The following is a 56398-nucleotide window of genomic DNA, read 5'->3' as shown; positions in this document are numbered from 1 at the left end:
TCGACGCGGTCGACATCGGCCCGGACGAACTGTTCGAACTGGAGCCCAACGTCACCCGGGAGGCGGCCGGCGCGGCGTTCTACGCCCAGGACGCGCAGGTCCAACCGACGCTGGCCGCCGCCCGACTGCTGCGCCGGGCCCGGCTGCGCGGGGCGACGGTCCAGGTCGGCACCGGCGTCACCGGCTTCGTGCGCGACAAGCGGGGCGCGGTCACGGGCGTGCGGACCGACTCCGCCGACGTCCCGGTCCTGCACGCGCGGTGGGTGATCAACGCGGCGGGCACCTGGGCCGGGCAGCTGTCCGAACTCGCCGGTGCCCCAGTGCCGGTCCTGCCGCGCAAGGGCTTCATCCTGGTGACCGAACCACTGCCGCGCGTCGTACGGCACAAGGTCTACACGGCGGAGTACGTGGCCAACGTCGCCAGCGGTGACGCGGGCCTGGAGACCTCGGTCGTCGTCGAGGGAACCCGGGCCGGCACCGTCCTGATCGGCGCCAGCCGTGAGCGGGTCGGCTTCGACCGCACCATGTCCCTGCCGGTGCTGCGCAGGCTGGCGGCCCAGGCCATCGCTCTCTTCCCGTTCCTCGCCGACATCTCCCTGCTGCGCGGCTACCTCGGGTTCCGCCCCTACTGTCCGGACCATCTGCCCGTCATCGGCCCCGACCCGCGCGCACCCGGTCTGCTGCACGCCTGCGGTCATGAAGGGGCCGGGATCGGGCTGGCCGGCGCGACCGGTCATCTGCTGGCCCAGCATCTGTCCGGTGAGAAACCCGACCTGGATCTGACGCCGTTCCGCCCGGACCGCTTCGAGGAGGCGACCCCTTGACCACCGCGCCGTTCAGTTTCACCTTCACCTTCGACGGCGAGCCCGTGCAGGCGCGGCCCGGGCAGAGCGTGGCCGCCGCTCTCATCGCCTCCGGGCGGCGCTCCTGGCGGCACACTCGCGTCGAAGGCCGCCCACGCGGTGTGTTCTGCGGCATCGGTGTGTGCTTCGACTGCCTGGTGACCATCAACGGGCGCCCCAACCACCGCGCCTGCCTCGTCGAGGCCCGCCCCGGCGACACGGTCACCACCCAGGAAGGAGCGGGTCATGACGACCTCGCGTGCTGAGCGGGGAGACAGTCTGTACGACATCGCCGTCCTCGGTGCCGGACCGGCCGGCCTGTCAGCGGCCGTCGCCGCGGCGGCGCAGGGCAGCCGTACGGTACTGATCGACGCGGGAGCGCGCCCGGGCGGCCAGTACTGGCGTCACCGGGACGGCGACGACGGCGCCCTCCACCACGGCTGGGGCCGATTCCGGCGTCTCCAGCGGGAGTCGGCCGCGCATCATCTGCTCGACCACCGTGCCGGCCACTCGATCTGGCACGTGGAACGTACCGAAGAGGGCTTCACCACCCACACCACCTGCGACGACGCCCCCCGCGCCCTCCGCAGCCGAACCGTGATCGTGGCGACCGGCGCCTACGACCGCCAACTACCCTTCCCGGGCTGGACGATCCCGGGAGTCTTCACCGCCGGAGCCGTCCAGGCGCTCCTCAAGGGACAGGGCGTCCTGGCCGGGAAGCGCGTCGCCGTCGCGGGCACCGGGCCCTTCCTGCTCCCGGTGGCGGCGGGCCTGGCCGAGGCCGGCGCCACGGTCGTGGGAGTCTTCGAGGCCGGACTGCCCACCGCCTTCGGCAGACACCCGCTCGCCACCCTGCGCAACCTGCCCAAACTGGCGGAGGGCGCCGCATACTTCAGCACTCTCGTCAGGCACCGCGTCCCCTACCGCACCCGTACCACCGTCATCGCCGCCCACGGCACCGACACCGTCACCGGCGCCACCGTCGCCAGGCTGGACGACCAGTGGCGGATCGTGCCCGGCAGTGCCCGCGAGATCGACTGCGACACGGTCGCGGTCGGCTACGGCTTCACCCCGCAGACCGACATCCCCCTGCAACTCGGCTGCGAGATGACACGGGACGCCGACGGCAGCCTCGTCGCCCGCGTCGACTCCCGGCAACGCGGTTCTGCCGACGGCGTCTACGTCGCCGGTGAGGCGTGCGGCGTAGGCGGCGCCCAACTCGCCCTGATCGAGGGAGAGTTGGCGGGACTGCACGCCTCGTACGCGACCAACGGCTCCTTGGTCGACCGTCGGCGTCCGGCCCGGCTGCTGCGCCGGCGTGCCGCCCAGCGGTCGTTCGCCGCCGCCATGCACCGGGCGTATCCGGTACCGGACGGCTGGCAGAGCTGGCTGGACGAGGACACCACGGTCTGCCGCTGCGAGGAGGTCACCGCCGGGACCATCCGCCAAAGCGTCGCCGACCTCGGCGCGACCGACCCACGCACGGTCAAGCTCTACGCCCGCCCCGGCATGGGCCTGTGCCAGGGCCGTGTCTGCGGCTACGCCACCACGTGCCTGGTCGCCCGCGCCAACGACCGGCAGCCCACCGCCGACGACTTGCGTGGCATGGCCGCACGCCCCGTCGCACAGCCCCTCACCCTGGGCGCCCTCGCCGCCGGAGACGGCGACAACAGCACCTGATCGCAGCGGATTTGCCCACGTCACCAGTGACAGGCGCTCGCGATCTATGTAATGTGATATTGCACTGCTCTTGGCTCTGGATAGCTCCAGATGGTGGGATCACCGACACGTGGAGGACTCATGACCCGGGCGAAGCCCTGGCACGGCATGCTCGTCGCCACCGCACTCCCCCTGCGCGAGACACCGAAGGGCGACCTGGCCGTCGACTTCGACTCCTACGCCGACCACGTCACCTGGCTCGCCGCCAACGGCTGCGACGGGGTCACGCCGAACGGCTCCCTCGGCGAGTACCAGAACCTGTCCACCGAGGAGCGCGCGCGGGTGGTCACCACCGCCGTGGCCGCCGCCCCCGAAGGCTTCACCGTCATGCCGGGGGTGGCCGCCTACGGGGCGGACGAGGCCCGCCACTGGGCCGAACAGGCCGGCGAGGCGGGCGCCTCCGCCGTGATGCTGCTGCCGCCGAACTCCTATCGCGCCGACCACCGCGCGGTCGTGGCGCACTACCGTGAGGTCGCCAAGGCCGGCCTGCCGGTGGTGGCCTACAACAACCCGCACGACACCAAGGTCGACCTGGTCCCCGAACTCCTCGCCGAGCTCTTCGAAGAGGGCCTGATCGCCGCGGTCAAAGAATTCTCCGGCGACATCCGCCGCTACTACCGGATCACCGAACTCGCCCCGGGCCTGGACGTCCTGGCCGGCACCGACGACCTGGCCCTGGAGATGGCCGTCGCCGGGTCGCCGGGCTGGATCTCCGGCTACCCGAACGCCCTGCCGCGTGCCTGCGCCGAACTGTGGGAGGCCGCCACCCAGCACGACCTCGCCACCGCGCTCCCCCTGTACCGCGTACTGCACCCACTGCTGCGCTGGGACTCGCGCACCGAGTTCGTGCAGGCCATCAAGCTCAGCATGGACCTCGTCGGCCGCTACGGCGGTCCCTGCCGCCAGCCCCGCCTGCCGCTCTCCCCCGAGCACGAGGCGCTCGTGCGCACCGCTACCGAGAAGGCCATCGCGGAAGGGCTCGCCTGACCATGCGCAGCAACCGGGTCTTCCACGCCGTCGACTCCCACACAGAGGGGATGCCGACGCGGGTCGTCACCGGAGGCGTCGGCGTCGTGCCCGGGGCCACCATGTTCGACCGGCGCCGGTACTTCATCGACCACCTCGACCACATCCGCCGGCTGCTGATGAACGAGCCGCGCGGCCACTCGGCGATGAGTGGAGCGATCCTCCAGCCGCCGACCCGGACGGACGCGGACTTCGGCGTCCTCTACATCGAGACCTCCGGCTGTCTGCCCATGTGCGGGCACGGCACGATCGGCGTCGCCACGGTCCTGGTGGAGACCGGCATGGTCGAGGTCACGGAGCCGGTCACGACGATCCGGCTGGACACCCCGGCCGGGCTCGTCGTCGTCGACGTCCGTGTGGAGGACGGCTCCGCCAAGGCGGTCACCCTGCGCAACGTCCCCTCGTTCGCCCTCGCGCTGGACCGGACCGTCAAGGTCGCCCCGTGGGGCGAGGTGGCCTACGACATGGCCTTCGGCGGCAACTTCTACGCCATCGTCGAACTGGACGACCTCGGGATCCCCTTCGAGCGGGCCCACAAGAACCGGCTGATGGAGGCGGGGCTGGCCATCATGGCGGCCATCGACGAACAGGACCGCCCCATCCATCCCGGCAACCCCGGGATCAACGGCGTCCACCATGTCTACCTGGCCGCCCCCGGATCCACCGCCGCCCACTCCCGGCACGCGATGGTCATCCACCCGGGCATGTTCGACCGCTCCCCCTGCGGCACGGGCACCAGCGCCCGCATGGCCCAACTGCACGCGCGCGGACGGCTGCCGCTGAACACCGAGTTCCGCAACGAGTCGTTCATCGGCACGCACTTCATCGGCGAACTCGTCGAGGAGACAGAGGTGGCCGGCCACCGAGCGGTCATCCCCACGGTCACCGGCCGCGCCTGGATCACCGGCACCGCCCAGTACATGTACGACCCGGACGATCCCTTCCCCCAGGGGTTCGAGCTGTGACCGCCCCGCGCGTGCCCCGCCATCAGGTATGTCGTCGGCATGCGCGGAGCCATGCGATACATCACATAGCGCCGCCCGGATAGCATGAACGAGCCATCGCTCATGTCGAAGTCGAGCGTGGAACGACCCCGCTGCCGACAGTGAGGAAGCCAGCCATGAGCGCGGACGACGGCTCGACCGTGAAGCTGCCTTCGTTCCGTGGACGCCGGAACCTCCGCCAGGAGATCACCGAAACTCTGCGCGGAGCTGTCATCGCGGGCGAGATGACACCGGGCGCCGTCTACTCCGCGCCCAGCCTCGCCGAGCAGTTCGGAGTCTCCCCCACCCCCGTGCGCGAGGCGCTGCTCGACCTCGCCAAGGAGGGCCTCGTCGAAGTCGTCCGCAACAAGGGCTTCCGGGTCACGGCCCTCTCGCCCAAGGAACTCGACGACATCACCGAGCTCCGGGCGCTCATCGAGCCGCCCACGGTCCGCCGGATCACCGAACAGGGCGTGTCCGCGAGGGCCATCAAGCAGCTGCGGCCCCTCGCGGCCGGCATCGAGAAGGCGGCGGCGCGCCGGGACTTCATCGCGCACGTCACCATCGACATGCAGTTCCACCTCGCCCTGCTGGAACTGGCCGGCAACCCCCGCCTGCTGGAGACCGTGCGGTCCCTGCGGACCAGCTCCCGCATCTACGGCCTGCGCGAACTCCCCGACGGAGACGCGCTGTTCGACTCCTCCCACGAGCACGCCGAACTGCTCGACCTCATCGAGGCCGGCGACGCGGACCGCGCGGAGGCCCTGATGCGCCGTCATATCAGCCACGTACGGGGCATCTGGAGCGAGAAGAACCTCACCGAGGCTCCCGACTGACCTACGCGCGCGCCCGGTTCGCCGTGCCCTCGCGGCCGGAAACCGACGAATGCCCGAGAACATCCCCACCCGCTGAGGCCCTCAGGCTCCTCACACACCCGGGATCGCGCCAATAGCGGCTCGCGGCACCTCGCGAGCGACGAGCGCTTCGCGGCCCCCGACGCCCGCACCCGCCCGCCCCGTGCCTGCACGGATGCGGCCCCACCGGCCACTTCACACATCCGCCACAGCCCCCTCACGTCTGGCGCACATTCGGCCGATCGGCAGCCCGCGCCCCCTTCGTGAGGCAGACGGCGGGCCGGTCGCCTGCCTAACCTCCCGGGCCATGCGATCACCACGTATGAGACGCCTGGGTCTCACCACCGTTCTCGGCCTGTTCCTCGCGTTCTTCGGCCTGGCCCCCAGCGCGAGCGCGGCCGACCCCGCGCCGGCCGGCCTGACGTTCGCCACCGACGCCGCCACCACGACGCCCGGCGGCACGGTGCAGCTCTCCATGACGCTGACGAACAACAAGACCTACGACGTCCTGTTCGTCTACCAGACGATCGAGCCCACCTGGCTCACCACCCAGCGCCCCGACCTGAAGTACAGCTTCACCGGCTGCACCCTCGCCACGGCCGCGGGCAGCAGCCCGTGCGCCGGGACCGGTCCGAGCAACCTCGGCACGAACTACGGGGCCACCGTCCCGCCCGGCCAGAGCCGGACGGTCACGCTGACCCTCCAGGTCGCCGGCGACTCGGGCTGCAACGGCAACATCGGGTTCTACTCGTACTACTACGCCGAGTTCAGCGACACGACGAACACCAGTGGCGGTCCGGTCTTCACGCCGGAGACCCGGGTGCTCTGCGCCTGACACCGCTCGGCCCCTCGGCCGAACCCGCCGACGCCCCGCGCAGGTTCCTTCACTGCGCGGGGCAACACGCGGTCGGCTCAGGCGAGTTCCACCAGGAGGTCCCCGCCCTCGACCTGCTGGATGGGGTTGATGGCCAGGCGAGCGACCCGGCCGGACTTCGCGGCGGTGATCGAGGCCTCCATCTTCATCGCCTCGATGGTGGCGACCGTCGCACCGGCCTCCACCTCCTCGCCCTCGGACACCGTGAGGGTGACCACGCCGGCGAACGGCGCCGCGACATGGCCGGGGTTGGCCCGGTCGGCCTTCTCCGTCACCGGGACGTCCGAGGCGGCCGCCCGGTCGCGGACCTGGATCGGGCGCAACTGGCCGTTCAGGGACGACATCACGGTGCGCATGCCGCGCTCGTCCGCGTCGCCTATGGCCTGGAGCTCGATCAGCAGCCGCACGCCACGCTCGAGGTCGACGGCGTACTCCTTGCCCGGGCGCAGCCCGTAGAAGAAGTCCTTGCTGTCGAGCACGCTGGTGTCGCCGTAGGTGTCACGGTGGGTGTCGAACTCGCGTGTCGGCGCCGGGAAGAGCAGCCGGTTGAGCGTCTCGCGCCGGTCCTTCGCCAGCCCCTCGCGGTCGTCGGCGGTCAGTTCCCGCACCGGCTTGGCCTCGGCGCGGCCCTTCAGCGCCTTGCTGCGGAACGGCTCGGGCCAGCCGCCGGGCGGGGTGCCCAGTTCGCCGCGCAGGAAGCCGATGACGGAGTCGGGGATGTCGAAGCGGTCCGGATCCGACTCGAAGTCCGCCGGGGACACCCCGGCGCCCACCAGGTGCAGTGCCAGGTCGCCGACCACCTTGGAGGAGGGGGTGACCTTCACCAGGCGGCCGAGCATCCGGTCGGCGGCGGCGTACATCGCCTCGATGTCCTCGAAGCGGTCGCCCAGGCCCAGCGCGACCGCCTGGGTGCGCAGGTTGGAGAGCTGTCCGCCGGGGATCTCGTGGTGGTAGACGCGGCCGGTCGGCGAGGCCAGGCCCGCCTCGAAGGGGGCGTAGACCTTGCGGACGCTCTCCCAGTACGGCTCCAGGTCGCCGACGGCCTGGAGGTCGAGGCCGGTGGGCCGTTCGGAGTGGTCGGTCGCGGCGACGATCGCGGACAGCGACGGCTGCGAGGTCGTACCGGCCATGGAGGCCACCGCCCCGTCCACCGCGTCCGCGCCGGCCTGGATCGCGGCGAGGTAGGTGGCGAGCTGACCGCCCGCGGTGTCGTGGGTGTGGATGTGCACCGGCAGGTCGAACTCCCGGCGCAGGGCCGACACCAGCTTCGCGGCGGCCGGTGCGCGCAGCAGACCGGCCATGTCCTTGACGGCCAGGACATGGGCGCCGGCGTCGACGATCTGCTCGGCCAGACGCAGGTAGTAGTCCAGGGTGTACAGCTTCTCCGACGGGTCGGACAGGTCGGAGGTGTAGCACAGGGCCACCTCCGCGACGGCGGTTCCGGTCTCCCGTACGGCCTCGATCGCGGGTCGCATCTGGTCGACGTCGTTGAGGGCGTCGAAGATGCGGAAGATGTCGATGCCGGTGGTCGCCGCCTCCTGCACGAAGGCGTCGGTCACCTCGGTGGGATACGGGGTGTAGCCCACGGTGTTGCGGCCGCGCAGCAGCATCTGGAGGCAGATGTTGGGCGCGGCCTCCCGCAGGGCGGCGAGGCGCTCCCACGGGTCCTCGGCGAGGAAGCGCAGGGCGACGTCGTAGGTCGCGCCGCCCCAGCACTCCAGGGACAGCAGCTGGGGCAGGGTGCGGGCCACGACGGGGGCGACGGCGAGCATGTCCTTGGTGCGCACCCGGGTGGCGAGCAGGGACTGGTGGGCGTCGCGGAACGTGGTGTCGGTGACGCCGATGGTCGGCGAGGCGCGCAGCCAGCTCGCGAAGCCCTCCGGTCCGAGTTCGGCGAGCCGCTGCCGGGACCCGGCCGGCGGCTCACCGGCCGGCAGCGCGGGCAGCTTGGTCAACGGGTCGATCAGGTCGGGCCGTTCGCCGTGCGGCTTGTTGACGGTGACGTCGGCGAGGTAGGTCAGCAGCTTGGTGCCGCGGTCGGCGGAGTGGCGGGCGGTGAGCAGGTGCGGGCGCCGCTCGATGAACGACGTGGTGACCCGGCCGGCCTGGAAGTCGGGGTCGTCGAGGACCGCCTGGAGGAACGGGATGTTGGTGGCCACGCCGCGAATGCGGAACTCGGCCACGGCGCGCCGGGCACGGCCGACCGCGGTGGTGAAGTCCCGGCCCCGGCAGGTGAGCTTCACCAGCATGGAGTCGAAGTGCGCGCTGATCTCCGTGCCGGCGTGGGTGGTGCCGCCGTCGAGGCGGATGCCCGAGCCGCCCGGCGAGCGGTAGGCGCTGATGCGTCCGGTGTCCGGGCGGAATCCGTTGGCGGGGTCCTCGGTGGTGATACGGCACTGGAGGGCGGCGCCGCGCAGGGTGACGCTCTCCTGGGCGAGGCCGAGGTCGGCGAGGGTCTCGCCGGCGGCGATGCGCAGCTGCGACTGGACCAGGTCGACGTCGGTGACCTCCTCGGTCACCGTGTGCTCGACCTGGATGCGCGGGTTCATCTCGATGAAGACGTGGTTGCCCTGGCGGTCGAGGAGGAACTCCACGGTGCCCGCGTTGCGGTAGCCGATCTGCTGGGCGAAGCGCACGGCGTCGGCGCAGATGCGGTCGCGCAGGGCGGGGTCGAGGTTCGGGGCGGGGGCGAGTTCGATCACCTTCTGGTGGCGGCGCTGCACGGAACAGTCCCGCTCGAAGAGATGGATGACGTTGCCCTGCCCGTCGGCGAGGATCTGCACCTCGATGTGGCGGGGCTCGACGACGGCCTTCTCCAGGAAGACCGTGGGGTCGCCGAACGCGGACGCCGCCTCGCGGGAGGCCGCCTCGATGGACTCGCGCAGCTGGGCGGGCTCCTCGACGCGGCGCATGCCGCGTCCGCCGCCGCCCGCGACCGCCTTGACGAAGACGGGGAAGCCGATCTCCTCGGCGGCCCGGACCAGCTCGTCCACGTCGGTGGACGGTTCCGAGGAACCCAGCACCGGCACACCGGCCGCGCGGGCCGCCGCCACCGCGCGCGCCTTGTTCCCGGTCAGCTCCAGGATGTCCGCGCTCGGTCCGACGAACGTGATGCCCGCCTCTTCGCACGCCCGGGCCAGATCGGGGTTCTCGGACAGGAAGCCGTACCCCGGGTAGACGGCGTCGGCTCCCGCGCGGCGGGCCGCACGGACGATCTCCTCCACGGAGAGATAGGCCCGCACCGGATGCCCGGGCCGGCCGATCTCGTAGGCCTCGTCGGCTTTCAGCCGGTGCAGGGAGTTGCGGTCCTCGTGCGGGAAGACGGCGACGGTGCGCGCCCCCAGCTCGTAGCCTGCGCGGAACGCACGAATCGCGATCTCGCCGCGGTTGGCTACCAGCACCTTGCGGAACATCCTTGATCCCTTCAGCCTGCCGGTGACGGATCACCCAATGGTGTCGGCGGCGCCTCGCTCACGCCATGTGAGCCGGGCCACTTGCGGCCTACGCTGTCCTTGAGCCTCCTGTGGTCAAGGGTGGTGAAGCGAGGTGCCCTGATGACCAGCGCGAGTCACCGCGGTGCACGTGCCCCCGATGCGATCGGCGAAACGCCTGATCGGCGCACGTACGCGGTCGGCCATGCCGGGGTGTTCCGGGATCTGCTGCCGCTCGCGCTCTGGGTGGTCGACGCCGAGGGGCGACTGGTGCAGTGGTCGCTGGCCGCGCAGGACCTGCTCGGTCACACGCCGGAGGAGATGGTGGGCCGGGACGCCCGGCGCGTCCTCGTGCCCGAGGAGAACCTGGAGCTGGCCGACCGGGTGGGGCGGGCGGTGCAGTCGGGTGCGGCGGTGGTGGCACGGCTGCCGGTCCGGCATCGCGACGGGTCCGTGGTCGACATGGAGATGTGGCACTGTCCGATCGCGGACGCGCGGGGGCGCACTGGGGTGCTGGCCATCGCGGCGGAGACCTCCGCCGTGGAGCGGATGCGGGACGCGCTGGCCGCGCTGGAGGGCCTCTTCACCCAGTCCCCGATCGGTCTGGCCATGCTCGGCCCCGACCTGCGGTTCCTCCGTGTGAACGAGGCGCTGTCCCGGATCGACGGTGTCCCGGTGGCCGAGCACGTCGGCCGGCGGGTGACCGAGATCGCCCCCGGCGCCGGCGCGCTGGAGTCGGTGATGCGGCAGGTCCTGGACCGGGGTGAGGCGGTGGTCGACTACCGCTACGTCTCCGGCGCGTCGGACCCGCAGCGGACCCGGACGTGGTCCTGCTCCTACGCCCCCTTGCTCGGCGGGACCGGCCGGCGAGTGGGAGTGATCGCCTCGCTGATCGACGTCACGGAAGGGCAGCGGGCCCATCTGGAGGCGGAGCGGGCCCGGCAGCGGCTCGCGCTGCTGGCGGAGGCGGGTACCCAGATGGGCTCCACCCTGGATCTCACACAGACGGCGCAGGAGGTGGTCCGCGTCCTGGTGCCCCGGCTGGCCGACTCCGCCGACGTGCAGTTGCTGGAGGAGGCGATGGCCCCGGACGAGACCGCCGCGTCGGCGCACGGAGTGGTCCGCCGCGCCGCGGCCACCTTCACCGATCCGGCCGCTCCGGCCGAGCACCTCGCGGTCGGCATGACCGTTCAGGTGCCGCCCGACTCGGTGTACGAGCAGGTCATCAGCGCGGGCCGGCCGCTGAACCTCTACCTGAGCGACATCGGCCGGCTGATCCCCGACCGCGGCGCCGACCGGCTGCGGGACTTCCTGTACGCCCGGGTGGGCTCGGCACGCCTCGTCCCGCTGGTGGCCCGGGGCACCGTGCTCGGCGCGGTGGTGGTGACCCGGACCCGTGAGCGGGAGCCGTTCGACGACCAGGACACGCTGCTGATCGACGAACTGGTCGCCCGGGCGGCGCTGAACATCGACAACGCGCGCATGTACGGCCGCGAGCGCGATGCCGCGCTCACCCTCCAGCGCAGCCTGATGAACCCCGCCCTGCCGACGGTCAGCGGGCTGGAGCTCACCGGGCGCTATCTGCCGGCCGGTGATCACGAGGTGGGCGGCGACTGGTTCGACGCCGTCGCCCTGTCGGGCGGCCGGACGGCCCTGGTGATCGGGGACGTGATGGGGCACGGCATTCACGCGGCGGCGGTGATGGGCCAGCTGCGCACCGCCGTACGGACCCTGGCACGCCGGGACACTCCACCGGACCAGTTGCTGCGTGCCCTGGACGCCGCCGTGGCGGACCTGGGTGACAACGAGATGGCCACCTGCCTGTACGCCGTTCACGATCCGGCCACCGGCCACTGCGTGATCGCCAGGGCGGGTCACCCGCCGCCCGTGATCGCCGACGCGCGGGGCGAGGTCGCCTTCCTGGAGGGTGCCGCGGGGCCGCCGCTGGGCGTGGGCCGGCAGGACTGCGAGGTGCAGCGGGTGATCCTTGCGCCGGGCAGCCTCCTGGTGACCTACACCGACGGTCTGATCGAGACCCGGGGCACCGACCTCGACCAGGGCATGCGCCGGCTGGCGCAGGCGCTGCGGTACCCGGGCCGTCCGCTGGACCAGATCTGCGACGGTCTCCTCGCCCATGTCATGCCCGAGGTGGCGGACGACGACGTGGCGGTGCTCCTCGCCCGGACGCTGCCCCGGTGAAGCTGGCGAAGCGCGCTGTGCCCACCCGACCGATACTGGGAGGAAGTCACCGCGAAGGCAGGCATGCGGGACGCGGGAGCGCCTCAGGGCGCCGCACGACGAGCCCCGCGCACGGCGCGAGATGGGTTGGCGATGCACGACACATCCCCGACGTCACTCAGCGAGAGCCCGGAGGATCCGTTCTCGATCCTCCGCTCCGCGTCGGCCGTGCTGGACGGCAGCGGCCGGATCGTCGCGTGGAGCGAACAGGCCACCGCACTGCTCGGACACCGGGCCGAGGAGGTGCTGGGCCGGCCGGTGCGCGAGGTCCTGGTCGACAGCGAGGACCGGGACTCGATCGCCGAGGCGACGGCATCCTGCCTGCGGGAGGGCGGATGGTTCGGGCTGCTGCCGGTCCTGCACGGCGCGGGCCACCGCGTGTACGTGGGGTTCCGGGCCCGGCGGGTGCAACGGCTGGACTCCACCGTCGAGTGGCTCCTCGTCGGCTCGCTCGCCGAGGACATCGCCCAGTGGGAGATCGACCGGGCCGTGCTCGACGGCCTGTTCCGGCGGTCCCCGGTCGGTGTCGTGGTGCTCGGCCCGGACCTGCGCATCCTGCGGGTGAACCAGGCCGTCGCGCGGTTCGGCGGACTGCCGCCCGAGGCGTACCGTGGCCGGCGCGCCCCCGAGTTCCTGTTCGGACCGGACGCGGCTCTGGCGGAGGCGAAGCTCCGGTCGGTTCTCGAGACGGGCCGGCCCGTGATCTTCGCCGAGCAGCAGAGCCGGCTGCTGCACGACCCGCACCGGGAACTGGTCATCTCCATCTCCGCGTTCCGTATGCAGGACCCCTCCGGCAGGGTCCTGGGCGTCACCGAGATCGTCGAGGACGTCACCGACCGCCATCGGGCCCGTCGGCGCCTCGCGCTGCTCAACGAGGCGGGCGCACGGATCGGCAGCACCCTGGACGTGGCCCGGACGGCGCGCGAGCTGGCCGAGGCGGCGGTTCCCGCGCTCGCCGACGCCCTCTCGGTCGACCTGCTGGAACCCGTGCCGCGCGGGGAGGAGCCGGCCCCCGACGCCAGGGGCCCGTTGCGCAGGATGGCCGTGCGCAGCGTCCTGCCCGCGGCGCTGGAGGTGATGCATCCCGAGGGCCATCTGTTCTTCTTCCCCGACGAGACCGCCCCGGCCCGCTGCCTGGCCGAGCGGCGTCCGGTCCTCGATCCCCTTCTGGAGGACACCCACGGATGGTTCGTCGCCGAACCGCAACGGGCCGAAGCCGCGCGTGCCATAGGCGTCCACTCCCTGATGGTGGTGCCGCTGGCCGCCCGCGGCCTGGTCCTCGGCCTGGTCTGTCTGTGGCGCTCGCAGCGACAGGAGCCGTTCGAGGAGGACGACCTCACGCTGGCGGAGGAGTTCGCCGCCAGGGCCGCGGTCTGCATCGACAACGCCCGCCGCTACACCCAGCAGCACAACGCCGCGGAGGCCCTGCAGCGCAGTCTGCTGCCGAGCGAGGTGCCCGAGCACCCCGCGGTCGAGACGGCGCACCGCTATCTGCCCGCGCACGCCTCCACCGGCGTCGGCGGCGACTGGTTCGACGTCATCCCGCTGTCGGGCCTGCGGGTCGCCCTGGTCGTCGGCGACGTCGTCGGCCACGGCATGCACGCCTCGGCGACCATGGGCCGGCTGCGCGCCGCCGTGCGCACCCTGGCCCATCTCGACCTGGCCCCGGACGAGGTCCTCGCCCGGCTCGACGACCTGGTGGAGCAGTTGGCCACCGAGCAGCGGCAGACGGATGCGAACACCCCTCAGATCGTGGGCGCCACCTGCCTGTACGCCATCTACGACCCGGTCTCCCGGCACTGCGCCATGGCGCGCGCGGGCCATCCGCCGCCGACCGTGCTGGGCCCGGACGGCGAGGTCCGCCTCATCGACCTCCCCGCCGGGCCGCCGCTCGGCGTGGGCGGGCTGCCGTTCGAGACGGCCGAGCTGGAACTGGCCGAGGGCAGCCTGATCGCCCTGTACAGCGACGGCCTCCTCGTGGCCGGCCAGCGCGACATCGACCAGGGCCTGGCCCTGCTGCGCTCCACTCTGGCCGGCCCCTTCCACTCGCTGGAGGACACCTGCAAGGCGGTGGAGGACGCGATGCTGCCGGACCGGCCCGCCGACGATGTCACGCTGCTGCTCGGCCGGACCCGGGTGCTGGCGGCGCAGAACGTGGCCACCTGGCAGCTCCCGGCCGAACCCACCGCGGCCGGCCGGGCCCGCACGCTGGTCCGCGACCGGCTGGCCGAGTGGGGGCTGGAGGAGTTGTCCTTCACCACCGAACTGATCGTGAGCGAACTGGTCACCAACGCCTACCGGTACGCGGGCGGCCCGGTCCAGCTCCGCCTGATCCGCGACGGCCAACTCATCTGCGAGGTCGCCGACACCAGCAGCACCTCCCCGCATCTGCGCCAGGCCCGCGGCACGGACGAGGGCGGCCGCGGCCTCTTCCTGGTGGCCCAGCTCTCCGAACGCTGGGGCACGCGCTACGGCCGCAACCGGAAGACCATCTGGGCCGAGCAACCGCTGTCGGCCCAGAAGCAGCCGGGTGTCTGACCCCTCGTGCCTGCGTGCCGACCCGCTCAATACGGACGAGGTGTGCTGAAGGCGTCGCGGCACCGCTGCCGCACCGCTGCCGGGACCGGGGGCAGGGCCGTCACCTCGCCCTCCGAGATGACGGCGGTGAGCCGCTCGTAGGCGGACAGGAGTGAGCCGGCGGTGCCGCGCTCGTCGCCGAAGACGGCGAGCGTCTCCTCGTACGCGTAGAAGGGGCGGTACGGAATCTCGACGCGAGCCCAGTATTCCGCCGCCTCCTCGGCACTCAGCCGCGCGGGCATCCCGTCGAACGCCGCCCTGGCCAGTGCCCTCCCGGCGTCGGTCCGCTCCTTGTCTCCCTCGTCGATGCGCATCGGCACGGGCAGCACGCGGATTCCTCGCTCCCTGCCCTCCCGCGTGACGCCGCGGGCGACGGCCGCGGCGCCTTCCAGGGACTGGCGGGTGAGTGTGAAGCAGTCCACAAGGACGTCGGGCATCTGGGCCGTGCAGATCTCCGCGCTGTCGGAGAACCCGGTGCGACTGTCGATCAGCACGTAGTCGTACGTCGCCTTCATGTCGTCGCGCAGCGCGTCGAGGAACACGTCACCACCCAGACGCTCGTAGAAGTTGTCCCATTCGAACGCGCTCACCGACGCGATGTAGGAGCGGTCCGGGCGGCCCGAGGAGAGGAGGTCCAGAGATCCGCCGTCCAGGAACCGCGCGCCCAGTTGTTCCGGGGCGACGGACAGGGCGTGGGGCTCGACGCGGGCGTAGGTGAGGTGCCATGAACCGGAGCGCGTGGATCCGGTGGCTGCCCAGGCGTACTCCTGGAGGATGTCGATGACGCCCGGAGTGGCGGCCAGCCCGTCCGGATCGACGAAGGGGTGGAAGTAGTGATGCAGGCCGGGCGCTTCCAGGTCCCAGTCGACGACGAGGACGCGCTTGCCGTTGGCGGCGAGGATCCACGCCGTGTTCGCCAGGGCCATCGTGCGCCCGGTGCCCCCCTTGTACGAGTAGAAGGTGACGACTCGTCCGCCCCGGCCGCCCCTCATGACTCGCCTCCCATACGGAACCTGGTGACCCGCGGACCGGGTGGCGGATGAGCCTCCGCGTGTTTGAGGAACAGCCGGTTGGTGTGCGCGACCACGGCCGGAAGCACGTCGGTGAACGCCTGCAGCGTGGGCACGCCATTCACGGCGCCCCGGACGTCGGAGCGTCGCCCCCGTTCGATGACGGACGGCAGCACGCGTTCCAGTTCGTCGGCGAACCGTCGCCCTTCGTCGCCCATGTTCTGCAGATCGGAACGGCTCCAGGGGACCATCACGCTGGTCCAGGGCCGGGCCCGTGTGTCGAACTCGGCGAGTCTGCGCCGCACCTCGTCGTCGGTGAGCGCCCAGCGGTCGATCAGCACGATGGTGGGAACGGCCGACGCCGGGTCGTCGTCCGCGTCCGCCCCGTCGCCGAAGGACGAGACCGTGACGTGGTAGTCCAGCGACTGGATGAGGTCCACGGCGACGTCCGCGAGCGGGCGTACCGACTCCCCGTGGTACGGGTTCCAGTCCCGCTCCTCGGCACCGTACGGCCGTACGTCACGGTGATCGGGAGTCGTGTCCCGGGTCAGGGCCGCCACCCGCAGCCGGAACCGCCGGGGTCCTTCGCCCCGCGGCCGGAACGCGCTCGGGGTGGTCTCGAAGGGCCGCGGCCGGGCCGCGGGCGGCGCCGACTCACGCGCGACCTGCACGATGCGCCGTGCCAGCCGGAAGACGACCTCGTCGTACTCGTCGCGGAGCCGACGGAGTTTGATCAGCCCGTAGATCCCGAACTCCTGGTAGCGGTCGCCCAACTCCTCCTCGTCGTGCAGGACTTGGGTGTCCCGCACGGACACCGGCAGTTCGTGGTGGCCGAATTGGGCCCACCGCACGGGGACGATGGCCGGTCCCTGAGCGGGGCCGAGGCTCCTCGCCCGCACTTGCCGCTCGTTGAACGCGTACCACTCCTTTCCGCAGCTCTCGCTCACGAAGTAGCGGGGCGAGAGGAGCGGCACCAGCACCCGGCAGCGCGCGAGGTTCTCGCTCAGCGCCTCCGGCCAGCCCGCCCCGGAGCGCAGCGCACGGTCCATGAAGCCGGGAGCGACACCGGCGGGGAGGTCGACGAGCTGCACGAGGGTCTGGCACAGGTCCTGGAAGAAGCGGTGCACCCAGAGATCGGGGTCCCCGCTGTCCGGCCCCCAGGACGGTGTGTGGGCGTAGCTGAGGAAGAAGTAGGGCCGATGGTCGGCCGGCTGTCCGAAGTCCCCAGTTTCCACGACCCGTTCCTGTTCGGTCAGGGACGGCCGGAGCCGTGTCGGCGATGGCCGGCCTGCCCCGGACTCGTCCGCCGGCAGTCCCAGCAGCTCCAGTGTCCGGCGTCGCGCGTGGACGAACGCCCTCTGTTCGGCAGGGTGCTCCGCGTGGCCCTGCGGGTCGTACGCTATCGCAGGCAGCCCGCCGGACCAGCCCGTTCGGTGCACGGCGCGGTTCATCCGGCGCACCTCGTGCACGGTCAGTTCCCCCTCCAGCCGCTGCCGTACCTCGGGCGGTACGACCAGTTCGACCGGCCCGTTCCGTTCCGCGTCGATCCGGAAGAGCCCGCTGGTGAGCAGTTCCGCGACGTCGGCCACGGTGGCCTGCGGCACCAACTCCTGCCGGAACAGATGGAGCAGGCCCATGCTCAGTCGTTCGAACGGGGAGCACAGGACGGCCAGCCGCACCGCCGCGGGTGTGGCCGTACGGAGAAAGCCGTCGGCGGTGACGGTGCCCCCGTGTCCCCTCGGCCGCCCCTGGAAGCGTCCTTCGCGCGGCACCAGCACGGCCGCGCACCCCTCCGGGTCGGCCCGCATCAGGGTGCGCGACCAACGGTCGAGGGAGTGCGGGGAGGTGGACAGCACGGGAAGCGGCAGCCACGCTCCGGGTTCCGCCGCCGAGTCGTCGTCCGGCAGCAGCAGTGGCGCCTCGAAGGGAAGGTGCAGGTTGTCCGCGCCGGGCGTGCCGGGCTGCACTCGGACCGACGGCAGGTCGAGGGCCGTTCTCCGCCACAGCTTCGGGGGAAGCGGATTGAGCAGCGCGACCGGTGTGGTCGCGGACCAGTCGCGGATCCGTCGCCATACCGCCGGTTCCCGCCAGCCCGCGGCGGCGCAGTCGGACACGACGACCACCAGCCGGCGAGCGTCGGGGGAGCGCAGTTCTCCGGGTCCGGTCAGTCTGCCGAGTCCGTCACGGAGTTCGGGGCCGTGGGGCCCGAAGCCGAGTTCTCGTACCTGAAGGGTACGGAAGGCGCCCAGGCGGTCCAGGACGGCGGTGAGGTCGGAGATCACCTCCCGCCACACTCGCATGGCCGGTGAGCGGTCCACCACCAGGACCAGACCGAACCATCGCTCGGGGGCCGGACGGAACACGGGGATGAGTTCCCCGCTGCGGGCGTAGCCCTCCACAGTGGCTTCGATGTCGAGGGTGGAGCGCCGGCCTCTGGGCCAAGGGCGCTTCCAGGGCCGAAGGGCGCGGGTCACCGGCTGTGCCAGGGGCAGCCCGGCACCCCGCGAGGCGGCCACCGCGACGCCGCCGAGTCGTGCGCTCGCTCCTTCGAGCCGTTCGTGCAGGGCCCGCTCCGGCTCCGGGGCGGGGGCCCGTCCCGCTGGTTCGGGCCGTACGGTCTTCGGGTCGTCGGACGGCGCCGTCCGGGGTGGCTCGGGCCCGGCCTGCTCGGGCCGCTCCGTCTGCGGCCGCCCCGTCCGTGCCGCCAGCCAGAGGGCCTCCGCCAGTGCGACACCGTCCAGGTCCCCCGCGACGGCGCTCACTGCCCGGACCACCCGGCCCAGCGGGTCGGGTTCCCGGTCCGTGCCCTGGTCAGGCACGGGACAGCTCGCGCAGCACCAGGTCCACGAGCTCCTGCTCGTCCCGGTGAGCGAGTGCGGAGCCGCCCGTCAACAGGTGCACGGCGTTCAGGAGTTGATCGACGGCGAGGCTCTCCCCCCGGGCGAGGCGGTCCATGAACTCCCCCACGATCCGGTCGACCACCGGCGCCTGCTCGCTGTCCGGTCCGAGTCGCAGATGGGCCTCGACCACCGCGCGCAGCGACTCGACGGTCGGCTTCGGCATGGTGAAGCGGACGCAGCGGCGCAGGAAGGCCGCCGGGAAGTCACGCTCACCGTTGCTGGTCATCAGGATGAACGGAAACTGGTCGCACTGCACCCGTCCCCGTTCGACGGGGGCGCGGGTCTCGCTGTCCCACTCGCGCACCAACACCACGTCCTGGTTGTAGCGCCCCAGTTCGGGGATCTCGTACTCGCCTCTCTCCAGCACGTCCAGCAGGTCGCTCGGCAGGTCGAGGTCGCTCTTGTCGATCTCGTCGATCAGCAGGGCTCGGGGCCGGCCGGACGGCAGCAGGGCGGTGCCCAGGGGCCCGAGCTGGAGGAACGGGGCGATGTCGTCGCCGCCATCCGGTCCGGCCAGCCGCTGGGCGTGGATGCGTCCGAGGGCGTCGTAGCGGTAGAGCGCCTCGGTGAGGGTGCTGCGCGAGGTGATGTGCCAGCGCAGGGGGTCACCGAGTTTGAGTTCGGCCGCGACCTGCTCGATCACCGTGGACTTTCCGGAGCCCGCGGGGCCTGTGACCAGGAGCGGGCGGCGCAGCGCCAACGCCGCGTTCACGGCGGTCGTCAGACCGGGCGGGGGCTGGAACTGCCGGTGCAGGTTCTGCCGGGGGAAGCTGCGCCAAGGCGGCGGGTCGCCGATCTCCACGTCACGCGGGATGCCGTCCCCGACGTAGTAGGGCTGCCAGTTCATTCGGACTTCTCCCCCTCGGTGACGAACTGCTCGAACCAGTCGCAGAAGTCGAGCCACTCGGTGTCGTGCCAGATGCTCCGCCAGAGCGCGAGATGGGCGTGGCCGTCGGCTCTCTTCCGCGTCCTGCGCACCCAGCTGCGGCGGTAGGCCTCGCTCAACTCGGCGGGCAGCAGATGCCAGAACCGGTCGAGGCTGTTGCGGCAGGCGTCGGGCATGCGGCCGTCGGCGCCGGGCCAGAACACTATCGGCGCGTGCGCCAGCAGCAACTGCAGCACCTGGTCGATCCGTTGCGGGCGTTGGCGCAGCCCGACGGCCTGGGTGTACTCGCCTCGCTCCAGCCGGGCCTTGAGGTCCTCCGCGCTCGCGGTCTCGTTTCGGCCGAGCCAGTCCACCGGGGCGTGGGCGGATCCGCGCCCCATCATGTCCGTGAGTCTCTCCCGGGCGCGCTCGTTGATCCACCACAGGTGGTCGGGCGGGCACATCCGTTCGCTCCAGCGCAGGACGACGTCGTACCGGTGGCCGAGGCGCTCGCCGAAGTTGGTCTCCTCGGGTCTCCAGCGCAGGAACAGCCCGGCGGAGGCGACGACCTCGACCCGTCGCATCTCCCCGATGGTTCTGCTCTTCGTACGGGCCCATTTGAGCGCCTCCACCAACCCCTGTTCGACGCCCCGTTGATCCGGTGTGCAGCCGAAATCGGACTGCTCCTGGACGTCCGAGCCATCGAGGAGGAACGCCTGGAGGGTCTCGGGCCACTCGTCGGCGAGTGCCGCGTGCAGGCTCACGATCAGTCTCAGCCGGGTGCGGGAGTCACGTCGGCGCAGGGTCTCGAAGGCGTCGTCGAGTTCGACCTTGGCGTGCAGGGCGTGCCGCCAGGCCGTGAAGGCCGGTGTCCCTTCGGCCAGTTGGTCCTCGACGGCGAGGGCGGCGACGAAGACCGCGAGGCGTGCCGTGGGAGTCTCCCCCTGTCGCTGGGCGCGGAACCGGAGGTATTCGACCGCGTCCCGCAGCAGGGCGGTCCCGGAGGTGTCGGGCAGCGGCTCTCCGCCCCGGCCCACGGCCACCCGGAGGGCCTGTCGCAGACGTTCGGTGGTCAAGGGTCCACCGGGCCAGGAGTTGAGCAGTTCGACGGTCCGCAGCACGTCGCGCAGACCGTCGACGACGTCGAGTGCCTCGCGCCTCGAAGGGCCTCCGGGTACGGCGTGCCCGCTGAGCGAGCCGTGCAGCCGGTCCAGCACGTCGACACCGGTGACGGACGAGGGCAGCAGCGCGGATCCGCCCAGCGGGGCCAGAGCGCTCTCCAGTTCCTCCAGGGCGAGCGGGCCGAGCACCGACCCGGCGCGGACCAGGTGGCTCGCGTTGCGGGCGAGCCAGCAGGGTTCGCCGAACCGGGCACCGTCGTAGTGCACCAGGCGCGCGTCCTGGCCGGACGTGGCCTCCCGGACGGCGTCGAGGACGACCTCCGGGGACAGGAACTCCCCGGCGCCGGCCACCCCTTGTTCGAGCAGCCGGACGACGCTCCGTGAGAAGGCCAGCCCATGCGCCTCCTGGGCGGCGCCCACCGCCACCAGGAGGGACAGCCGGGTCGCTCCCTCGCGCTCTCCGCCGTCCACCGCACTGAGGTCGGGCACCGCTCCGCCCGCGTGGCAGGTGTCGACGACGGCGACGAGTCCGGGGAGCCCGGGGGCCTCCAGCGCGCGTCCCAGTACTTCCGCGAGGTTGACGGCGGAACCGGGTTCTCCCGCGCGTGAATCACCAGCCATCAGATACAGGTGGGGCACTCCGCCGGAGGTGATGCCGTGGCCGATGAACGCGACCACGAGCAGGGCTCCGCTCTCCGCCGCCCGTCTGGCCGCGTCCCTGATCGCCCGCTCGATGTCGCCCTGGCCGACGGAAGTGCCGTACAGGAGGGCCGCGTCGGCCACCGGGCTGGGCACGCACGCTCCCCTCCACTCGTCGGTGAGGACGTCCCGCATGCTTCTGGCCACGTCGTCGAGGTCGTCGAAGAGTCCCGACTCGGTGTTCTGAGGGGCGATGACCAGCGCGTGGCGGAGCGGGGCCGGCCCGGTCATGACGGCCCACCCGTTTCGAGGGCCTCCATGACGGGGCCGGCGGTACCCGGATGTGCCAGGTACTTCAGCGCGGGATGCACCCAGGCTCCGTCCGAGTCGACCCGTCTGCTGTCGGGCGGTACACCGTGGGCATTGGGTGCGACGAAGTCCTCCAGTTCCGGCCGGCCGACCACCAGGTCGTCGCGGTCCCACAGGTTGACCCAGCTCATGACCTGGTCCGGGACGCGCGGGGGCTGGGGGCGCATCCGCAGGCCCACCGTCGCGCGCAGGCCGATGGGCGAGCCGAGGGTGACGAGCAGCGGGATCCGGCCGGGGTAGGTGGAGAGGACCTCCAGCGCGACGACGGTGCCCAGTGAGTGCGCCACGACGACGGTGGGTGTCTCGGGGTCCAGTGCCTCCAGGACACGGCGGCGGACCCGCTCGTCCAGGGTGTGCCCCGTCGCGTCCGTCTCGCCGCGCGCCAAATAGCGTGTCACCTGGGCGAGTTGCCCGACCATCAGGCGCCCGCTCGCCCACTGGCCGATCTTGCGCAGCCCGGGGAAGGCCAGGAGCGTGTTGGCCGCGCCGAGGGTCTGCCGGGCGATGGAGCCGATGCCCTGCGCGGGCCCCTGCGGTGCGAGCTGCGCCCGCGCGTGACGCAGTACGTCGAGGTCGCGGGCCCCCGCTCCCGCCGCCTCCCGCTCGTCGAGCGCCTCGCTCAGCAGCGCCCGTACGTCGGCCGCCTCCCGGTCCTTCGGCGCCGCCGCCCCCTGCACCTGGGGCACCGCGAACAGGTCGCCGTAGTACGCGAAGCGCGCGTCCGCCGACGCGCCCCGGAGCAGGCCCGGGACCCTTCGGAAGTGCCCCGCTTCCGCCGCCCCCTTGGCCAACGCTCCCATCCAGCCGTCGAGTTCGGCGGCGGTATCCCGTGGGCCACCGATGCCGTGCACGAACACCAGACGCGGCTTCATGTTCCCCCCGCTTGAAGCTGAGCTCGCCCCAGCGTATCCAGCCGCCACGGCCGCGGACGGGAGATCTGCGTTTCTCGCCCATCTGGCCGAATTTGCAAGGCGTCATCGCAAAAGGAAAGAAAAATAAATTCTAGATACACCCAACTGGCCGGAATGAGATCCGTCCGAAAGGCCCCGGAGGAGCACCCTGACCCTTGCCGGTCGACAGGGACGCGCTCGAGAGGAGTCCGACGGCATGGGACGTGGCAGGGCAGGGCGGGAATGGGTCGTCTCCGACGCTGCCGAGCGGTTGCGTGCGGCGGGGCAGTTGTTCAGCAAGGCTCCGACCACGCCGGACGGCCGGGCGGTCCTCCGCCTCGATCAGCAGGTCAACGACCAGCAGTACCGGGAGCGTTGGGCGCACGACAAGGTGGTTCGCTCGACCCATGGAGTGAACTGCACGGGGTCGTGTTCATGGCAGGTGTACGTCAAGGACGGTCTGATCACCTGGGAGACACAGGCGACCGACTACCCCTCGGCGGGCCCTGACCGCCCCGACTACGAACCGCGGGGCTGTCCGCGCGGCGCCTCGTTCTCCTGGTACACGTACTCGCCGACGCGGGTGCGCTATCCGCACGCGCGCGGCGTGCTCGTGGAAATGTTCCGCGAAGCAAAGCGTCGTGCGCACGGTGATCCGGTGGCGGCGTGGGCGGAGATCACCGGCGACCCGGAGAAGCGGCGCCGCTATCAGTCGGCGCGCGGCAAGGGCGGCCTGGTGCGTATCGGCTGGGACGAGGCGCTGGAGATCGCGGCGGCCGCGCAGGTGCACACGCTGCGGGAGTACGGGCCGGACCGGATCGCCGGTTTCTCCCCGATCCCGGCGATGTCGATGGCCTCGCACGCGGTCGGCGCCCGCTTCCACGCCCTGATCGGCGCCCCGATGCTGTCGTTCTACGACTGGTACGCGGATCTGCCGATCGCCTCGCCGCAGGTGTTCGGCGACCAGACGGACGTGCCGGAGTCGGGCGACTGGTGGGACGCGGCGTATCTGATGCTGTGGGGCTCCAATGTCCCCGTCACCCGCACGCCGGACGCGCACTGGATGGCCGAGGCCCGGTACCGGGGTCAGAAGGTCGTGGTGGTGTCGCCCGACTACGCGGACGCCACCAAGTTCGCCGACGAGTGGCTGCATCCGCATCCGGGCACCGACGGGGCGCTCGCCATGGCGATGGGCCATGTGATCCTGCGCGAGTGCTTCGTCGAGCGGCGGGTGCCGTACTTCGCGGACTACGTCAAGCGGTTCACCGATCTGCCGTTCCTCGTCGGCCTGGACGAGCGGGCGGGGAACACGTACACCGCCGGGGCGTTCGTGACGGCCCGGGATCTGGATCTGGCCCGGGACGCCGAGGCGGCGGCGCGGCGCTGGATGCCGGTGTTCTACGACACCGTGTCCGGCGGGCCGGTGGTGCCGAACGGCACATTGGGCGACCGCTGGGGCAAGGCGAGCGAGGGCCGGTGGAACCTGGACCTCGGCGACGCCGAGCCGCTGCTCAGCTGCCACGGCCGCCCTGGTGCGACGCGGGCCGAGGTGGTGCTGCCCCGCTTCGACGAGGACGGCGCGACCGTACGGCGCACGGTGCCGGCCCTGTGGCTCGGCGACCGTCTGGTCACCACCGTGTTCGACCTGATGCTGGCTCAGTACGGGGTCGGGCGTGCCAGGCTCGGGGATGCGCGGCCGGTGTCGTACGAGGACGCGTCCGTGCCGTGCACTCCGGCCTGGCAGGAGGCGATCACCTCGGTGCCGGCGGGCGCGGTGGTGCGGGCGGCACGCGAGTTCGCACGGACCGCCGAGCAGACCCGGGGCCGCTGCATGATCGTGATGGGCGCGGGCACCAACCACTGGTTCCACTCCGACACGATCTACCGCTCCTTCCTGTCGCTGCTGCTGCTCACCGGCTGTCAGGGCGTCAACGGCGGCGGCTGGGCCCACTACGTGGGGCAGGAGAAGGTGCGGCCCTACGCCGGCTGGCAGCAGCTGGCCACGGCCTCCGACTGGGTCCGCCCGTCGCGGCAGATGGCGGGCACGCCGTACTGGTATCTGCACACCGACCAGTGGCGCTACGAGAAGTCCACCGCCGACGCCCTGACCGCGCCGACCGCACCAGGCGCGCTGGCCGGCCTGCACACGGCCGACCTCGTGGCCCGCTCCGCCCGGCAGGGGTGGATGCCGTCGTGCCCCACCTTCGGCGCCAACCCGCTGGAGCTCGGTCGGCGGGTACACGAGGAGGGCGCCGATCCGGAGCGCTGGGTGGCCCGTGAGCGGGAGGCGGGTCGGCTCTCCTACGCCTGCGAGGACCCCGACGACCCGGCCAACTGGCCACGGGTGCTCACCGTGTGGCGGGCCAACCTGATCGGCTCCTCGGCCAAGGGCAACGAGTTCTTCCTGCGGCACCTGCTGGGCGCCTCCGACAACGCCACCGCCGACGAGGCCCCGCCCGAGCTCAGGCCCCGGGACGTGACCTGGCGGGACGAGGCGCCCCGCGGCAAGCTCGACCTGCTGCTCGCGTTGGACTTCCGGATGACGTCCACGACTCTCTTCGCCGACCTGGTGCTGCCCGCGGCGACCTGGTACGAGAAGCACGACCTGTCCAGCACGGACATGCACCCCTTCGTGCACGCCTTCTCCCCGGCGATCAGTCCGCCCTGGCAGGCCCGGACGGACTTCGAGATCTTCCACGGGCTGGCCGCCGAGGTCGGCCGCCTCGCCAAGGGCCGTCTCGGCGTGGCGTACGACCTGGTGGCGACCGCGCTCCAGCACGACACGCCCGGCGAGGCGCCGCCCGACGGCCCGACCGGCCCCCGACTCACCCTCGTGGAACGGGACTACACGGCCCTCGGCGCACAGATGGCCGCGCTCGGCCCGCTCGTCGAGGAGCAGGGCATCACCGTCAAGGGCGTGACCGTGCGCCCCGGGCCGGAGACGGCCTGGCTGGCCGCCCGCTGCGGCACCGCGCCGCACGGCCGGCCGCTCCTCGACACGGACGTCAAGCTGTGCGAGGCGATCCTCGCCCTGTCCGGCACGACCAACGGCCGGCTCGCCGCGGAGGGCTTCGAACGGCTCGCCGAGCGCTGCGGCGCGGACACCGGTCTCGCGGAACTGGCCGCCTCGGTGGCCGAGCGACGGGTGGTGTTCTCCGACACGCAGGCCCGTCCGGTGCAGGTCGGGGCGAGTTTCGAATGGTCGGGCAAGGAGGGGCCCGAGCGGCGCTACGCCCCGTTCACGATCAACACCGAGCACTTCAAGCCCTGGCACACGTTGACCGGACGCCAGCACTTCTACCTCGACCACCCCTGGATCGCCGAGTACGGCGAACAACTCCCGGTCTACCGGCCTCCGTTGAACCTCACGACAGACGTGAAGGAGGACGGCCGCTCGGTCACCGTCCGCTATCTCACCCCGCACTCGAAGTGGTCCATCCACTCCGAGTACCAGGAGAACCTGCTGATGCAGACCCTGGCTCGCGGCGGCCCCGTCATCTGGCTTGGCGTGGCCGACGCCGAGGCGATCGGGGTGTCCGACAACGACTGGGTCGAGGCGCAGAACGTCAACGGCGTCGTCGTGGCCCGCGCGGTCGTCTCGCACCGGATGCCGCAGGGCACGGTGTTCATGTACCACGTGCAGGAACGGCTGGTGAACGTCCCCCGGTCCGAGGCCACCGGCCGGCGTGGCGGCGTGCACAACGCCCTCACCCGGCTCCTGATCAAGCCGACCCATCTCATCGGCGGCCACGCCCAGTTGTCGTTCGCCCCCAACTACTACGGCCCGACCGGCAACCAGCGCGACGCGGTCACCGTCATCCGCCGCCGCTCCCAGGAGGTCGACTACTGATGCCCCATGTGATGGCGCAGGTGGCGATGGTGATGAACCTCGACAAGTGCATCGGCTGCCATACCTGTTCGGTCACCTGCAAGCAGACCTGGACCAACCGGTCGGGCACCGAGTACGTCTGGTTCAACAACGTCGAGACCCGCCCCGGCCAGGGCTACCCCCGCACCTACGAGGACCAGGACCGGTGGCGCGGCGGCTGGCAGCTCAAGCGCGGGCGGCTGGTGCCGCGCAGTGGTGGCCGGGCGCGGCGCCTGGCCCGGCTGTTCGCCAACCCCGACCTGCCCTCGCTCGACGACTACTACGAGCCGTGGACGTACGACTACGAGAACCTGATCGGCGCGCCGCTCGGCGACGACGTCCCCACGGCCCCGCCGCGCTCCCTGGTCGACGGCCGGCCCACCCAGGTGACCTGGGGTCCCAACTGGGACGACGACCTGGGCGGCGGGCCCGAGCACCTCGCGGGCGACCCGGTGTTGAAGCAGATGAGCGAGCGGGTGCGGCTGGAGTACGAGCAGGCGTTCATGTTCTATCTGCCGCGCATCTGCGAGCACTGCCTCAACCCGTCGTGTGTCGCGGTGTGTCCGTCCGGGGCGATGTACAAGCGGATCGAGGACGGCATCGTCCTGGTCGACCAGGACCGCTGCCGCGGCTGGCGGATGTGCGTGAGCGGATGCCCGTACAAGAAGGTGTACTTCAACCACGCGTCCGGCAAGGCGGAGAAGTGCACGATGTGCTACCCGCGCATCGAGGCCGGGCAGCCCACCGTCTGCTCCGAGACCTGCGTGGGCCGGCTGCGCTATCTCGGTGTCGTCCTCTACGACGCCGACAAGGTGGGCGAGGCCGCCGCGACGGCCGACGAACAGGATCTGTACGAGGCGCAGTTGGGCTGCTTCCTCGACCCCGAGGATCCGGCCGTGCGGCGGGCCGCGGAGGACTCCGGCATCCCGCACGACTGGATCACCGCGGCCCGGCGCTCCCCCGTGCACGCGCTGATCAGCCGTTACAAGGTGGCCCTGCCGCTGCACCCGGAGTACCGGACGATGCCCATGGTCTGGTACGTGCCGCCGCTGTCGCCGGTCGTGGAGTCGCTGACCGCCACCGGGCACGACGGGGAGGATCCCGCGAAGCTGTTCGCGGCGATCGACTCCCTGCGCATTCCGCTGGAGTACCTCGCCGGGCTGTTCACGGCGGGGGACGTGCCCCCGGTGGAGGCGGCGCTGTGCCGTCTGGCGGCGATGCGCTCGCACATGCGGCGCGTGAACCTCGGTGAGGAGCGGGACCCGGCCATCGCCCGCGCGGTCGGCATGGACACGGAGGGCATCGAGGCCATGTACCGGCTGCTCGCCCTCGCCAAGTACGACGAGCGCTACGTCATCCCCACCACGTACGCCGCCGGCGTCTCCGCCGACACCCTCGCCGAGGGATGCAGTCTCGACGGACACGGCGGGCCGGGCATGTACGCGCCGGACACCTTCCACACGCCGCCCGCCCCCCAACCCGAGCGGGCCTCGCCGCGCGGCCGCGTCAACCTCCTGAACTGGGACGGGCGGGGACGCCCCGACGGGCTCTTCCCGCGCGGAGAGGGGAACCGGACGTGAGCACCGCACTGACCCACCAGGCGGCCTCGCTGCTGCTGCTCCACCCCGGCGCGGACTGGTCCCGGCGGCTGCGTCTGGTCACGGACGCCCTGGACGGAGTTCCCCGTGCGCAGGCCGAGCCGCTGTCCCGGTTCCGTACGGCCGTCGCAGGCGTTCCCGCGCTGGAGCTGTCGGCCCGCTACGTCACCACCTTCGACCGCAGCGCCCGGCGCACCCTGCATCTGACCTACTACACGGACGGAGACACCCGCCGCCGCGGCCGGTCCCTGCTGGCCTGGCGTGAGCTGTACCGCGCGCACGGCTGGCAGCCGCCCGCCGACGAGCTGCCCGACTTCCTGCCGCTCGCCCTGGAGTTCGCCGCCCGCTGCCCCGAACCCGGCCGCAAGGCCCTCCAGGACCATCGCGCGGCACTGGAACTGCTCCGTCTCGCCCTGCACGAACACCGCAGCCCCTACGCCGACGTCCTCGAAGCGATCTGCCGCACCCTGCCCGGCGCCTCTCCCGCCGACCGCGCCGCCGCACTGCGGCTGGCCCGTTCCGGCCCGCCCGCCGAGACCGTGGGACTGCTGCCCTTCCCCGGCCGCCCCACGACCCCCTACGCGGAGGAGCTCTCCCGGTGAACCATCTGCACCACGCCCTGTGGGGCGTCCTGCCGTACGTCGTGCTCACCGTCCTGGTCGCGGGCACCGCCTGGCGCTACCGCTACGACCGGTTCGGGTTCACCACGCGCTCCAGCCAGCTGCACGAACACCGGCTGCTGCGGATCGGCGGCCCGTTGTTCCACTACGGGCTGCTCTTCGTGGCGGCGGGGCACGTCATCGGGCTGCTCGTACCCGAGTCGCTGACCGAGCGCGTCCACGTGCACGAGTGGCTGTACCACGCCAACGCCCTCCTCGTCGGCGGCACCGCGGGCCTCGCCGCCGTGGCCGGGCTGGCGATCCTGCTGTACCGGCGGCTGCGGGTGCCGGCGGTCCGGGCCGCGACCAGCCGCAGCGACCGCGCGGTCTACCCCCTGCTCGTGTGCGTGCTCCTGGCGGGGCTCACCGCCACGGCCACCACGCTGCGGCCGCATCCCTACGACTATCGGCTCGGCGTCTCGGTGTGGTTCCGCTCCCTGTTCACCCTGGACCCGAACGTCCCCGCCATGGCCCACGCCCCGCTCGCGTACCAGGTCCACGCCCTGCTCGGGATGGCCCTGTTCGCGCTGTGGCCGTTCAGCCGTCTCGTCCACGCGTTCACCGCGCCGTTCGGCTATCTGACCCGTCCCTACGTCTTCTACCGCTCACGCGGCGCCGCGCCGCCCGGGATGTCCGGGGGCGCGGCGCGTGGTCGGTACCGGTAGGAGCGGGGGTCACCGGGGTGCCGTGCGGTCTCCCTCGGTCGTGTTCGCGAGCCAGCAGACGCCGCCCGCCGGTATCCAGGCGACCCGGTCGAGCGCGGCCACGGCCCGGGCCAGGACGGTGTCGGTGTCACCGGCCCAGGGTTCGAAGCCGGTGTCGCCGATCTCGCCGACGTCCATCAGGCCGTCCTTCACCAGATCGCCGAGCAGCCGGACCGCAAGGGAGCGGAAGTCGGTGCCCGACCGCTCGCTCTCCTCGCGCGCGAGTCCGACCAGCCGGTCGACCGGCACCCAGTCGTCGAGTCCCTCCACGAGGAGCTCGCGGACGATGGCCTCACTGTCCATCGGGCAGATGCACCTTCATTCCCTTGCCGGTGACGGGGAAGATGTCGATCGTCTCGCCGCCGGACCGGGACGACGTGCGCCACTGGATGACGGTGCCGTCCGGAAGTTCGTAGACCTCCGGGATCTTCGGTCCGCGGGCCGGCAGCCGCTCGGCGCCCGCGGTCCACTTCTCGAAGGCCCGGCGCATGTCCGCGATGCTCGACATCTCCCTGACGTGTGACTGCTTCCCCTTCGGAAGGCGGTCGAACTCGGACTTCCATACGCCGCACCCGTTCGCGTTGTGCACCAGGACGGGCGTGCCGCCTGCCAGCACGAAGAAGGTGTGGAGGTCGCCGACCGTGAGGTTGTGGACGGTGCGGTCCTGGGCCGTCCAGGCCTTGACGGCGCTGACCTGGACGCGGGTGCCCGCACTGGTGCGCAGCCAGGCGCCCGGCTCCAGCTGCCCGGCCGTGGCCCACGCCTCGATGTCGTCGATCCAGAACGGGTGTCCCTCGGTCGCGGTGACGGTGGCGGTGCCGTCGTCGGTGCGTACGGTGACGTCGACGAGGTCCTTCTGTCCCTGGCCGGTGATCAGGGCGGTGACGGGCTCGGGCCGGGTGCCGCCGGTGTCCGGATCGCCCGCGAGGACCCGGTCGCCCACCCTCACCCGCTCGATGGGCAGCGTCGAGCCGTCCGCCATCAGCACCGCGGTGCCGGTGGCGAAGCTGTTGCAGCTGACGACCTCTTCGCCCTTACGGGACTTCCTGACGTCGTCGGCGCTCAGCAGCCGGTCGCCGACCCGCAGCCAGCGCAGGACCGACAGGCCGCCGAGGACCCGCTCCTTGGTGCCGAGCTTCTGCCCGGTGACCACGTCCTTGCCGACCATGGCCTCGACGACGCCCTTGCCGTCACCGACGCCCGGCAGCAGGTCCAGCAGCAGTGACATCCGGCGCTGCTGGGCGGCGTCGTCGAGCAGCGAGGAGCCGCTGCCCCACGCGTCCCCGAGGCCGGAGAAGTCGAAGTCGAGACCCGACATGTCGCGGAGCTTCTCCGCGCCCTTCTTGATGCCGGGGACGTGCTTGTTGGCCTCCTTGACGCCCTTGTTGGCCTGGGCGATGCCGGCGTTCATCTCCTTCATGCCCTTGTTGGCCTTGGAGATGCCCTTGTTGGCCTGGGCCAGTCCCTTGTTGACCTCGGCGACGCCCGCGTTCATCTCCCGCAGACCGCGGTCCATCTGCGCGAAGCCCTCGTTCATCTGGTCGAACGCGGCGTTGAGCTCGGCGAGGTCCTTCTCGAAGTCGAAGATCGGCTTCGCGTCGGGGTACTTCGGGGGCGTGTAGTCCGGGAAGTAGTCGCCGAGTGCGACGGTCAGGATGGTGAGCGCGAGCAGCGAGTCGTTCTGGTCGCCGAGCAGGTCGTCCGCCCTGGCCAGGTCGGTCCCCAGCTTGTCGAGGTGGGGCCTGGCACTCTTGAAGGTCCGGACGGCCTGCTCCAGGAGCTTCACCTGCCGGGCGGGGTCGGGGGTGGAGTTGGGATCCACCAACTCCAGTGGTCTGAGGTCGTGCAGTGCCTTGAGGTTCTTGTCGAGCTCCTTGAAGCTCGCGCCGTGATCCCTCATGGCGTCCTGCGAGATGAACAGGAAGACGCCGACCCCGGCACCGAGTTTGACGGCCTTCCCGGCGAACTCCTTCAGGCACCGGGGCCGTTGGAGCAACGGCAGACGGTCGCAGTTCGCGTACTGCGACACCTTCCGCACGATCTCCGCCAGCCGCTCCACTCGACTCTGCTCGGCGGCAGTGGCCGTGGCGGCGGCGGACCGGTCGGCCGATCCCACACCCGTGGTGAACAGGATCGCCAGTGCGACGACGAGCGTCGCCATTCTTGCTGTGAACTTGTTGTACATGCATTCCTTGACCGGCCCGTGTCGGTGTCCACCGACGGTCCGGCCTTCGTTCCCCGTGACAGATCGACTGTCTTGTTACTGGCGCGTAGCCATTGGTCGGATGCACCTTAACTCATGCCATGTCAAGTAATTGCGGATTCATATAAGTACGCCCCGAACCGACGCTGCATAAGCACTTCTTTAAGCTCCTAAAAGGAGCAATACGGGGCCAAATCAAGTCGTCCATGGGCGACGAACCGAGTCACGGGCCCGCTCACCGCCACCGCGCCCGTCGCATCGTCAGTCGCCGCCCGCCCTTGGGAGCACCGCCCTGCGACGCGGACCGGGCAGCACGCACGAGCTCCCCCGAGCGGAGCGTTTTCGGCCCGTGCCCTGCCGAGCGGTGGCCCATGCGTCTTGTGAGGCCACGTCGCCAGGCGCACGATCGGCCTCGCTCCTGCGGAAGTCCGCTCCCGGAACAGTCCACTTGAGGAGGCACCCATGACGACCGACCGCATCAGCCTCGGCCCCGAGGCCGCTCGGCAGCTCGCGACGACCACGAAGACGACCCCGCAGATGCGCGGAATCACCCCGCGCTATCTGCTGCGCGCCCTGCCGTGGGTCGATGTCGAATCCGGTGTGTACCGAGTCAACCGGCGCCGCACCTACGTCCTCGGCGACGACCGCATCAGCAGCCACAGCGACGGCGGAAGTCCCCGAGTCGTTCAGGGCGACTTACGCGAGATCCCGTATCTGCGCGAGTCCGACGACGCACTCCTGTCCCAACTCGCCGACGCCTTCACCGAGATGAGCTTCGAGGCCGGGCAGGTGCTGGTCCAGGAGGGCGACCCCGCCGAGCACCTGTGGGTGATCGTCCGGGGTCGCGCCGAGAAGCGCGCGGCCGGGCGGTACGGCGACGAGGCGCTGATCCAGGTCGTCGGCGACGGACAGTATTTCGACCTGGCGGCGTGGACCCGGGACGAGCCCATGCCGTACGCCGTCAAGGCCGTCACTCCCGGTGTCGCCCTGCGCGCCGAGCGTTCCGCGCTGGCCCGTCTCACGGAGCGCGACGAGGCGCTGCGCGGCGCGGTGGAGTCGTACACCGCGGGCGGGACGCCCGCACCCGGCACCGAGGCACCCATCGACCTGAGCGGCGGTCATACGGGTGAGGTCGACCTGCCGAGCACCTACGTCGACTACGAGGACGCGCCGCGCGAGTACCACATGACGCTCGCCCAGACGCGGATGATGGTGCACTCCCGCGTCGCCGACCTCTACAACGGGCCGATGGACCAGACGCGGACCCAGGCCAACCTGACGGTCCAGGCCCTGCGCGAGCGCCAGGAGAACCTGATGCTCAACCACCCCGACTTCGGCCTGCTCCACAACGTCCCGGCAGGTCAACGCGCGCAGGCCCGGACCGGCGCCCCCACCCCGGACGACCTGGACGAGCTGCTCGCGAGGGTGTGGAAGCAGCCCGCCTACTTCGTGGCGCACCCGCGGGCCATCGCCGCGTTCGGCCGGGAGTGTACGCGGCGGGGTGTGCCGCCGGTGACGGACAGCCGGTTCGGCAGCCCGCTGCTGACCTGGCGAGGAGTGCCGCTCCTGCCGTCCGACAAGGTGCCGTGCCCGAACGGCTCGGGCGAGGCCGCCGACACGACGGAGATCCTGCTGATACGGACCGGTGAGGCCGAGCAGGGCGTCGTGGGACTGCGCCCGGCCGCCGTGCCGGACGAGATCGAACCCGGTCTGTCCATGCGGAACATGGGCATGGACCAGAAGGGCATCACGTCCTACCTGATGACGGCCTACTTCAACACCGCCGTGCTGGTGGACGACGCAATCGCCGTACTCCAGAACGTCGAGGTGGCCAAGTACCATGACTACGCCTGACGTCACGGCCCGGTCGACGGGCCCCGTCATCCCGGCGCAGCCCGTGCCGGGCATCGATTCCCCCACGGACTCCGCCGTCGCTCTCCCGCGCCAACCGGCCGCGTTCACCGCGGAGTTCGTCCGCCACGACTTCCCGATCCTGCACCGGACCGTCAACGGCCACCCGCTCGTCTGGCTCGACAACGCGGCCACCACCCAGAAGCCCCGCCAGGTCATCGAGGCGCTGGCCGCGTACTACGGCGCGGCCAACTCCAACATCCACCGCGGGGCGCACACCATGGCCCGCGAGGCCACCGAGGCCTACGAGGCCGGCCGGGCCGCGGTCGCCGACTTCCTGGGCGCGCCGAATCCGGCCAGCATCGTCTTCGTGCGCGGCACCACGGAGGCGGTCAACCTGGTCGCGCAGAGCTGGGGCCGGGCCAACCTCGGGCCCGGGGACGACATCCTCGTCCCCGTCCTCGAACACCACTCGGACATCGTCCCGTGGCAGATGATCGCCAAGGAGACCCGGGCCCGGGTCGTGCCCGTCCCACTGACACCCGAAGGGGAGATCGACCAGCACGCATACGCCGATCTGCTCTCCTCCCGCACCCAACTCGTCGCGATCAGCCACGCGTCGAACGTCCTCGGCACCGTCCCGCCGGTCAAGGAGATGACGGCACTGGCCCACCGATACGGTGCCAAGGTCCTGGTGGACGGCGCTCAGGCCGTCGCTCATTTCCCCGTCGACGTACAGGACTTGGACGCCGACTTCTACGCGTTCTCCGGCCACAAACTGTTCGCGCCGACCGGCATCGGCGCCCTGTACGTGAGGCCGGATCTCCTCCCGGGTCTGGCACCGTGGCAGGGCGGCGGCAACATGATCGAGTCCGTGGCCTTCGGCCACACCACGTTCGCACCCGCCCCGCACCGGATGGAGGCCGGCACCGGTCACATCTCCGGAGTCATCGGCCTGCTCGCCGCCCTGAACTGGCTGACGTCCCTGAACCGGGAGGCCGTCGCCACCTACGAGGAAGGACTCATGGCCTACGCGCTCCAGGCCCTCGCCACGGTCCCCGGCCTGGACCTGATCGGCTCGGCGCCCGACCGCATCGCCGTCCTCACCTTCACCCTCGCCGGGCAGGACCCCGCCACCGTCGCCGACTGGCTCGACCACGACGGCATCGCCGTCCGCGCGGGCCACCACTGCGCCCAACCAGCGCTCGCCCACTACGGACTGGCCTCGGCGGCACGCGCCTCGCTGGCCCTCTACAACACCTCCGACGAAGTGGACCAGCTGGTCGCGTCCTTGCGCAGACTGCAACAGAGCACCTGAAGACGGGAGGAGCCCGCGGGGTCCGCACGACCGGAACGGGCCGTGCGGACCGCCGCGGGTTTCTGAACGGGGCGAGCGGGGACTCGGCAGTGGTACCTCATGTGGGCGAGAGCAGTCGCACGAGCCGAACCATGGGCACCGGATCAGAAGGAAGATGAAACGCCATGACTACGCAGGTCAGGAAGGCGAGCACCGTACGTCGACCCGAGACGGGGTGGGCGAGGGCCCGCCGGCTGCGTGGACGCGAGATCCAGACCTGCATACGTGCCATGGCGGTGGACGGGGACGGCGTTCAGTCGAGGGGCGGGCCCGACGACAACATCGTCCGGGGAAGCGACTGAACTGCTGGGGCATCAGCGACACGGACGGCGAGAACGAGGTCGATCAGTTCAGGATGCCGCGCCCTCACAGCCTCGTGCTCCTACCTCAGGCCGCATTCCTCAACGACGCCTGAGCACGCGGAACTCGTTGCCGTCGGGGTCGGCCAGCAGCACCGCGCCGTCCCGTCCTTGAGCTGAGTCGAGGCGCTTCGCCCCGAGGGAGAGGAGTCGCTCGACCTCTGTCTGCTGATCGTCGTCCGGCGCGAGCTCGAAGTGCAGGTCCTTGCCGGGATCCGGCATCAGCGGCGGACCGCCCCACGTGATCTTCGTACCGCCGTGCGGCGACTGGATCGCGGTCTCCTCGTCCTGGTCCCAGACCAGGGGCCAGCCCAGCGCCCGGCTCCAGAAGTACCCCACGGACTGGGAACCGTCGCAGGCGAGTGCTCCGATGAAGCCGCAGCCGGAGAGGAAGTTGTTCCCCGACTCGATGACACAGAACTCGTTGCCCTCGGGGTCGGCGAGCACCACATGGGAGGCGTCCGGTCCCTGGCCGACGTCGGCGTGCCGCGCGCCGAGGTCGAGCGCCCTGGCCACGGTCTCCTGCTGGTCCTTCGGGGAGGAGCTGGTCAGGTCGAAGTGCAGCCGGTTCTGGTCGACTTTCCGCGCCTGGGAGGTACGGAAGGCGAGGCGGTAGCCGGCGTCGTTCCCGGACAGCAGGGTGACGCCGTCGTCGGAATCCCCGGCCTTCTCCAGGCCCAGGACACCTGACCAGAACTGCGCCAGATGCTCCGGGTGGTGCGCGTCGAAGGAGATTGCGAAGAGTCGGCTGCTCATTGCGCCACGCATCCTCGGTCCGTTGAGTGCCGGCGGTCGGCAGGGCGCCGTGTCAGCGCCTCGAACGAGGATCCTATGGGTGGGTCGACCTCGGTCGCAGCCGAGTATTTCCGGGGCTCCCGTAAGGCTTCGCAGGTTCACCTGCCGGCTCGCCGCGCCGGTCACCTCCTGCGCGCCGTCGCCACGGCGAACCCGGCGATCCACGCGGGGATCGGCTCGTAGAAGCGGGACGTCATCGCGTACGGGCCGGTGGCGGCGAGGGAGGCGAACGCGGCGATCCAGCTGCGGACCTCGTGCGCGGAGCCGCCGCCCTCCTGAGCCATCCCGGCCACGGTCCAGGAGTCGAACTCGGCCAGCTCGCCCTTCTCCAGGTGGTCGAGGAGACGGTTGTCCCAGGCGGGGTTGACGGGGGTCATGGCGGTCGATCCGGCGGCGTAGTCGCGGCCCGCCCGGACGACCCGCTGCTCTGCCTTCGCGCGCTGCTCCGGGGTCGGGGGGCGGCCCTCGACGAGAGCGTCGGCGACCCGGGGCGGCGCGCCGTCGAGCACGGGTACGGGCGGGTCGTGCGAGAGGCCTCCGGAGGCGAGGAACAGTACGCGCCGGTCGAGGGCGGCGGCGGCCTCCCCGACCGCCGTGCCGAGCGCCCGGATGCGGCTGACCGGGCCCAGCGGGGTGGCGACGCCGTTGACGAAGACGGGGACGACGGGGACGCGGTCGATGCCGCCGAAGAGCACTTCGAGGGGCTGCGCGAAGCCGTGGTCTACGGTCATCCGGGCCGAGACGGTGAGGTCGACGCCGCGGTCGAGGACGCCCTGCGCGAGGGCTTTGGCGGCGTCGGTGTCGACCGACAGCGGGCCGGCCTGCGAGCCGAAGTCGCCCACCGCGTGTGCCTCGGTGGCCAGGCAGAACGGTGGCATCTCCTTGTAGAAGAAGCCGTTGTAATGGTCGGGCGCGTACAGCACCACGAGCTCCGGGGCGAAGTCGCAGATGAATGCCTTCGCGGCGTCGACGGCCTTCTCGACCCGGGCCAGCACCTCGGCTTCGGGGTCGTTCCTGCCGATCAGCGGTGAGTGGGACAGCCCGACGGCGGCTGCGGTCATGGTGGTGCTCCTTAACTCCGGGGAGCCGGCGGGTGGATGACGAGCTTGCCGGTGAGGCCGCCGTCGATCATGAGCTGGAAGCCCTGGTGGATGTCGGTGAGGGGAAGCACGCGGTCGATCACGGGGCGGGCGCCGGTCGCGTCGAGCATGCGCAGCATCGCGACCAGTTCGGCGCGGGTGCAGCCGGTGGAGCCGAGGATGCGCTGCTGGAGGTAGAAGATCCGGCCCAGGTCGGCGGGCGGGTTGGTGCCGCTGGTGGCGCCGGCGATCACGAGTGTGCCGCCGGGGCGCAGGGACTTCAGGGAGTGCGACCAGGTCGCCTCGCCGACGGTCTCGACGACGACGTCGACGCGTTCCGGCAGCCGCTCACCGGTGGGCAGCGCGGCCCGCGCGCCCCAGGAGAGGGCCTCGGCGCGCTTGGACTCGCTGCGGCTGGTGGCGTAGACGACGGCGCCCGCGGCCACCGCGAGCAGGATCGCGGCGGAGGCGACACCGCCGCCCGCGCCCTGCACCAGCACCCGGTCGCCCGCGGTGATCCGGGCCTGCGTGAACAGCATGCGGTAGGCCGTCGTCCAGGCCACGGGCAGACAGGCGGCCTCCTCGAACGACAGCCACGCCGGTTTCGGGACCAGGTTGCGGGTCGGGACCGTGAGGTACTCGGCGAAGGCGCCGTCGTGCCGCTCGGACAGCAGCGCACGGTCCGGGTCCAGTGTCTCGTCGCCCCGGCCGGCGTCCGGGTCACCGAGCACCGGGTGGACGATCACCTCGTTGCCGTCCTCGTCGTACCCGGCCGCATCGCAGCCGAGGACGATCGGGAGGCGCTCCGGCGGATGACCGACGCCCCGCAGGGTCCACAGGTCGTGCATGTTGAGCGAGGAGGCCACGACACGGACCCGGGACCACCCGGGCCGCGGCCGGGGTTCCGGGACGTCGCGCAGCACCAGCCCCGACAGCGGGTCGGTGGCGCTCTGGGAGATGGCGGTTGCAGCTAGCACGTGTGCACGTTCGCCCCGACCGGGCACCGGGTCATAGTCCGTGTGCCGCTGTGCAGCACGCCCGGCGTGGTCCACGGTGTCGCGGGGGGGGTGCGGGAGCCGGGCCGGGGCCGGGGCCGCGGCACGGCGTGCTTAAAGTGGTCCCGTGTCCTCAGGAAACGTCGTGGTGGCGCGCAACATCCGCCTTCTCAGAGAGCAGCGCGGCCTGTCCCTGGCCGAGTTGGCCCGCCAGGCAGGGCTGGCGAAACAGACGCTGTCGAAACTGGAGCAGGGTACGGGCAATCCCACGGTGGACACGCTGTTCTCCATCGCGGCCGCGCTCGGCGTGCCGGTCACCAGGCTGGTGGCCGAACGGGAACAGGTCATGACGGTGCAGCGGGCCGACGACGTGGTCTGGGAGCAGAACGGCGGATACGAGTCACGCGCGCTCGACCATGTGTACGGCTCCGGTGTCATCGAGAACTACCTGGTGCGCATCGGCCGTGCTCCGCAGGGCGCGAGCCGGCCGTCCGAGCCGCATCCGGTGGGCACTCTGGAGCATCTGTACGTGATCAGCGGACGGGTGCGCGTGGGTCCCGCCGACAGTCCGGTGGAACTGTCGGCGGGCGACTTCGTGCGGTACCCCGGCGACCGGCCGCATGTGTACGAGTCACTGGACGGGGAGAGCCTGGTGCACATCGTGGTGAGTGTGCCGCGTGTGCAACCCGGTACCGGCGGCACGAACATCGCCCGGACCCATGGCGGCGGGCAGCGCTGACGGCCGAGCGGTGGGCCGAGTCTGTGGCGATCCGGGGCGACGGACCGCAACCCGAGGTCAGGCGGCGGGCAGTCCGTCGAGGCCGGGCGGCGCCGTGTGGCGCGCCTTGGCGGCGGTGACCACCCGTGTCGCCGCGTAGGCCACCCGGCGCAGGGCCGGGGCAAAGCGTGCGGGGTCGAAGCGATGGTCGGCGCCCGCGACGGAGAGCGCGGCCACCGGACGTCCCGCCGGTCCCAGGATCGGCACGGCGACACAGGTGAGGCCGAGGACGGCCTCCTGACGGTCGTAGGCGATGCCGTCCTGGCGGATGCGCCCGAGGTCGGCGCGGAAGCTGCCGGGATCGGTGAGGGTGTACTCGGTGCGCGCCGACAGGCCCGCCGCGACGGCCGCCTCGGTGGCGTCGTGGTCGAAGGCGAGCAGGGCCTTGCCGACACCCGTGCAGTACGCGGGGAGCCGGGCGCCGATCCGGGAGGGTGAGCGCGCGGCCCGGTGTCCGTGGATCTTGTTGACATAGACGATCTCGGTGCCGCGCAGCACGGCCAGATGCACCGTTTCGTGCGTCAGTTCGTACAGATCCGCGAGGTAGGGCAGCAGTCGCTCCTGGAGCAGCAGCGGCGTCGGGCCGTAGACGCGGTTGCCGATGTCGATGAGCTGGGTGCCCAGCCGGTAGTTGCTCCCCACCCGTTCCACGAGGTCGTTGCGCCGCAGGATGCCGAGCAGGCGGAAGGCGGTGGACTTGGTGAGCCCGGCCCGACGGGCGAGTTCACTGACGCCGATCTCGCGGTCCTCCTCGGCGAGCGACTTCAGCAGGACCAGCGCCTTGTCGACGGCGGTCTGCTGGTCGGGAGCGGCGGGCGTCCGGCAGGACGGTTCGGCAGGCTCGGGCAGGGAGGCGGGAAGAGACATGAGGGCTCCGGGGAATGAGGCACCTGGCGACCATCGAAGTGGACGCACGTCCAACATAGGAGACAGGCAATGAAAATGTAAACGCCTCGTCTCCCCCCACGATGTGCGGTCGGACACGGTGTTCGGGGGGACGGAGCCGGTGTTGGCGGGGACATACGCGGCCGGCTACGGACCCCCGGCCGCGCGCACACAACAGCGCCGCCCGTCGTGCCGGGGGCGGCACGACGGGCGGCGGTGGGGATCGCGGGCGCTCCGGTGACCGCCGGCTCAGCGGTCGAACTCCCCGTCCCTGGTCTCGGGCAGGGCCAGGACACAGCCCAGGCTGACCAGGCACAGCCCGCCGGCGTAGACGCCGAGGACGTACGGCGACTGCCAGTGCGCGGTCAGCCAGGTGGCGACCAGCGGGGCGAACCCGCCGCCGAGCGTGTTGGCGAGGATGAAGGTCGCCGAGGCTCCGGTGTAGCGCAGCCGGGCCGGGAACAGCTCCGGCAGGAAGGCCGCGATGGGCGCGAACATCAGGGTGAACAGCACCAGCCCCACGGTGAAGGCCGCACTGATCAGCACCCCGCTCCCGGTCTGCAGGGAGCCGAACATGGGCAGGGCCCACAGCACGCACCCGACGGCTCCGGCCAGGATCACCGGACGCCTGCCCACCCGGTCGGCCAGCCGCGCCACGGGCACGGTGGCCGCCGCTCCGGCCGCCGCGGCGATGCTCGCGGCGGTCAGCATGGTGTTCTGCGGGATGCCGAGGGCCTTCGGCCCGTAGGAGAGGCTGTAGACGATCGTCAGGTAGTAGACCGCCGAGCCGCCGATCGCCGTGCCGATCCCGAGCAGCAGCCGGCCGGGGTACTCCTTGACCAGGGCGCCGAGCGGGAAGCGCGGCCGCGGTGCGGCGGCGCCGGCGGTGACCTCGGTGCCTTCCGCGACGCGCTCGCGGAACACCGGGGACTCCGTGACCCGGCTGCGGACCCACAGGCCGATGACGACCAGGAAGGTGCTCAGCAGGAACGGCACGCGCCAGGCCCACTCGGCGAAGCCGTCCTTGCCCGCGACGGCCAGCGTCGGCAGGATCACGGCGCTGGACAGCAGGAAGCCGAGCGGCGGGCCGGCCTGCGGAATCGACGCGAACAGCGCCCTGCGCCCCGGCGGCGCGTGCTCGGCCGCCAGCAGCACCGCCCCGCCCCACTCGCCGCCCATGCTCACGCCCTGGAGCAACCGCAGGACGATCAGCAGCACGGGCGCGAGGAAGCCCGCGGTCTCGTACGTCGGCAGCAGGCCCACGCCGACCGTGGCCACGCCCATCACCACCAGGGAGAGGACCAGGGCCCGCTTGCGGCCGACGCGGTCACCGATGGTGCCGAAGAGCACCACGCCGACCGGGCGGGCCAGGAACGCGGCGGCGAAGGTGAGGAAGGCGGCCAGCGTGGAGAGCGTGGCGTTGCCGGAGGGGAAGAAGGCCGGGCCGAGCACCAGCGCGGCCGCGGTGCCGTACACGGCGAAGTCGTAGTACTCGATCATGGTGCCGACCAGGCTGGCCATGGCGACCCGGGACACGTCGGTCTTCCGCGCGGCGGGCGCCGCGGCGGGGCTGGCGGCGCCGGCTGGTGCGGCGTTGCTGGTGGTCTCGGACATGGAGCGGCTCTTTCCGATCAGGTCCTGATCCGGCGTGATCCAGGACACAACTGGGGACTGCGCCGGGACTGTAGGGACCCGCCGGCCGGTTGGCGGACGCATGTGCCGCTGTGCGGCACGGCGGAAACGGAGCCGCCGGCACCGTCGTGCCGCACCACGGAACAGCGGCTGGCCCGGCCGTCCCCGGGTGCCGTCTGCTGGGCGCATGCAGCGACACGACACCACCGCTTCGGTGCGCGGCACCGGGGCCGGGGTGTCCGAGGAGATCCAGCGATGACATCCACCCCCGTCCGCCGACCGGTGGACCGCCTCGCCCGCGTGCCCGAGCCGGCCGTCGACGTCGGCCCGTACTTCGACCTCGACCACGGGCTCGTCGACCGCACGATCTTCGGTGACACCGCCCTGTACCGGCAGGAGCTGCGCCGCGTCTTCGCTCCGAGCTGGCTGTTCCTCGCGCACGAGAGCCAGTTCGTCAAGCCCGGTGACTTCTTCACCACGTACATGGGCGAGGACCCGGTCATCGTCACCCTGGGCAGGGACCGCAGGCTGCGGGCCTTCCTCAATGCCTGCCGTCACCGGGGCATGCGGGTGTGCCGAGCCGACGCGGGCGCGACGAAGGCGTTCACGTGCAGCTACCACGGCTGGTCGTACGACACCTCCGGCAAGCTCGTCAACGTCCCCAACGGCGACGACTATCCGGCCCACTTCGACCGGGACCAGTGGGGTCTTACCGAGGTCGCGCAGCTCGACACGTACAAGGGACTGGTCTTCGCGACCTGGAACCCGGACGCGCCCCCGCTGGTCGAGGCGCTGGGCGGCATGACCTGGTACATGGACGCGATGCTCGACCGCGACCCGGAGGGCACCGAGGTCGTCGGCGGGGTGCACAAGTGGGTGCTGGAGGGCAACTGGAAGCTCGCCGCTGAGCAGTTCGCCTCCGACTGGTACCACGTCAACATCTCGCACGCCTCCGCCCTGATGGTCATGTCGCCCACCGGCAAGGGGCCGAAGACGCAGATCGTGCAGACGCCGGGCCGCCAGTACACCGACCCGCTGGGCCACGGCCACGGCTTCCCGACCCATCCCAAGAGCCGTTTCGACGACCGCGTCGTCCACGGCTACTACGACTACGAGGCGCTGCGCGAACGGCTCGGCGACGCCCGGGTCGAGGGCCCGATGACCACCGGACACGCCACCGTCTTCCCCAACTTCTCCTATCTGCCCGTCAACGGCTCCATCCGGGTCTGGCACCCCAAGGGCCCGGACCGGATGGAGGTCTGGGCGTGGACGCTCGTCGACAGGTCGATGCCGGAGGAGGTGAAGGACGCCCAACGCGTCTACAACCTGCGAACGTTCGGGCCGACCGGCATCTTCGAGCAGGACGACGGCGAGAACTGGAGCGAGGTCCAGGCCACCGCGCACGGCTTCGTCTCCGGCTCGATGACCCTCAACTACCAGATGGGGCTGGGTCTTTCGGCCGAGGACGGCGTCCACCCCGGTACCACCGGCCGCCTCTACAGCGACGGCGCGGCCCGCGGCTTCTACGCCCGCTGGCGAGACCTGATGAACACGCCCGCCTGGCACGAGAAGGACACCCGATGACGACCAACAGCGCTGTGCGCGTCGCCGCCGTCGGCGACATCGAGGAGGGCGAGGCGCTGAAGGTGCCCGCCGAGACCACCGGCCAGGCCGACGCCATCGCCGTCTTCCACGACGGCGGCGCCTACTACGCCCTCGACGACACCTGCACCCACGGCCAGGCGTCCCTCGCCGACGGCTGGATCGAGGACGGTGAGGTCGAGTGCCCGCTGCACAGCGCCCGGTTCTGCCTGAAGTCCGGCGAACCGCAGTGCATGCCCGCCACGCTCGCGCAGCGCACCCACCGGGTCGAGGTACGTGACGGAGAGGTCTGGCTGCACCCCGGCGAGGAGTCCGCCGGATGAGCGCCCCGCGCAGCATCGCCGTCGTCGGCGCGGGCCTGGCCGCCGTCTCCACCTGCGACGCCCTTCGCGCCCGGGGCTACGACGGCGAGCTCGTCCTGTACTCCGCCGAGCACGGGCTGCCGTACGACCGGCCGCCGCTCAGCAAGGACGTCCTGCTCGGCAAGTCCCGCCGTGAGGACGTCCTGCTGCGGCCCGAGCGGTGGTACGACGAGCAGCGCGTCGAACTCCGCGACGACACCCCGGTCCGGGCGATCCATCCCCGCGAGGGCGGTCTGGAGCCGGCCGACGGCACGCGCGCCGCCGCCGACCGGATCGTGCTTGCCACCGGCGGTACACCTCGCGCGTTGCCGGTACCCGGCGGCGACGATCCCGCCGTCCATGTGCTGCGCACCTGGGAGGACGCCGAACGCCTCCGCGAACTGCTGCTGCCCGGGGCCCGGGTCGCGGTGATCGGGGCGGGGCTCGTCGGGGCGGAGACCGCGGCCGTCGCGCACGCTCTGGGCTGCCGCGTCACGCTGATCGACCCGGTTGCGGTACCGCTGGCCGCGGTGGTCGGGAACGAGATCGCGGGCGCCCTGCACTCCAGGCACTCGGCCGAGGGCATCAAGGTGCTGACAGCGGGCGTCGAGCGCATCGAGCGCGCCCCCGGTGGCCTCGTGGTGCACCTCTCCGGCTACGGCGGTTCCGTGGCCGCCGACACGGTCGTGGTCGGCATCGGCATCCGCCCGGCCACCGAACTCGCCGAGGCCGCCGGGCTGACCGTGGACAACGGCATCGTCGTCCACCCGGGGCAGCGGACCTCCCACCCGCACGTTTTCGCCGTCGGCGATGTGGCCCGCCTTGACGGGCACCGCGTACGCCACGAGCACTGGGAGGCCGCGCAGCGGGACGGTGAGGCGGCAGCCCGCGGCATCCTGGGCCTCGCGGTTCCTGACGCGGGCGCCACCTGGTTCTGGTCCGACCGGCATGGTTCGCGGCTGGAGGCGGTCGGGAACATGGCGGACACCGAGCGCACGGTGCTGCGCGGGGCTGTGGACACTGGTGCGTTCACCGTGTTCGGGCTGCGGGGTGACCGGTTGGCTGCTGCGGCTGCCATTGATCAGCCTCGGGACATCAAGGCTGCTCGGCGGATCGTCGACCGGGGCGTCGCTGTCGACGTGGCCCTTCTGTGCGACGAGAGCGTGGATCTTCGCGGGCTGCTGAAGCGCTGACGCGTCTGCCGAGTGCGGTGCCGTTGGCGTGTGCGGGTCGCCGGTGGTCGCTCGCGCGGTTCCCCGCGCCCCTGGACGGCGTTGCCGCAACCGCCGCTGTGCCGTTCAGCGGCACATCCGCTCCCGAATCCAGCGCCTTCCGCGCTGGAATGTCACCCACCCGGCGCGGCCCGCAGGAGGACCCACCGATGAGCATTCACCCCACCGGCGAGGCCACCGACACGGTGATCGGCGCCGACATCCGGCTCCACTTCGAGGTGCAGCGGCTCTACGCCGTCGAGGCACAGCTCCTCGACCAGCACCGCTACGCCGACTGGCTGGAGCTGTTCGCCGACGATCTGCGCTACTGGGCGCCGGTGCGCACCAACCGGCTGCGGCGGCAGCAGGCCCTGGCCGACGGGGGGCCCGGCGAGGTGGCGATCTTCGACGAGACCAAGGCGAGTCTGGCCTGGCGGATCCGACGGTTCGACTCGGGCATGGCCTGGGCCGAGGACCCGCCGTCACGGACCCGGCACCTGATCACCAACATCATCGTCCGGGCGGGCGAGGAAGCGGGCGAGTACGTCGCCGAGTCCGCCTTCCTCTGCTACCGCAACCGCCTGGAACGCGAGGTCGACCTGTACGCCGGCGGACGCACCGACGTCCTGCGCCGTGACCCGGGCGACGGCCGGCTGCTGATCGCCCGCCGCACCATCCTGCTCGACCAGAACGTCCTGCTCGCCAAGAACATCAGCACCTTTCTGTGAACCGGAGCCCGCTCGTGACCACTGAACAGACCACAGAGGTGAAGCTCGTCGAGCACACCGTGCAGACCACGCTCGGACCCATCGCGGTCAGCGAGGCCGGTGAGGGCCCGGTGCTGGTGATGTTGCACGGGGGCGGCCCCGGTGCCAGCGCGGTGGCCAACTATCACCAGAATCTCGCCGCCTTGACCCCGCACTTGCGGGTCGTGCTTCCCGACCAGCCCGGTTTCGGCGGCAGCTACCGCCCCACCGAGGCCGACCTCGACGCCCGCAGCATCACCGAGATCACCGTCGACGCCGTCCTGCAGACCCTCGACGCCCTCGGCATCGACCGTTTCCACCTGCTGGGCAACAGTCTCGGCGGCGCCGCCGCGATCGGCATCGCGCTCGAGGTCCCGCAGCGGGTCGAGAAGTTGGTGCTGATGGCGCCCGGCGGCGGCTGGCTGCCCTTCGGGCCCACCCCGACCGAGGGCCAGAAGGCCATGTTCCGCTACTACCACGGCGAGGGCCCGACCCTGAAGAAGATGCGGGACTTCATCGGCGTGATGACCGCCGAGCCAAGGCGCTGGGCGGACACCGCGCAGGCCCGCTACAAGGCGTCCCTCGACGAGTCCCACATCGCCTTCTACCACGCCTACAACGCGGCCTTCGCCAAGCGGCACGGCATGGACCCGCTGTGGCAGCGCGTCCACAGGATCAAGGCGCCCACCCTCTTGCTCTGGGGCCGCGACGACCGCACCATCACCCTCGACGGCGCCCAGCTCATGCTCAAGCAGATCCGCCACGTCCAGCTGCACGTCTTCGGCGGCTGCGGGCACTGGGTGCAGCTGGAACGGCAGGCGGAGTTCGAGCGCCTGGTCACCGACTTCCTCAAGGAGCACTGACCCATGGGCTGGCTGGCGGACGAGGTCGCCCTGATCACCGGCGGCGGCTCCGGCATCGGTCGCGCGGTCGCCCTGCGCTACCTCGCCGAGGGCGCGCGGGTGACGGTGCTGGGCCGCGATGCCGCGCAGCTCCAGGAAGTGGTCGACGCCGCGGGCGACCTGGGTGAGCGCGTGCTGACCGTCCCGGGTGACGTGCGGTCCCCGGAGGATCTGCATCTGGCGGTGGAGGCGACGGTCGGACGGTTCGGCAAGCTGGACGTCCTCGTCCCGAACGCCGGGATCTGGGACTACCACCGCAGCGTCACCCGGCTCACCGGCAAGGAACTCTCCGAGGCCTTCGACGAGATATTCGCCATCAACGTCAAGGGCTACGTCCTGGCCGTCGAGGCCGCCTGGCGGGAGCTGGTCGCCACGCGCGGGAGCATCGTGATGACCCTGTCCAACGCCTCCTTCCACACCGACGGCGGCGGCTCGCTCTACACCGCCAGCAAGCACGCCTGCCTCGGTCTGCTCCGCCAGTTCGCCTACGAGCTGGCACCCAGGGTCCGCGTCAACGGCGTCGCCGTCGGCGGCATGCGCACCCAGCTGCGCGGACCGGAGAGCCTCGGCCTCCAGGACCGTACGCTGGCCGCGTCCTTCGCCCGCAACGAGGCGTCGGGCCGGCAGCAGCCGCCGCTCATCCCCCTGTACGACTCCAGCGTGGAGCCGGAGGACTTCACCGGGCCGTACGTCCTGCTCGCCTCCCGCGCCGACAGCGGCACCGTCACCGGAGCCGTCATCCCCGCCGACGGCGGCATCGCCGTCCGTGGTTTCCATACGCCCGCCGGCGGCGCCGGCCTCTGACCCGCCCCGGTCCGTCCGCTCGACAGCCAACGAAGGAGCCGCCGCATGGCCGCCGTCGACATCAGCCCCGCCACGGCGCTGAACCGCAGAGCCCGGTCGCGTACCGCCGACGCCCTGGTGTACGAGGGGCGGGAGATCTCCGCCGCCCGGCTCGGCGACACCGCGGCCGGGTTCGCCGCCGCACTCGCCGAGCAGGGGCTGCGCCGCGGTGACCGGATCGCCTACCTCGGCTTCAACAGCGTGACCTTCTTCGAGACGTTCATCGCGGCGGCCCACCTCGGTGCGGTCTTCGTCCCGGTCAACTTCCGGCTCGCGGCCGACGAGGTGCAGCACATCCTGGTCGACAGCGGCGCCCACACCCTGGTGGTGGAGGAGGGCCACCGTGAACTCGTGGAGTCGGTCCTGAGTCAGGTGCCTGCCCGCCGCCACCTCCTGGTCGACACCGACCCCGCGTGCCCGGCGACGGAGACGCCCCCCGCGCCCTGGACCCCGCTGTCGGAGCTGCTGGGCGTGGCCCGGCCCGGTCGGGAGCGTGCCACCCTGTACGAAGCCGACCTCGCGATGCTCATGTACACCTCCGGCACGACGGGGCGGCCCAAGGGTGTGATGCTCACCCACGGCAACATCTGGTGGAACGCGGTCAATGTCGACAGCGTCGTCGACACCCGGGCCGACGACGTGAACCTGGCCGTCGCCCCGCTCTTCCACATCGGCGGCCTCAACGCCCTCACCCTGCGCACCCTGCTGCGCGGCGGCACGGTCGTGCTGCGCCGCGGCTTCGACCCCGAGCAGTGCCTCGACGACCTGGTCCGGTACCGCGCGACCAGCTTCTTCGCCGTCCCGGCCATGTACGCCGCCGTGGCCCGCGTGCCCGGCTTCGCCACGGCCGACCTCTCCGCGCTGCGGGCGGCCATCGTCGCGGGTGCCCCGGTGCCGCCGCAGCTGATCAGGGACTACGCCGAGCGGGGCGTCCTGCTCCAGCAGGCCTGGGGGCTGACCGAGACGGCGCCCTTCGCGACCTATCTGCCGGCCGGGCTCACCCTGGAGAAGACCGGATCGGCCGGCACCGCCATGCCGTACACCGAGGTCTGTCTGACCCACCCGGGCACGGGCGCCAGGATCCACGACGTCGACGCCCGGGGCGAGATCTGCGTACGCGGCCCCAACGTCACCCCCGGCTACTGGAACAACCCGGACGCCACCCGCGCCGCCTTCGACGACGCCGGCTGGTTCCACACCGGTGACATCGCCCACCGGGACAAAGACGGTCTCTACTACATCGTCGACCGCCTCAAGGACATGATCATCAGTGGTGGGGAGAACGTCTATCCGGCCGAGGTGGAACGGGTCCTCGACGCCTACCCCGGTGTCCTGGAGGCGGCGGTCATCGGCGTCCCCGACCCCAAGTGGGGCGAAACAGTGCTCGCCGTCCTCACCTGTGAGCCCGGCACCGAGCCCACGGTGGCCGACGTCCGCGACTTCGCGGGGCGGGAGCTGGCCCGCTACAAGCTCCCCACCAGAGTCCTGATCGCCGAGCGCCTGCCTCGCAACGCCAGCGGCAAGCTCGCCAAGGCCGAACTCCGACGCTGGGTCGAGCAGCAGACCACCTCGGCCCACTGACCCATCCCCTCACCGGGCCTTGCCGCACGCGGGCCGGGCCGCCCACACAACCACGGAGCCCCGTCATGACCCTCGTCCTCGACGCCCCACCGGTGCCCTCCTTGCCACTGCGCGCCGCGGGCTGGACTCTGCGGCCGACCACTGCGTCCGCCGACGTCTCCCGTGGCAACGCCCGCGTCCACACCGCCACCTGCGACGCCGGGCCGGCCGTCCGCCTGGAGATCCACCGCGTACCTCACCACCCGCTGCGCGCCTGCTACCCCTTCGGCGCCCATGACCTCATCCTCTCCGTCACCCCTCCGACAGAGACGGCCCCCATCACCGAATTGCTCCGCAGCCTCCTCTCCGCCCTCTTCACCGCCGACCCCCGCTGCCGCCGCATCATCGCCGCACCGGCCGAGAACGACTCCGAGACCCAACGCACCCTGGAGGCCGCGGGATTCCGCCGAGTGACCGAGGCCGACCTGCCCGATGGTTCGGTCGTGCTGTACACGGCCGAGCCGCCGGCCGTGACGAGCGTGTCGACCGCCCTCGACGACATGCCCCACTGAACGCGGTTCCGACTTCGCCGAGCACCGGGGATCCGAATGGTGCGGCTCATGCGGTGGGTGCTCCTCCCTTGTCGTGCGCGGAGAGGTGCTCGAAGGTCTCGCCGGTGGCGGTGATGGTGCGGGTGACGTCCCGGCCGCCGTAGACCCAGTAGATCCGCATGCCTTCCCGGCCCCGGTCGAGGAACCGGTGCGGTGTGCCGGCCGGCACCCAGGTGGCCTGTCCGACCTCCAGGTCGAAGAACTCGCCGTCGATCTCCGCGGTCGCCTCGCCCTCGAGGATCAGGACGGACTCCTCGACGTCGTGGCTGTGCAGAGGCAGGCCGGTGCCGGGCTGGAAGACCGTCTGGCCGGTCGTGATGACGGCCGTCCCGGAGTTCCATTTGCCGACATGGGGGAGGGTGGCTACGCCGCCGCGGTCGAAGCGTTCGACGTCGTCGGGGTGGACGAGCAGGTGGGGCTCAGCGGGCTCGGTGCACATGTGGGCGGCTTTCGTTCAGGAGTGGTGGAAGACGCGGCGGGAGAGCGTGTTGACCTGGCTGCCGGGCACGACGTACCTCGCCGCGGCCTCGCGCCAGACCTTGAAGTGGGTGCGGCGCGGTGGAACTCGACGGCGGCCTCGTCGTCGTAGATCTCGTGGAAGACGAAGTGGTGGTCGTCGTCCAGGTCGCACACGACGTCGAAGTAGCGGCAGCCGGGCTCGTCGGTGAAGGAACGCTCGGCGTTCTCCTCGATGGCCGCGAGGAAGTCCTCACGGCAACCGGGGACGACCTGGAGCAAGACGGTCAGGGCGATCACGCGGGCGGCTCCTCGGGGGCGGGGGCGGGGGCGGGCAGGGGCATGGACACGCCGGTGGCGTCGGCGATGCGGGCGAGGGCGGCCCAGGTGTCGTCGACGAGCGTGATGCCCTCGGTGCGCAGGCGCTCGGCGGTGCGGATCTCCGGCTCACCGGGGACGAAGACCTCGGCGGTGCCGGGCGCGGTCGGGGTGGACTTGGTCTCCTCGATCAGGGTGTCCATCCGCTGCCCGAACTCCGCCGGGTCGGCCATGGAGCGGATGTCGACGCAGATCAGCAGGTGGCCGACGCCGCTGCGGCCGGTGGAGCGGTAGGGGCCGACGACCGCCGGACCGAAGGCGCTGCCGGTCAGCACGCCCGCCAGGACGTCGAACATGAAGGAGATGACGTACCCCTTGTGTCCGGCCATCGGCAGGACCAGGCCCTCGATCGCGCGCCGCGGGTCGGTGGTCGGCACGCCCTCGGCGTCGGCCGCCCAGCCCTCGGGGATCGGCTCGCCGCGCTCCCTGGCGTGGTAGAGCTTGCCGCGCGCCGCGGCCGTGTTCGCGATGTCCATCACGACGGTGCCGTAGCGGCCGCTTGGGGCGGCGATCGACCACGGGTTGGTGCCGACCCACCCCGCCGGTAGTGCCATGTGCGCCCCCTGTTCGGGTGTTTGTCCGGACGTCGGCGCTTCTCGCCCGAGGGCAGGCGGCAGACCTCTGGCGAGCACACACCTACCGAAGGAGACGCTCATGCGTACACGTACCGTGCTGGCCGCCGTCGCGTTCGCCGGCACTGTTCTGCTCGGAGGCGCGGGCCAGGCCCTCGCCGACGAGCACGACGAGACGGGCGGCATCGGAGTCGAGGCCGGGCCCAACTCTCCGGCCGCCCCCGACTTCGGCCAGAGCAACTCCGGCTTCGGCCAGGACGAGTCCGGTTTCGGCCAGGACGCTTCGGGCTTCGGCCAGGACGGCTCGGTCTTCGACCAGGACACCGGCTTCTGAGGAAAGCCCGACGTTTCCTTCCCTGCCCCCGCACCTTGATGCCCGGTGCGGGGCAGGGGAAGTCGTCGGTGGGCGCCGCCCTGAACGGCGACGGGCTAGGGGTCGGCGCCCGGGCGGGGTTCCGCCTCCGCCTGCCCGTCCCGCAGGTCGGCGAGCAGTTCCGCCTGGCCGGCCAGCACCCCGGACAGGATCGTGCGCGCCACCCGCAGCAGCTCCGCCACATGCGGGCTGGTCAGCGAGTAGTACACGGTCGAGCCCTCCTTGCGGGTCACGACCAGGTTCATCCGGCGCAGCACCGCGAGCTGCTGAGAGAGATGTGCGGGTTCGATGCCGATCTCGGGCAGCATCTCGGCGACGGCGTACTCCCGCTCGCTCAGCAGCTCCAGAACGCGGATACGGGCCGGATGACCGAGCGTCTTGAAGAACTCGGCCTTCAGTCGGTACAGCGGCGTGCTCATCGTGCCGTCGCCTCCCCGGCGCCACAGCACGGCCCCGTCGGCCGGGCCCCGGCCCCTCGCATCCACCCACATGTCACGGACATGCGGTCCATCTTCGCCTGTGACCCGGCCGGCGCCGAACCCGCCTGCCGCCTGCCGCCTGCCTCACCATCATCCGCCGGGACTCCTCGGCGGTGTGCCGGACGCCGTTGGTCACCAGTTGTGCGATTCAGCAGGTCCGAAGTCCCGGGTGGCAGCGGTCTGTCGCCGGAGTGATCCTTGGACAGGCGAGGGGGTCGTGCTCCGGTGCTGGAGGAGGTCCCGTGGGGAAGCTCGTGGTCGTCGGAGTGGACGGTTCGGCGTCGTGTCGTACCGCGGTGGAAGCGGCTGCCCGGGAGTCCCGGTGGCGTGGCGCGAGACTGCACGTGGTGCATGCCTTCAGTTGGCCGGGCAGGCCGATGTACACACGGCCGGACACGGCGCCGCTCGACCGGCTGACGGGTGAGGCGGCGGAGCACGCCCGCGCTGTGGCGCCCGGCCTGGAGGTCACCGATGCGGTCGTGGCGGGCGGTGCGGTGGAGGTGCTGGGTGCCGAGTCGCGGGCCGCGGACCTGGTGGTCGTCGGCGCACGGGGTCTCGGCGGTTTCGTCGGGATGCTGCTGGGCTCGACCGCGGTGTCCCTGGCCGCCCACACAGAGTGCCCGGTGATGGTGGTCCGCGAGGAACCGACGGGCACCGGGCCGATCGTGCTGGCCGTCGACGGCTCCCCCGTGGGCGCGTCGGCGGTGGAGTTCGCCTTCGCCGAGGCGGCGTTGCGCACGGCGGAGATCCACGCCGTGCACGCCTGGCTGCCGGACTACGCACCGCCCGGCACCGGTGTGGAGAGTGCGGAGCGGCTGCTGGCCGAGGCGCTCACCGGTTTCACGGAGCGGTATCCGGACGTTGTGGTCAGGCAGGAAGTACTGAGCGGCGAACCCCGCGAGACGCTGATCGAGGCCAGCGGGCAGGCCCAGTTGATGGTCGTCGGCGCCCGAGGGCGCGGCGGCTTCGCCGGGTTGCTCCTGGGTTCGGTGAGCCAGGCGGTACTGCATCACGCGCACTGCCCGGTGACGGTCGTCCGCGGCAAGGAGTGAGCGGCCCGGCCCGGCGTCGGCGCGCCCCTGACCGTCTCAGTCGCGCGGGGTGCGCAGGGCCAGGAGCGCGATGTCGTCGTGGCCGTCGCTGGGGTGGTGGTCGGCGATGTGTCGTACGAAGTCGTCCAGCGGCAGATGTGCGTGGTCGGCGGCGAGTTCGGCGAGCTCGGCCAGGCCCTGGTCGATGGGCCGGTCGGGGTGTTCGACGAGGCCGTCGGTGAAGAAGACCACGGTGGCCCCGGCGGGCACCGGGCGGACATGGTCGGGACGGTCCTGGTCGGTGTCCACCGCGAGCGGCAGGCCCGGCTCGGCGTCGAGATACTCCGTGTGCCGGTCGGGGCCGATCAGCAGCGGGGGGAGGTGACCGGCCGTGCTCCAGTGCAGGCGCCAGCCGTCCTCGGCGGGTTCGACGCGGGCGAGGCAGGCCGTGGTGACGGGCAGATCGGTGATGGCGTGCAGAGCGCGGTCGAGCTGGGTGAGCACGCTGCTGGGCGGGGTGAGCCGGTCGAACAGCAGGGCGCGCAGCATGCTGCGGGTCTGCGCCATGGCCGCGGCCGCGCTCATGTCGTGGCCGACGACGTCGCCGATCACGACGGCACACGCGTTGTCGGGCAGCCAGAGGGCGTCGTACCAGTCTCCGCCGAGGTGGGCGGGGGTGAGCGCGGGGCGGTAGATGACCGCGGCGGTGAAGGGGCGCAGGTCGGGCAGGGTGGGCAGCAGGAGTCGCTGGAAGTGTTCGGCGCTGTCGCGGACCTGCTCGAACAGGCGGACGTTCTCGATCGCGATGCCGGCGGCGCCGGCCAGGGCGACGACGATGTCCTCGTCGTCGCGGTCGAAGGGCCTGCCGTCAGCGCGTTCGGACAGGTAGAGGTCGCCGTAAATGGTGCCGCGGACGCTGATGGCAACGCCCAGGAGCGTCCGCATGCGGGGATGGCCGGGCGGGAACCCCACCGAGGCGGGGTGGGACGCGATCTCGTCGACCCGCAGGGGCTCGGGGTGGTGGATCATGTGCCCCAGGACCCCGCGCCCGCGCGGGAACTCGATCCCCGACAGGTCGGCGCGCTCGGACTCCGACAGCCCGGCCGTGATGAACTGCCCCAGTTGCTCCCCGGACTCGTCCAGCACCCCCAGCGCCCCGTAACGCGCCCCGACCAGATCCATGGCGGTGGTGACGATGCGGTGCAGCACCGCGGGCAGCTGCATCTCCTGACTGATCATCAACACCGCGTCCAGCAGCCCCTGCAACCGGTCCTTGGCGGTGGCCAGCTCCCGCAGCTGCGCGGCGATCTCTTCCAGCCGGACATCCGACCGCGGGGCCGGATCGGCATCGGCCTGCAGTTCGGGTTCGTCGTCCTCGCCCGCCATCACGAACGTCCGATGGTGTCCGCGGCCTCGGCGGCTTCCGCGGCCTCGCCGGCTTCGGCGTTCCTGGCAGGGGTCATGCCCTCGTGCCCCTTCGTCGTCACATGACCGGCCGAGCGGGCATCGGCCGGCCGCGGACCTCTCCTCGCCACGTTTCCGAGGATCGTGAGGGACCGCGATCCAGCTGCTCCTCGGGTGACACCTTCCGGTGAAAACAGGGAGCCGCTCGGCCCAGAGGGAGTCAGCGGCGCCCCCGAAGCCTCCGCGACGACCAAGGGCCATGATGGTGCGCGCCCGGGGCGCTCCCTCACTCCGCCGTGCTCACGCGGGCGCAGGCCGCGCGCAGCCCGGGCAGGTCGATGAACTCGGTGTGGGTGCCGGCACTGGCACAGGCGAACGCTCCCGACACGGACCCGGCCAGGACGCACTCGTCCATCGACCGGCCCTCGAAGTGGGCGTGCAGGAAGGCGGTGACGAAGGCGTCGCCGGCACCGTTGCTGTCGACCACCGGCCGCTCGGGCCGTACCGCGGGGAAGCGCCGCACCTTCGACTCGCCGCGCACGAGCAGATGGCAGCCGTCGGCGCCGTCCGTGGCGACGACGAACCGGGCCCTGCCCTCGTCGACGATGCCGTGCAGGACCTCGTCGAGGCGGTCGTGGACGGCCGCGGCGCTCATGAAGACGTAGTCGGAGGAGAGGGCGTAGGTGCGGTGGTGCGGGTTGAGCCCGTCCCAGTCGTGCAGGTCGGTGGAGCTGGTCAGGCCCAGTCGGTGAATGTCCTCGTAGAGGTCGCGGTTGTGCCCGATGATGGAGAGGTGGACATGGCGTGCCCGCTCCAGGTGCGGCAGGTAGAAGTCGCGGGGCAGGCGGAGGTCCGCCGGGTGCCGGGAGTCGTAGAAGGAGAAGCGGCGGCCCTGCGCGTCGACCAGGTTGACGCCGCGTGGCGTGCCGTGCGGCGACACCACGTGACTGAAGTCGAGCCCGCGCCGTGCGTACGCGGCGAGTACGGCGTGGCCCTGCGGGTCGTCGCCGAGGAAGTCGATGAACTTCGTGGTCAGCCCCAGGGCGTGCCAGCCGAGCGCGACCCCGTTGCCGGTGTGGGCCACGTAGTCGTGGACCGGGGGTACGTGCAGCGAGTCGCCGGGCGGGATGCGCAGCGCGTCGACGCGCACGACGGTGTCGACGCCGGCTCCGCCGACCACCAGGACGTCGTAGTGGGGCATGCTCATGTACGGGTTCCTTCCATGACGGCCGCGGTGTCCTCGACCAGCTGCACATGTCCGTTCTCCAGGACCGCCGCCGAGTCGATGTCCTGACCGGGGCGGATCACGGCGCCGGGCAGCACCACGCTGCGCCGGACCCGTGCGCCAACACCTTTGCACGGTCCACCTCTTGCGGATCCCGGGCGAGCCACGTTCAGTTTCGGACGCATCGCCGTCTTCGCCGGTCGCCGGCGACGGCGTTCTGGTGGCAGGTGTCAGTCCTGCTCTGTCGCGGTGCGCGCGACCGATGCGGCCGCGCGCACCCGAACTTCCGGCCGGAACCGATGGCCGCCTCCAGTCCTGGTACGACCGACCTGACCTGGCCGTTTCATGGCGTCGCAGGGTCCAGTACCCAGCAGTGAAAGGGATTCCATGATTTTGCGAAACTTGCCGCAAAAGTTTTCACACACCCCTCACCACCTCCTACGCTGACCGCACACGTTCACGAAGCGAAGGGATTGAGCACGATGATGCGGATAACGCGTTCAACTTTCATAGCCATGACAGTGGCCCTGTGCTCGTCGACCGCGGGCACGGCGGCGTCCGCCGCCCCCCAGGCGGTCGCGTCACAGGAAGCGGCGCGTTCGACGCAGGAACCGACCGCGGCACCCGACTGCGTGCGCCTCACCGTGGATTGGCGCTACACCTTCGCCAGCAACGACTGCTCCGGCACCTACACCCTGAGAGTCGCATACCTGGACGGAACCGAGGTTCCCTGCCGGACGGCGGCTCCCGGTACCCTGATCACCTTCCCGGGCCGGGGAACGCAGGGCAATGAAGTCCTGGGCGCCGTCCTGTGCGACAGCCAGGGCGACACCTGACCGCACCGCGAAAAGGTTCTGCCCTCCCGGCGCCGTCCAGCCTCCCTGGGCGGCGCCCTCCTTTTCGGGACGGCTGCCACAACCCCTCCCATGGACCGGCCACGGACCGTCGCATCGATTCGACCCGCACGCCCGTACCGGGCGACCCTGCCCTGCGCGCCGTTTCCGCGGGGACGGGACCTTCGCATGACCGCAAGGTCAGGCGGCCTTCGTGGCGGTGCGGCCCGGAAGTCGCGGAAGGCCTGTCGGATCTCGGCGTGTGTGTTCAATGACCGTGGGCCCGCCCAGGGCGGCGAGCTGCCGGATGAGCGGGCCGCTGAAAGTCATGACCACACTCTGGCCTTGTCGATACGTCCTGACAAACCTATTGACATCCCCTTGAAGGCGTTCGATAGTACGGACACCTAGAGCGCGCTAGTAACGCGCTCTAGTGACATCGGGCAGCACCCACCCATCCGCTGCCGTGGACAACATCTCCTCGCCGCACACGGCGCCCTCAGCATCGCTCGCCGGCTGCGCCAGGCCTGGCGAGGGCCTCTTCACCAAGGCCGCACCACCCATACCCACCCTGATCAGCACAGCGAGGTGCAAGGGACATGCACAGACACCACCGAGCCGCCGCTCTCACCGCCACCGCCCTGGCCGGCGTCCTGTTCGCCGCGGGATGCTCCAGCAGCTCCGGCGGCAAGCAGTCCGAGGAAGGCTCCGCGGACACCTCGGCGGGCAA

General features: G+C 71.5%; 47 protein-coding genes and 1 pseudogene (1 of these 48 cut by a window edge). 28 read left to right on the top strand and 20 right to left on the bottom strand.

Annotated features, from left to right (window positions below):
* The 7 genes from ACZ4UU_RS30320 to ACZ4UU_RS30290 all read left to right on the top strand — a co-directional run.
* Nucleotides 1–824, top strand: partial view of an NAD(P)/FAD-dependent oxidoreductase gene (locus tag ACZ4UU_RS30320; protein WP_471906569.1) — the 3' portion only. The gene continues 352 nt to the left of window position 1, outside the view; only the last 824 of its 1176 coding nucleotides appear in the window; the start codon falls outside the window, past its left edge; the stop codon is at nucleotides 822–824.
* Nucleotides 821–1108, top strand: a complete 288-nt coding sequence (locus tag ACZ4UU_RS30315) for a (2Fe-2S)-binding protein (RefSeq protein WP_471906568.1) — start codon at nucleotides 821–823, stop codon at nucleotides 1106–1108. Before ACZ4UU_RS30320 ends, ACZ4UU_RS30315 begins: the two co-directional genes overlap by 4 nt.
* Nucleotides 1089–2522: an FAD-dependent oxidoreductase gene (locus tag ACZ4UU_RS30310; protein ID WP_471906567.1), complete on the top strand. Its 1434-nt coding sequence runs from the start codon at nucleotides 1089–1091 to the stop codon at nucleotides 2520–2522. Before ACZ4UU_RS30315 ends, ACZ4UU_RS30310 begins: the two co-directional genes overlap by 20 nt.
* 120 nt (nucleotides 2523–2642) lie before the next feature.
* Nucleotides 2643–3548, top strand: coding sequence for a dihydrodipicolinate synthase family protein (locus ACZ4UU_RS30305; RefSeq protein WP_471906566.1), 906 nt, complete (start codon nucleotides 2643–2645; stop codon nucleotides 3546–3548).
* Nucleotides 3549–3550: 2 nt separating this feature from the next.
* Entirely contained in the window at nucleotides 3551–4552 is a 1002-nt protein-coding gene (locus ACZ4UU_RS30300) for a proline racemase family protein (protein WP_471906565.1), read from the top strand.
* Nucleotides 4553–4707: 155 nt separating this feature from the next.
* Nucleotides 4708–5406 carry a GntR family transcriptional regulator gene (locus ACZ4UU_RS30295; RefSeq protein WP_471906564.1) on the top strand — a complete coding sequence of 233 codons (699 nt, stop codon included), beginning with the start codon at nucleotides 4708–4710 and terminating at the stop codon, nucleotides 5404–5406.
* 340 nt (nucleotides 5407–5746) lie between these two features.
* A complete protein-coding gene (locus tag ACZ4UU_RS30290; protein ID WP_471906563.1) occupies nucleotides 5747–6259 on the top strand; it encodes a hypothetical protein in 513 nt (170 codons plus the stop codon).
* A 77-nt stretch (nucleotides 6260–6336) separates the two neighbouring features.
* Here the strand turns inward: ACZ4UU_RS30290 and ACZ4UU_RS30285 are convergent, their stop codons facing one another.
* Nucleotides 6337–9711 carry a pyruvate carboxylase gene (locus ACZ4UU_RS30285; RefSeq protein ID WP_471906562.1) on the bottom strand — a complete coding sequence of 1125 codons (3375 nt, stop codon included), beginning with the start codon at nucleotides 9709–9711 and terminating at the stop codon, nucleotides 6337–6339.
* A gap of 141 nt (nucleotides 9712–9852) precedes the next feature.
* On the opposite strand from ACZ4UU_RS30285, the gene ACZ4UU_RS30280 reads away from it, so the two are divergent.
* Together ACZ4UU_RS30280 and ACZ4UU_RS30275 are read left to right on the top strand one after the other, a co-directional pair.
* Nucleotides 9853–11928, top strand: coding sequence for a SpoIIE family protein phosphatase (locus tag ACZ4UU_RS30280; protein ID WP_471906561.1), 2076 nt, complete (start codon nucleotides 9853–9855; stop codon nucleotides 11926–11928).
* A 132-nt stretch (nucleotides 11929–12060) separates the two neighbouring features.
* On the top strand, nucleotides 12061–14505 hold the full coding sequence (locus ACZ4UU_RS30275; protein ID WP_471906560.1) for a SpoIIE family protein phosphatase: 2445 nt from the start codon (nucleotides 12061–12063) through the stop codon (nucleotides 14503–14505).
* A gap of 32 nt (nucleotides 14506–14537) precedes the next feature.
* Here ACZ4UU_RS30275 and ACZ4UU_RS30270 read toward each other — a convergent pair.
* From ACZ4UU_RS30270 to ACZ4UU_RS30250, 5 genes and pseudogenes are all read right to left on the bottom strand, one after another.
* A pseudogene (locus ACZ4UU_RS30270) lies at nucleotides 14538–15536 on the bottom strand (tyrosine-protein kinase family protein); the annotation flags it as partial.
* Nucleotides 15533–18373: a TIR-like protein FxsC gene (locus ACZ4UU_RS30265; RefSeq protein ID WP_471906559.1), complete on the bottom strand. Its 2841-nt coding sequence runs from the start codon at nucleotides 18371–18373 to the stop codon at nucleotides 15533–15535. The pseudogene ACZ4UU_RS30270 and the gene ACZ4UU_RS30265, both read right to left, overlap by 4 nt.
* Entirely contained in the window at nucleotides 18366–19301 is a 936-nt protein-coding gene (locus ACZ4UU_RS30260; RefSeq protein ID WP_471906558.1) for an AAA family ATPase, read from the bottom strand. The genes ACZ4UU_RS30265 and ACZ4UU_RS30260 overlap by 8 nt, the downstream gene beginning before the upstream one ends.
* On the bottom strand, nucleotides 19298–21370 hold the full coding sequence (locus tag ACZ4UU_RS30255; RefSeq protein ID WP_471906557.1) for a vWA-MoxR associated conflict system protein: 2073 nt from the start codon (nucleotides 21368–21370) through the stop codon (nucleotides 19298–19300). Before ACZ4UU_RS30255 ends, ACZ4UU_RS30260 begins: the two co-directional genes overlap by 4 nt.
* On the bottom strand, nucleotides 21367–22320 hold the full coding sequence (locus ACZ4UU_RS30250; protein WP_471906556.1) for an alpha/beta fold hydrolase: 954 nt from the start codon (nucleotides 22318–22320) through the stop codon (nucleotides 21367–21369). Before ACZ4UU_RS30250 ends, ACZ4UU_RS30255 begins: the two co-directional genes overlap by 4 nt.
* A gap of 235 nt (nucleotides 22321–22555) precedes the next feature.
* Between ACZ4UU_RS30250 and ACZ4UU_RS30245 the strand changes: the two genes are divergently transcribed.
* Genes ACZ4UU_RS30245 through narI form a run of 4 tightly spaced genes read left to right on the top strand, consistent with a single transcriptional unit; the run spans nucleotide 22556 to nucleotide 29128 of the window.
* Nucleotides 22556–26188, top strand: a complete 3633-nt coding sequence (locus ACZ4UU_RS30245) for a nitrate reductase subunit alpha (RefSeq protein WP_471906555.1) — start codon at nucleotides 22556–22558, stop codon at nucleotides 26186–26188.
* Nucleotides 26188–27786, top strand: coding sequence for a nitrate reductase subunit beta (gene narH, locus ACZ4UU_RS30240; protein WP_471906554.1), 1599 nt, complete (start codon nucleotides 26188–26190; stop codon nucleotides 27784–27786). Before ACZ4UU_RS30245 ends, narH begins: the two co-directional genes overlap by 1 nt.
* A complete protein-coding gene (narJ, locus tag ACZ4UU_RS30235) occupies nucleotides 27783–28406 on the top strand; it encodes a nitrate reductase molybdenum cofactor assembly chaperone (RefSeq protein ID WP_471906553.1) in 624 nt (207 codons plus the stop codon). Before narH ends, narJ begins: the two co-directional genes overlap by 4 nt.
* On the top strand, nucleotides 28403–29128 hold the full coding sequence (gene narI, locus ACZ4UU_RS30230) for a respiratory nitrate reductase subunit gamma (protein WP_471906552.1): 726 nt from the start codon (nucleotides 28403–28405) through the stop codon (nucleotides 29126–29128). The genes narJ and narI overlap by 4 nt, the downstream gene beginning before the upstream one ends.
* A gap of 9 nt (nucleotides 29129–29137) precedes the next feature.
* Here the strand turns inward: narI and ACZ4UU_RS30225 are convergent, their stop codons facing one another.
* Entirely contained in the window at nucleotides 29138–29470 is a 333-nt protein-coding gene (locus ACZ4UU_RS30225) for a hypothetical protein (RefSeq protein ID WP_471906551.1), read from the bottom strand.
* On the bottom strand, nucleotides 29460–31352 hold the full coding sequence (locus tag ACZ4UU_RS30220; RefSeq protein WP_471906550.1) for a polymorphic toxin-type HINT domain-containing protein: 1893 nt from the start codon (nucleotides 31350–31352) through the stop codon (nucleotides 29460–29462). The genes ACZ4UU_RS30225 and ACZ4UU_RS30220 overlap by 11 nt, the downstream gene beginning before the upstream one ends.
* A gap of 480 nt (nucleotides 31353–31832) precedes the next feature.
* Here ACZ4UU_RS30220 and ACZ4UU_RS30215 point away from each other — a divergent pair, with 480 nt between their 5' ends.
* The 3 genes from ACZ4UU_RS30215 to ACZ4UU_RS30205 all read left to right on the top strand — a co-directional run bounded on the left by ACZ4UU_RS30215 (nucleotide 31833) and on the right by ACZ4UU_RS30205 (nucleotide 34880).
* Nucleotides 31833–33224 (top strand): family 2B encapsulin nanocompartment shell protein, encoded by a 1392-nt coding sequence (locus ACZ4UU_RS30215; protein WP_471906549.1) that lies wholly within the window; start codon nucleotides 31833–31835, stop codon nucleotides 33222–33224.
* Nucleotides 33211–34539: a SufS family cysteine desulfurase gene (locus ACZ4UU_RS30210; RefSeq protein WP_471906548.1), complete on the top strand. Its 1329-nt coding sequence runs from the start codon at nucleotides 33211–33213 to the stop codon at nucleotides 34537–34539. Before ACZ4UU_RS30215 ends, ACZ4UU_RS30210 begins: the two co-directional genes overlap by 14 nt.
* Before the next feature lie 164 nt (nucleotides 34540–34703).
* Nucleotides 34704–34880 carry a hypothetical protein gene (locus ACZ4UU_RS30205; RefSeq protein ID WP_471906547.1) on the top strand — a complete coding sequence of 59 codons (177 nt, stop codon included), beginning with the start codon at nucleotides 34704–34706 and terminating at the stop codon, nucleotides 34878–34880.
* Nucleotides 34881–34979: 99 nt separating this feature from the next.
* Here the strand turns inward: ACZ4UU_RS30205 and ACZ4UU_RS30200 are convergent, their stop codons facing one another.
* From ACZ4UU_RS30200 to ACZ4UU_RS30190, 3 genes are all read right to left on the bottom strand, one after another.
* The gene (locus tag ACZ4UU_RS30200) at nucleotides 34980–35693 is read right to left on the bottom strand and encodes a VOC family protein (protein WP_471906546.1); all 714 of its coding nucleotides are present in this window, start codon (nucleotides 35691–35693) and stop codon (nucleotides 34980–34982) included.
* Nucleotides 35694–35854: 161 nt separating this feature from the next.
* The gene (locus ACZ4UU_RS30195; RefSeq protein WP_471906545.1) at nucleotides 35855–36793 is read right to left on the bottom strand and encodes a 3-carboxyethylcatechol 2,3-dioxygenase; all 939 of its coding nucleotides are present in this window, start codon (nucleotides 36791–36793) and stop codon (nucleotides 35855–35857) included.
* Nucleotides 36794–36804: 11 nt separating this feature from the next.
* Nucleotides 36805–37788 carry a zinc-binding dehydrogenase gene (locus ACZ4UU_RS30190; protein WP_471906544.1) on the bottom strand — a complete coding sequence of 328 codons (984 nt, stop codon included), beginning with the start codon at nucleotides 37786–37788 and terminating at the stop codon, nucleotides 36805–36807.
* A gap of 145 nt (nucleotides 37789–37933) precedes the next feature.
* Between ACZ4UU_RS30190 and ACZ4UU_RS30185 the strand changes: the two genes are divergently transcribed.
* Nucleotides 37934–38545, top strand: coding sequence for a helix-turn-helix domain-containing protein (locus ACZ4UU_RS30185; RefSeq protein WP_471906543.1), 612 nt, complete (start codon nucleotides 37934–37936; stop codon nucleotides 38543–38545).
* A gap of 57 nt (nucleotides 38546–38602) precedes the next feature.
* On the opposite strand, the gene ACZ4UU_RS30180 is transcribed toward ACZ4UU_RS30185, so the two are convergent.
* Nucleotides 38603–39451 (bottom strand): IclR family transcriptional regulator, encoded by an 849-nt coding sequence (locus ACZ4UU_RS30180; RefSeq protein WP_471906542.1) that lies wholly within the window; start codon nucleotides 39449–39451, stop codon nucleotides 38603–38605.
* A 267-nt stretch (nucleotides 39452–39718) separates the two neighbouring features.
* A complete protein-coding gene (locus tag ACZ4UU_RS30175; RefSeq protein ID WP_471906541.1) occupies nucleotides 39719–41083 on the bottom strand; it encodes an MFS transporter in 1365 nt (454 codons plus the stop codon).
* A 273-nt stretch (nucleotides 41084–41356) separates the two neighbouring features.
* Here ACZ4UU_RS30175 and ACZ4UU_RS30170 point away from each other — a divergent pair, with 273 nt between their 5' ends.
* The 8 genes from ACZ4UU_RS30170 (at nucleotide 41357) to ACZ4UU_RS30135 (ending at nucleotide 48878) form a co-directional block, all read left to right on the top strand.
* On the top strand, nucleotides 41357–42685 hold the full coding sequence (locus ACZ4UU_RS30170; RefSeq protein ID WP_471906540.1) for an aromatic ring-hydroxylating dioxygenase subunit alpha: 1329 nt from the start codon (nucleotides 41357–41359) through the stop codon (nucleotides 42683–42685).
* Complete coding sequence (locus tag ACZ4UU_RS30165) at nucleotides 42682–43026, top strand: bifunctional 3-phenylpropionate/cinnamic acid dioxygenase ferredoxin subunit (RefSeq protein ID WP_471906539.1); 345 nt, start codon at nucleotides 42682–42684, stop codon at nucleotides 43024–43026. The genes ACZ4UU_RS30170 and ACZ4UU_RS30165 overlap by 4 nt, the downstream gene beginning before the upstream one ends.
* Nucleotides 43023–44237: an NAD(P)/FAD-dependent oxidoreductase gene (locus ACZ4UU_RS30160; RefSeq protein WP_471906538.1), complete on the top strand. Its 1215-nt coding sequence runs from the start codon at nucleotides 43023–43025 to the stop codon at nucleotides 44235–44237. The genes ACZ4UU_RS30165 and ACZ4UU_RS30160 overlap by 4 nt, the downstream gene beginning before the upstream one ends.
* A gap of 188 nt (nucleotides 44238–44425) precedes the next feature.
* Nucleotides 44426–44983, top strand: coding sequence for a 3-phenylpropionate/cinnamic acid dioxygenase subunit beta (locus ACZ4UU_RS30155; protein WP_471906537.1), 558 nt, complete (start codon nucleotides 44426–44428; stop codon nucleotides 44981–44983).
* A gap of 14 nt (nucleotides 44984–44997) precedes the next feature.
* Nucleotides 44998–45864, top strand: coding sequence for an alpha/beta fold hydrolase (locus ACZ4UU_RS30150; RefSeq protein WP_471906536.1), 867 nt, complete (start codon nucleotides 44998–45000; stop codon nucleotides 45862–45864).
* Nucleotides 45865–45867: 3 nt separating this feature from the next.
* Nucleotides 45868–46707: a 3-(cis-5,6-dihydroxycyclohexa-1,3-dien-1-yl)propanoate dehydrogenase gene (hcaB, locus tag ACZ4UU_RS30145; RefSeq protein ID WP_471906535.1), complete on the top strand. Its 840-nt coding sequence runs from the start codon at nucleotides 45868–45870 to the stop codon at nucleotides 46705–46707.
* Between the two features lie 45 nt (nucleotides 46708–46752).
* On the top strand, nucleotides 46753–48327 hold the full coding sequence (locus ACZ4UU_RS30140; RefSeq protein ID WP_471906534.1) for an acyl-CoA synthetase: 1575 nt from the start codon (nucleotides 46753–46755) through the stop codon (nucleotides 48325–48327).
* Between the two features lie 65 nt (nucleotides 48328–48392).
* A complete protein-coding gene (locus ACZ4UU_RS30135; RefSeq protein ID WP_471906533.1) occupies nucleotides 48393–48878 on the top strand; it encodes a GNAT family N-acetyltransferase in 486 nt (161 codons plus the stop codon).
* A gap of 46 nt (nucleotides 48879–48924) precedes the next feature.
* Here the strand turns inward: ACZ4UU_RS30135 and ACZ4UU_RS30130 are convergent, their stop codons facing one another.
* Genes ACZ4UU_RS30130 through ACZ4UU_RS30120 form a run of 3 tightly spaced genes read right to left on the bottom strand, consistent with a single transcriptional unit; the run spans nucleotide 48925 to nucleotide 50305 of the window.
* Nucleotides 48925–49356, bottom strand: coding sequence for a cupin domain-containing protein (locus ACZ4UU_RS30130; RefSeq protein ID WP_471906532.1), 432 nt, complete (start codon nucleotides 49354–49356; stop codon nucleotides 48925–48927).
* Nucleotides 49281–49673 carry a putative quinol monooxygenase gene (locus ACZ4UU_RS30125; protein ID WP_471906531.1) on the bottom strand — a complete coding sequence of 131 codons (393 nt, stop codon included), beginning with the start codon at nucleotides 49671–49673 and terminating at the stop codon, nucleotides 49281–49283. Before ACZ4UU_RS30125 ends, ACZ4UU_RS30130 begins: the two co-directional genes overlap by 76 nt.
* On the bottom strand, nucleotides 49670–50305 hold the full coding sequence (locus tag ACZ4UU_RS30120; RefSeq protein WP_471906530.1) for an Ldh family oxidoreductase: 636 nt from the start codon (nucleotides 50303–50305) through the stop codon (nucleotides 49670–49672). Before ACZ4UU_RS30120 ends, ACZ4UU_RS30125 begins: the two co-directional genes overlap by 4 nt.
* Before the next feature lie 100 nt (nucleotides 50306–50405).
* Here ACZ4UU_RS30120 and ACZ4UU_RS30115 point away from each other — a divergent pair, with 100 nt between their 5' ends.
* Nucleotides 50406–50657, top strand: a complete 252-nt coding sequence (locus ACZ4UU_RS30115; RefSeq protein ID WP_471906529.1) for a hypothetical protein — start codon at nucleotides 50406–50408, stop codon at nucleotides 50655–50657.
* Between the two features lie 95 nt (nucleotides 50658–50752).
* On the opposite strand, the gene ACZ4UU_RS30110 is transcribed toward ACZ4UU_RS30115, so the two are convergent.
* Nucleotides 50753–51115, bottom strand: a complete 363-nt coding sequence (locus ACZ4UU_RS30110; protein WP_471906528.1) for an ArsR/SmtB family transcription factor — start codon at nucleotides 51113–51115, stop codon at nucleotides 50753–50755.
* A 302-nt stretch (nucleotides 51116–51417) separates the two neighbouring features.
* Here ACZ4UU_RS30110 and ACZ4UU_RS30105 point away from each other — a divergent pair, with 302 nt between their 5' ends.
* A complete protein-coding gene (locus ACZ4UU_RS30105) occupies nucleotides 51418–52227 on the top strand; it encodes a universal stress protein (RefSeq protein WP_471906527.1) in 810 nt (269 codons plus the stop codon).
* 36 nt (nucleotides 52228–52263) lie between these two features.
* Here ACZ4UU_RS30105 and ACZ4UU_RS30100 read toward each other — a convergent pair whose 3' ends face one another.
* The 3 genes from ACZ4UU_RS30100 to ACZ4UU_RS30090 all read right to left on the bottom strand — a co-directional run bounded on the left by ACZ4UU_RS30100 (nucleotide 52264) and on the right by ACZ4UU_RS30090 (nucleotide 54936).
* Complete coding sequence (locus ACZ4UU_RS30100; RefSeq protein ID WP_471906526.1) at nucleotides 52264–53592, bottom strand: PP2C family protein-serine/threonine phosphatase; 1329 nt, start codon at nucleotides 53590–53592, stop codon at nucleotides 52264–52266.
* Nucleotides 53593–53896: 304 nt separating this feature from the next.
* A complete protein-coding gene (locus ACZ4UU_RS30095; RefSeq protein ID WP_471906525.1) occupies nucleotides 53897–54817 on the bottom strand; it encodes a carbohydrate kinase family protein in 921 nt (306 codons plus the stop codon).
* Nucleotides 54814–54936 (bottom strand): hypothetical protein, encoded by a 123-nt coding sequence (locus ACZ4UU_RS30090; RefSeq protein ID WP_471906524.1) that lies wholly within the window; start codon nucleotides 54934–54936, stop codon nucleotides 54814–54816. The genes ACZ4UU_RS30095 and ACZ4UU_RS30090 overlap by 4 nt, the downstream gene beginning before the upstream one ends.
* Before the next feature lie 414 nt (nucleotides 54937–55350).
* On the opposite strand from ACZ4UU_RS30090, the gene ACZ4UU_RS30085 reads away from it, so the two are divergent.
* Nucleotides 55351–55671: an alpha-amylase gene (locus tag ACZ4UU_RS30085; RefSeq protein ID WP_471906523.1), complete on the top strand. Its 321-nt coding sequence runs from the start codon at nucleotides 55351–55353 to the stop codon at nucleotides 55669–55671.
* The last annotated feature ends 727 nt before the right edge of the window (nucleotides 55672–56398 follow it).

It is taken from the genome of Streptomyces sp. NPDC028907, from assembly GCF_055564995.1.
The sequence above is the reverse complement of the archived record's forward strand: the minus strand, read 5'-3'. Positions and strand labels throughout refer to the sequence as shown.

Excerpts from the sequence above, each read along its gene's own strand:
- ACZ4UU_RS30310 (WP_471906567.1), top strand. The coding sequence starts at position 1,089 with ATGACGACCTCGCGTGCTGAGCGGGGAGACAGTCTGTACGACATCGCC.
- ACZ4UU_RS30305 (WP_471906566.1), top strand. The coding sequence starts at position 2,643 with ATGACCCGGGCGAAGCCCTGGCACGGCATGCTCGTCGCCACCGCACTC.
- ACZ4UU_RS30300 (WP_471906565.1), top strand. The coding sequence starts at position 3,551 with ATGCGCAGCAACCGGGTCTTCCACGCCGTCGACTCCCACACAGAGGGG.
- ACZ4UU_RS30295 (WP_471906564.1), top strand. The coding sequence starts at position 4,708 with ATGAGCGCGGACGACGGCTCGACCGTGAAGCTGCCTTCGTTCCGTGGA.
- ACZ4UU_RS30290 (WP_471906563.1), top strand. The coding sequence starts at position 5,747 with ATGAGACGCCTGGGTCTCACCACCGTTCTCGGCCTGTTCCTCGCGTTC.
- ACZ4UU_RS30285 (WP_471906562.1), bottom strand. The coding sequence starts at position 9,711 with ATGTTCCGCAAGGTGCTGGTAGCCAACCGCGGCGAGATCGCGATTCGT.
- ACZ4UU_RS30280 (WP_471906561.1), top strand. The coding sequence starts at position 9,853 with ATGACCAGCGCGAGTCACCGCGGTGCACGTGCCCCCGATGCGATCGGC.
- ACZ4UU_RS30275 (WP_471906560.1), top strand. The coding sequence starts at position 12,061 with ATGCACGACACATCCCCGACGTCACTCAGCGAGAGCCCGGAGGATCCG.
- ACZ4UU_RS30260 (WP_471906558.1), bottom strand. The coding sequence starts at position 19,301 with ATGAACTGGCAGCCCTACTACGTCGGGGACGGCATCCCGCGTGACGTG.
- ACZ4UU_RS30255 (WP_471906557.1), bottom strand. The coding sequence starts at position 21,370 with ATGACCGGGCCGGCCCCGCTCCGCCACGCGCTGGTCATCGCCCCTCAG.
- ACZ4UU_RS30250 (WP_471906556.1), bottom strand. The coding sequence starts at position 22,320 with ATGAAGCCGCGTCTGGTGTTCGTGCACGGCATCGGTGGCCCACGGGAT.
- ACZ4UU_RS30245 (WP_471906555.1), top strand. The coding sequence starts at position 22,556 with ATGGGACGTGGCAGGGCAGGGCGGGAATGGGTCGTCTCCGACGCTGCC.
- narH (WP_471906554.1), top strand. The coding sequence starts at position 26,188 with ATGCCCCATGTGATGGCGCAGGTGGCGATGGTGATGAACCTCGACAAG.
- ACZ4UU_RS30225 (WP_471906551.1), bottom strand. The coding sequence starts at position 29,470 with ATGGACAGTGAGGCCATCGTCCGCGAGCTCCTCGTGGAGGGACTCGAC.
- ACZ4UU_RS30220 (WP_471906550.1), bottom strand. The coding sequence starts at position 31,352 with ATGTACAACAAGTTCACAGCAAGAATGGCGACGCTCGTCGTCGCACTG.
- ACZ4UU_RS30215 (WP_471906549.1), top strand. The coding sequence starts at position 31,833 with ATGACGACCGACCGCATCAGCCTCGGCCCCGAGGCCGCTCGGCAGCTC.
- ACZ4UU_RS30210 (WP_471906548.1), top strand. The coding sequence starts at position 33,211 with ATGACTACGCCTGACGTCACGGCCCGGTCGACGGGCCCCGTCATCCCG.
- ACZ4UU_RS30205 (WP_471906547.1), top strand. The coding sequence starts at position 34,704 with ATGACTACGCAGGTCAGGAAGGCGAGCACCGTACGTCGACCCGAGACG.
- ACZ4UU_RS30200 (WP_471906546.1), bottom strand. The coding sequence starts at position 35,693 with ATGAGCAGCCGACTCTTCGCAATCTCCTTCGACGCGCACCACCCGGAG.
- ACZ4UU_RS30195 (WP_471906545.1), bottom strand. The coding sequence starts at position 36,793 with ATGACCGCAGCCGCCGTCGGGCTGTCCCACTCACCGCTGATCGGCAGG.
- ACZ4UU_RS30180 (WP_471906542.1), bottom strand. The coding sequence starts at position 39,451 with ATGTCTCTTCCCGCCTCCCTGCCCGAGCCTGCCGAACCGTCCTGCCGG.
- ACZ4UU_RS30175 (WP_471906541.1), bottom strand. The coding sequence starts at position 41,083 with ATGTCCGAGACCACCAGCAACGCCGCACCAGCCGGCGCCGCCAGCCCC.
- ACZ4UU_RS30170 (WP_471906540.1), top strand. The coding sequence starts at position 41,357 with ATGACATCCACCCCCGTCCGCCGACCGGTGGACCGCCTCGCCCGCGTG.
- ACZ4UU_RS30165 (WP_471906539.1), top strand. The coding sequence starts at position 42,682 with ATGACGACCAACAGCGCTGTGCGCGTCGCCGCCGTCGGCGACATCGAG.
- ACZ4UU_RS30160 (WP_471906538.1), top strand. The coding sequence starts at position 43,023 with ATGAGCGCCCCGCGCAGCATCGCCGTCGTCGGCGCGGGCCTGGCCGCC.
- ACZ4UU_RS30155 (WP_471906537.1), top strand. The coding sequence starts at position 44,426 with ATGAGCATTCACCCCACCGGCGAGGCCACCGACACGGTGATCGGCGCC.
- hcaB (WP_471906535.1), top strand. The coding sequence starts at position 45,868 with ATGGGCTGGCTGGCGGACGAGGTCGCCCTGATCACCGGCGGCGGCTCC.
- ACZ4UU_RS30140 (WP_471906534.1), top strand. The coding sequence starts at position 46,753 with ATGGCCGCCGTCGACATCAGCCCCGCCACGGCGCTGAACCGCAGAGCC.
- ACZ4UU_RS30135 (WP_471906533.1), top strand. The coding sequence starts at position 48,393 with ATGACCCTCGTCCTCGACGCCCCACCGGTGCCCTCCTTGCCACTGCGC.
- ACZ4UU_RS30130 (WP_471906532.1), bottom strand. The coding sequence starts at position 49,356 with ATGTGCACCGAGCCCGCTGAGCCCCACCTGCTCGTCCACCCCGACGAC.
- ACZ4UU_RS30120 (WP_471906530.1), bottom strand. The coding sequence starts at position 50,305 with ATGGCACTACCGGCGGGGTGGGTCGGCACCAACCCGTGGTCGATCGCC.
- ACZ4UU_RS30115 (WP_471906529.1), top strand. The coding sequence starts at position 50,406 with ATGCGTACACGTACCGTGCTGGCCGCCGTCGCGTTCGCCGGCACTGTT.
- ACZ4UU_RS30110 (WP_471906528.1), bottom strand. The coding sequence starts at position 51,115 with ATGAGCACGCCGCTGTACCGACTGAAGGCCGAGTTCTTCAAGACGCTC.
- ACZ4UU_RS30100 (WP_471906526.1), bottom strand. The coding sequence starts at position 53,592 with ATGGCGGGCGAGGACGACGAACCCGAACTGCAGGCCGATGCCGATCCG.
- ACZ4UU_RS30095 (WP_471906525.1), bottom strand. The coding sequence starts at position 54,817 with ATGAGCATGCCCCACTACGACGTCCTGGTGGTCGGCGGAGCCGGCGTC.
- ACZ4UU_RS30085 (WP_471906523.1), top strand. The coding sequence starts at position 55,351 with ATGACAGTGGCCCTGTGCTCGTCGACCGCGGGCACGGCGGCGTCCGCC.